38 protein-coding genes and 1 pseudogene are annotated in these 57,671 nt (G+C 73.4%); 25 read left to right on the top strand and 14 right to left on the bottom strand.

The window, feature by feature from the left end:
* The first annotated feature begins 44 nt into the window (after positions 1-44).
* From WME85_RS50145 to WME85_RS50110, 8 genes are all read left to right on the top strand, one after another.
* Positions 45-1,124, top strand: coding sequence for a sulfate ABC transporter substrate-binding protein (locus WME85_RS50145; RefSeq protein ID WP_437832541.1), 1,080 nt, complete (start codon positions 45-47; stop codon positions 1,122-1,124).
* Positions 1,124-2,053 (top strand): ABC transporter permease, encoded by a 930-nt coding sequence (locus WME85_RS50140; RefSeq protein ID WP_437832538.1) that lies wholly within the window; start codon positions 1,124-1,126, stop codon positions 2,051-2,053. Before WME85_RS50145 ends, WME85_RS50140 begins: the two co-directional genes overlap by 1 nt.
* Positions 2,054-2,188: 135 nt before the next feature.
* Entirely contained in the window at positions 2,189-3,088 is a 900-nt protein-coding gene (gene cysW / locus WME85_RS50135) for a sulfate ABC transporter permease subunit CysW (protein WP_437832536.1), read from the top strand.
* 241 nt (positions 3,089-3,329) lie between these two features.
* On the top strand, positions 3,330-5,699 hold the full coding sequence (locus tag WME85_RS50130; RefSeq protein WP_437832533.1) for a type VI secretion system Vgr family protein: 2,370 nt from the start codon (positions 3,330-3,332) through the stop codon (positions 5,697-5,699).
* A 58-nt stretch (positions 5,700-5,757) separates the two neighbouring features.
* Positions 5,758-8,436 (top strand): DUF2169 domain-containing protein, encoded by a 2,679-nt coding sequence (locus tag WME85_RS50125; protein ID WP_437832530.1) that lies wholly within the window; start codon positions 5,758-5,760, stop codon positions 8,434-8,436.
* A complete protein-coding gene (locus tag WME85_RS50120) occupies positions 8,433-9,503 on the top strand; it encodes a pentapeptide repeat-containing protein (protein ID WP_437832527.1) in 1,071 nt (356 codons plus the stop codon). The genes WME85_RS50125 and WME85_RS50120 overlap by 4 nt, the downstream gene beginning before the upstream one ends.
* 102 nt (positions 9,504-9,605) lie before the next feature.
* On the top strand, positions 9,606-10,247 hold the full coding sequence (locus tag WME85_RS50115) for a DUF3540 domain-containing protein (RefSeq protein ID WP_437832525.1): 642 nt from the start codon (positions 9,606-9,608) through the stop codon (positions 10,245-10,247).
* A gap of 28 nt (positions 10,248-10,275) precedes the next feature.
* Complete coding sequence (locus WME85_RS50110) at positions 10,276-10,677, top strand: DUF4150 domain-containing protein (RefSeq protein ID WP_437832522.1); 402 nt, start codon at positions 10,276-10,278, stop codon at positions 10,675-10,677.
* A 94-nt stretch (positions 10,678-10,771) separates the two neighbouring features.
* On the opposite strand, the gene WME85_RS50105 is transcribed toward WME85_RS50110, so the two are convergent.
* On the bottom strand, positions 10,772-11,722 hold the full coding sequence (locus tag WME85_RS50105; RefSeq protein WP_437832520.1) for a hypothetical protein: 951 nt from the start codon (positions 11,720-11,722) through the stop codon (positions 10,772-10,774).
* A gap of 85 nt (positions 11,723-11,807) precedes the next feature.
* On the opposite strand from WME85_RS50105, the pseudogene WME85_RS50100 reads away from it, so the two are divergent.
* Positions 11,808-12,077 (top strand): annotated as a pseudogene (locus tag WME85_RS50100) (PAAR-like domain-containing protein); the annotation flags it as partial.
* A 59-nt stretch (positions 12,078-12,136) separates the two neighbouring features.
* Here WME85_RS50100 and WME85_RS50095 read toward each other — a convergent pair.
* Complete coding sequence (locus tag WME85_RS50095) at positions 12,137-12,460, bottom strand: hypothetical protein (RefSeq protein ID WP_436623577.1); 324 nt, start codon at positions 12,458-12,460, stop codon at positions 12,137-12,139.
* A 282-nt stretch (positions 12,461-12,742) separates the two neighbouring features.
* Entirely contained in the window at positions 12,743-15,409 is a 2,667-nt protein-coding gene (locus tag WME85_RS50090; protein ID WP_437832517.1) for a DUF2169 domain-containing protein, read from the bottom strand.
* Positions 15,410-15,684: 275 nt separating this feature from the next.
* Between WME85_RS50090 and WME85_RS50085 the strand changes: the two genes are divergently transcribed.
* From WME85_RS50085 to WME85_RS50075, 3 genes are all read left to right on the top strand, one after another.
* Positions 15,685-16,413 carry a metallophosphoesterase family protein gene (locus WME85_RS50085; RefSeq protein WP_437832515.1) on the top strand — a complete coding sequence of 243 codons (729 nt, stop codon included), beginning with the start codon at positions 15,685-15,687 and terminating at the stop codon, positions 16,411-16,413.
* Positions 16,414-16,419: 6 nt separating this feature from the next.
* Entirely contained in the window at positions 16,420-17,025 is a 606-nt protein-coding gene (locus WME85_RS50080; protein WP_437832512.1) for a hypothetical protein, read from the top strand.
* 373 nt (positions 17,026-17,398) lie between these two features.
* Complete coding sequence (locus tag WME85_RS50075) at positions 17,399-17,860, top strand: hypothetical protein (protein WP_437832510.1); 462 nt, start codon at positions 17,399-17,401, stop codon at positions 17,858-17,860.
* A 350-nt stretch (positions 17,861-18,210) separates the two neighbouring features.
* Here the strand turns inward: WME85_RS50075 and WME85_RS50070 are convergent, their stop codons facing one another.
* The 3 genes from WME85_RS50070 to WME85_RS50060 are packed head-to-tail and all read right to left on the bottom strand — an operon-like array spanning position 18,211 to position 22,739.
* Positions 18,211-19,314 (bottom strand): hypothetical protein, encoded by a 1,104-nt coding sequence (locus WME85_RS50070; protein WP_437832508.1) that lies wholly within the window; start codon positions 19,312-19,314, stop codon positions 18,211-18,213.
* Entirely contained in the window at positions 19,311-20,963 is a 1,653-nt protein-coding gene (locus WME85_RS50065; protein WP_437832506.1) for a M16 family metallopeptidase, read from the bottom strand. Before WME85_RS50065 ends, WME85_RS50070 begins: the two co-directional genes overlap by 4 nt.
* An 18-nt stretch (positions 20,964-20,981) precedes the next feature.
* Positions 20,982-22,739 (bottom strand): M16 family metallopeptidase, encoded by a 1,758-nt coding sequence (locus tag WME85_RS50060; protein WP_437832504.1) that lies wholly within the window; start codon positions 22,737-22,739, stop codon positions 20,982-20,984.
* A 199-nt stretch (positions 22,740-22,938) separates the two neighbouring features.
* Here WME85_RS50060 and WME85_RS50055 point away from each other — a divergent pair, with 199 nt between their 5' ends.
* The 3 genes from WME85_RS50055 (at position 22,939) to WME85_RS50045 (ending at position 25,013) form a co-directional block, all read left to right on the top strand.
* A complete protein-coding gene (locus tag WME85_RS50055; protein WP_437832501.1) occupies positions 22,939-23,139 on the top strand; it encodes a DUF350 domain-containing protein in 201 nt (66 codons plus the stop codon).
* Positions 23,140-23,155: 16 nt separating this feature from the next.
* Positions 23,156-24,367 (top strand): hypothetical protein, encoded by a 1,212-nt coding sequence (locus WME85_RS50050; protein ID WP_437832498.1) that lies wholly within the window; start codon positions 23,156-23,158, stop codon positions 24,365-24,367.
* A gap of 235 nt (positions 24,368-24,602) precedes the next feature.
* The gene (locus tag WME85_RS50045; RefSeq protein WP_436623567.1) at positions 24,603-25,013 is read left to right on the top strand and encodes a response regulator; all 411 of its coding nucleotides are present in this window, start codon (positions 24,603-24,605) and stop codon (positions 25,011-25,013) included.
* A 232-nt stretch (positions 25,014-25,245) separates the two neighbouring features.
* Here the strand turns inward: WME85_RS50045 and WME85_RS50040 are convergent, their stop codons facing one another.
* Complete coding sequence (locus WME85_RS50040; protein WP_437832495.1) at positions 25,246-25,479, bottom strand: hypothetical protein; 234 nt, start codon at positions 25,477-25,479, stop codon at positions 25,246-25,248.
* Between the two features lie 349 nt (positions 25,480-25,828).
* On the opposite strand from WME85_RS50040, the gene WME85_RS50035 reads away from it, so the two are divergent.
* Positions 25,829-26,248, top strand: coding sequence for a hypothetical protein (locus tag WME85_RS50035; RefSeq protein WP_437832493.1), 420 nt, complete (start codon positions 25,829-25,831; stop codon positions 26,246-26,248).
* 207 nt (positions 26,249-26,455) lie between these two features.
* Positions 26,456-29,191 carry an AAA family ATPase gene (locus WME85_RS50030; RefSeq protein WP_437832490.1) on the top strand — a complete coding sequence of 912 codons (2,736 nt, stop codon included), beginning with the start codon at positions 26,456-26,458 and terminating at the stop codon, positions 29,189-29,191.
* Between the two features lie 9 nt (positions 29,192-29,200).
* Here the strand turns inward: WME85_RS50030 and WME85_RS50025 are convergent, their stop codons facing one another.
* Both WME85_RS50025 and WME85_RS50020 read right to left on the bottom strand, forming a co-directional pair.
* Positions 29,201-29,584, bottom strand: a complete 384-nt coding sequence (locus WME85_RS50025; protein ID WP_437306135.1) for a nuclear transport factor 2 family protein — start codon at positions 29,582-29,584, stop codon at positions 29,201-29,203.
* A 53-nt stretch (positions 29,585-29,637) separates the two neighbouring features.
* Positions 29,638-32,619 (bottom strand): hypothetical protein, encoded by a 2,982-nt coding sequence (locus tag WME85_RS50020; RefSeq protein ID WP_437832487.1) that lies wholly within the window; start codon positions 32,617-32,619, stop codon positions 29,638-29,640.
* Between the two features lie 253 nt (positions 32,620-32,872).
* Between WME85_RS50020 and WME85_RS50015 the strand changes: the two genes are divergently transcribed.
* From WME85_RS50015 to WME85_RS49985, 7 genes are all read left to right on the top strand, one after another.
* Positions 32,873-33,061, top strand: a complete 189-nt coding sequence (locus tag WME85_RS50015) for a hypothetical protein (RefSeq protein WP_437832485.1) — start codon at positions 32,873-32,875, stop codon at positions 33,059-33,061.
* A 75-nt stretch (positions 33,062-33,136) separates the two neighbouring features.
* Complete coding sequence (locus WME85_RS50010; RefSeq protein WP_437832482.1) at positions 33,137-33,823, top strand: sterol desaturase family protein; 687 nt, start codon at positions 33,137-33,139, stop codon at positions 33,821-33,823.
* Positions 33,824-33,972: 149 nt separating this feature from the next.
* Positions 33,973-35,157, top strand: coding sequence for a hypothetical protein (locus tag WME85_RS50005; RefSeq protein WP_437832480.1), 1,185 nt, complete (start codon positions 33,973-33,975; stop codon positions 35,155-35,157).
* 348 nt (positions 35,158-35,505) lie between these two features.
* Positions 35,506-37,212, top strand: a complete 1,707-nt coding sequence (locus WME85_RS50000) for an ATP-binding protein (RefSeq protein WP_437832477.1) — start codon at positions 35,506-35,508, stop codon at positions 37,210-37,212.
* Positions 37,209-38,360 carry a response regulator gene (locus WME85_RS49995; protein ID WP_437832474.1) on the top strand — a complete coding sequence of 384 codons (1,152 nt, stop codon included), beginning with the start codon at positions 37,209-37,211 and terminating at the stop codon, positions 38,358-38,360. Before WME85_RS50000 ends, WME85_RS49995 begins: the two co-directional genes overlap by 4 nt.
* A 322-nt stretch (positions 38,361-38,682) precedes the next feature.
* Positions 38,683-39,696: a hypothetical protein gene (locus WME85_RS49990; protein ID WP_437832472.1), complete on the top strand. Its 1,014-nt coding sequence runs from the start codon at positions 38,683-38,685 to the stop codon at positions 39,694-39,696.
* A gap of 520 nt (positions 39,697-40,216) precedes the next feature.
* Entirely contained in the window at positions 40,217-40,876 is a 660-nt protein-coding gene (locus WME85_RS49985) for a superoxide dismutase family protein (RefSeq protein ID WP_437832470.1), read from the top strand.
* 397 nt (positions 40,877-41,273) lie between these two features.
* On the opposite strand, the gene WME85_RS49980 is transcribed toward WME85_RS49985, so the two are convergent.
* The 5 genes from WME85_RS49980 to WME85_RS49960 form a co-directional block, all read right to left on the bottom strand.
* Positions 41,274-43,052, bottom strand: coding sequence for a serine/threonine-protein kinase (locus WME85_RS49980; protein ID WP_437832467.1), 1,779 nt, complete (start codon positions 43,050-43,052; stop codon positions 41,274-41,276).
* A 203-nt stretch (positions 43,053-43,255) separates the two neighbouring features.
* Positions 43,256-46,771: a protein kinase domain-containing protein gene (locus WME85_RS49975; protein ID WP_437832465.1), complete on the bottom strand. Its 3,516-nt coding sequence runs from the start codon at positions 46,769-46,771 to the stop codon at positions 43,256-43,258.
* A 67-nt stretch (positions 46,772-46,838) separates the two neighbouring features.
* Positions 46,839-51,785 carry an FIST N-terminal domain-containing protein gene (locus tag WME85_RS49970; protein WP_437832462.1) on the bottom strand — a complete coding sequence of 1,649 codons (4,947 nt, stop codon included), beginning with the start codon at positions 51,783-51,785 and terminating at the stop codon, positions 46,839-46,841.
* Positions 51,786-51,805: 20 nt separating this feature from the next.
* The gene (locus WME85_RS49965; protein WP_437832459.1) at positions 51,806-53,065 is read right to left on the bottom strand and encodes a PP2C family protein-serine/threonine phosphatase; all 1,260 of its coding nucleotides are present in this window, start codon (positions 53,063-53,065) and stop codon (positions 51,806-51,808) included.
* Between the two features lie 48 nt (positions 53,066-53,113).
* Positions 53,114-54,136 carry a hypothetical protein gene (locus WME85_RS49960; protein ID WP_437832456.1) on the bottom strand — a complete coding sequence of 341 codons (1,023 nt, stop codon included), beginning with the start codon at positions 54,134-54,136 and terminating at the stop codon, positions 53,114-53,116.
* A 307-nt stretch (positions 54,137-54,443) separates the two neighbouring features.
* Between WME85_RS49960 and WME85_RS49955 the strand changes: the two genes are divergently transcribed.
* The gene (locus tag WME85_RS49955; RefSeq protein ID WP_437832453.1) at positions 54,444-57,539 is read left to right on the top strand and encodes a PAS domain S-box protein; all 3,096 of its coding nucleotides are present in this window, start codon (positions 54,444-54,446) and stop codon (positions 57,537-57,539) included.
* Positions 57,540-57,671: the final 132 nt, after the last annotated feature.

Raw genomic sequence — 57,671 nt, 5'->3', positions numbered from 1 at the left:
TGTCCGGCGGTAGAGTGGCCGCCTTTCCACCCGGAGATGAGACGATGAAGACGACCGCGCTCCGTTCCGCGCTCGCGCTGGCCTGCGGCGCGCTGCTCCTGGCCGCCACCGGGTGCGAGGAGAAGAAGACGACGACGGCCGCGCCCGAGGGGAGCGCGAGCGCGCCGGCCCAGGTCGCGAAGCTCTCGGTCGCTTCCTACGACCCCACGCGCGAGCTCTACCAGGAGCTCAATCCGGCGTTCGAGCGGTGGTACAAGCAGACGACCGGCAAGGACGTGGACGTGGAGACGGACCACGGCCCGTCGGGCAAGCAGGCGCGCGACATCGCGGCCGGCAAGGAGACCGACGTCGCGGCGCTCTCGGTCGACTTCGACATCGACACGATCGCCAAGGCGGGCCTGCTCCCCGCCGCCTGGCGCGAGCGCCTGCCGAACGGCTCGGTCCCGTACACGTCGGCCGTGATCTTCATGGTCCGCAAGGGCAACCCGAAGCAGGTGAAGACCTGGGAGGACCTCGCGCGGCCCGAGGTCGTGTCGCTGTGCCCGGATCCGAAGACCGGCGGCGGGGCGCGGTGGATCTACCTCTCGACGTGGGCGCACGCCGCGCGCAAGGCGAAGGCCGAGGGCCGGACGGACGCGGAGGCCGAGGCCGCGGCGCGCGAGTTCACGGCGAAGGTCTACGACGACGCCATCCTCGACCCGGCCATGCGCGGCTCGTCGACCCGCTTCATCCTGCAGCGCACGGGCGACGTCCTCTTCGGCTGGGAGAACGAGATCCTCCAGATCGCCGCCGACCCGGCCACCGCGGACCAGTTCGAGGTCGTCCTGCCCTCGGACTCGATCACGATCGAGGTCCCCCTCGCGGTCGTCGACAAGGTCGCCGAGCGGCACGGGGTCAAGGAGATCGCCGAGGCGTACGTGAAGTTCCACTTCTCCGACGAGGGGCAGGAGCTCATCGCGAAGCGCTACAACCGCCCGTACAGCGAGGCGATCGCGAAGAAGCACGCCGAGCGTCTCAAGCCGCTGACGCTGTTCCGGTTCAAGGACCATTTCACCGACTGGCCGACGGTGATGAGCGTCCATTTCGGCCAGGGGGCCGAGCTCGACAAGATGCGGAAGAAGTGATGTCGCGCCGCGCGCGCGTGCTCCCCGGGCTCTCGCTCTCCCTGGGGGTCGCGGTGCTCTACCTGAGCCTCGTGGTCCTCTTGCCGCTCTCCGCGCTGTTCCTCAAGACGGCGGAGCTCGGGTGGGAGCGGTTTTATCGGATCGTCACGAGCAGCTGGGTCGCCTCGGCGGTCCGCTTCACGCTGGGCGCCTCGCTCGTGGCCGCGCTCCTCAACGTCGTCGTCGGGCTGCTCATCGCGTGGGTGCTCGGCCGGTACACCTTCCCGTTCGCCCGCGTGCTCGACGCGGTGATCGACCTGCCCTTCGCGCTCCCCACGGCCGTGGCGGGCATCGCGCTCTCCACGCTCTACGCCGACACCGGTTTGCTCGGCGGGGCGCTCTCCAGCGTGGGATTCCGGTATCCGTGGCCCTCGTGGCGAGGGTTCGAGCACGGGGGGTGGCGCGAATGGCGCGAATGGCCGATCGAGTGGACGGTGTACGACAGGATCTCGCTGGCGCCGCTCGGGGTGGTCGTCGCGATGGCGTTCGTGGGGCTGCCGTTCGTGGTGCGCACGGTGCAGCCGGTGATCGAGGACCTGAGCCGGGACGTCGAGGAGGCCGCGGCGACGCTCGGCGCGAGCCGCCTGCGGATCTTCCGCGCCGTCGTGCTGCCCGAGCTCGCGCCGGCGCTCCTGACGGGGTTCGCGCTGGCGCTCGCGCGCGGCCTCGGCGAGTACGGGTCGGTGATCTTCATCTCGGGCAACCGCCCCGACACCGAGATCGCGTCCCAGGTGATCATCAAGATGATCGAGGTGAACGAGACAGGCACCTACGCCGACGCCACCGCCGTCGCGGTCCTGCTGCTCGGGGCGTCGTTCGCGCTCCTGCTCTTGATCAACCTGCTCCAGCGCGCCGCCGCGCGCGCCCGCTCGGACGGCGCTGCCGGCTGACCGCGCCATGACGACCCGCGGCCCATCGACCCAAGGCGCGAGATACAGCCCCATGACGACCCGCGGCCCGTCGACCCGAGGCGCGAGATACAGCCCCATGACGACCCGCGGCCCGTCGACCCGAGGCGCACGTTGATGCCCGCGCGCCCCCGCGCCGGCAGGGCGGACGCCGCGGGGGGGCGGGGCGCGCGCCGGGCGCTGATCGGCCTCTGCGTGCTGCTCGTCGGCGTGTTCCTCGTGCTCCCGCTCGGGGTGGTGTTCTGGCACGCCTTCAGCGAGGGGCTGCGCGCCTATGGACAGGCGGTCTTCGACCGCGCGACCTTCCGCGCCGTGGAGCTCACGCTCCTCACCACGGCCATCGCGGTGCCGCTCAACACGCTCTTCGGCCTCGCGGCGGCGTGGGCGGTCACCAAGTTCGAATTCCGCGGCAAGAGCCTGCTCGTCACGCTGATCGACCTGCCTTTCTCGATCTCGCCCGTGGTCGCCGGCCTCTGCTTCGTCCTGCTGTTCGGGGCGAGCGGGCTCTTCGGCGCCTTCGTCAACAGGACTTACGAAGTGAGCCTCGGGTTCACGAGCCTCGACGTCTCGACGAGGATCATCTTCGCCTTGCCTGGCATCGTGCTGGCGACGGTGTTCATCACCTTCCCGTTCGTCGCGCGCGAGCTCATCCCGCTGATGCAGGCCCAGGGAACGGAGGAGGAGCAGGTCGCCCGCGTGCTCGGCGCGAACGGGTGGCAGATCTTCTGGCGTGTGACGCTGCCCAACATCCGCTGGGGGCTCCTTTACGGGGTGATCCTGTGCACCGCCCGGGCGATGGGGGAGTTCGGCGCTGTCTACGTGGTCTCGGCAGGCTCTTCCGATCAGGTGACGCTGCCGCTCCACGTGGAGCGCGTCTACTACGCGAACATGGTCCGGGTCGTGCCCGCGTTCGCGGTCGCCAGCCTGCTCGCCGGCGTGTCGGTGATCACGCTCGCGGTGAAGGCGGCGGTGGAGTGGCGGTTCAAGGGCGAGCTGAAGAAGAAGGACGGCGGGTAACGGCGGGTAACGGCGGGTAACAGCCGGGGAGAAGCCACGTCCGCTCGACACCGGCCCTCATCGATCGAGACGCGCGGCGCGACGGCGTCGTGCGGGGGGCAGCCGCGATCTTGGCCGCGGGGCGCGCTGCCGTTGTAGCGTCGGCTGTCGTGACATCGTCCGCGCGCGGCCGCTGAACGGAGCGGGCTCGCGGGTGAACCACAATTTCGCGGGGGAATCCATGAGCGCGGACGTTCTTGCCATGCATTGCGCAGCCTTGCCGACCGCCCGGGCCATCGGCCTCAAGGGCACCGAGGCGCTGTGCCGTCCGTTCGAGTTCGACGTCCTGTTCACCGTGCCGGCGGGCACCGACGTCCGCGCCGCGGTCACCGCGCCGGCGACGCTCACGCTCCAGCGCGGGGGCGACCTGCCGCCGATGTGCTGGCACGGCGTGTTCGTGCGCCTCCGGCTGATACGCGAGCTGGCCGACCGCGCGCTCTACCAGGGCTCGCTCGTGCCCAGACTCTGGCTCCAGCGCCACTCGGTGCGCAGCTTCGTCCACACGAAGAGCAAGATCGACGCCTTCCTGACGAAGACGCTCACCCACGGCGGCCTCTCGGCGAGCGACTTCCGCTTCAGCGTCGACACGGAGCGCTATCCGGAGGAGGAGTTCGTCTGCCAGTACCGGGAGAGCCACCTCGACTTCACCCATCGCTGGCTCGAGCGCGAGGGGCTCTATTACCACTTCGAGCACCCGGTCGGCGATGAGAGCGCCGAGGTGATGGTCATCATCGACAGCAAGGATCAGCACGAGCCGCTGAGCGGGGACGGCCGGGTTCGTTATCACCCGACATCGGGCGACGACGTGACGGCGGGCGAGTGCTTCCGCGAGCTGCACATCGACCTCAGCTCGCTGCCGGCCGCGGTGCGCATCAACGATTACAACTACGCGAACCCGGCGGCGCCCGTGTCGGGGGAGCACGCCGTGTCCAGGACCGGTCGCGGCGAGGTCCGCGAGTACGGCTACCGCGTCTTCACGCAGGACGAGGCGACACGGCTGGCCCAGGTCAAGGCGGAGTCGATCGCGTGCCGCGAGCTCACCCTGCACGCGACCGGCAACGCCACGGGGCTGCGGGCCGGCTACGTCTTCCAGCTGGAGGACGGCCCTTCGGACATGCCCGTCCGCTACCTCGCCGTCGAGGTGCGGCACGCGGCCGCGCTCACGGGCGGCTCGCTCGATATAACGCGCTTCACGGGGATGGAGGTGAACGAGACGTACCGCGTCGAGGTCGTCGCGATCCCGGCCGACGTGCAGTTCAGGGCGGCCCAGTCGACGCCGTGGCCGCGCATCTACGGCTTCGAGAACGGCGTCGTCGACGGCCCGAGCGACAGCCAGTATGCGCAGATCGACGACCAGGGCCGCTATCTGGTCCGGTTCAGCTTCGACGCGAGCGACCTGCCCGACGGCTCCACGTCGACCTACCTGCGCATGATGCAGCCGCACGGCGGCACGATCGAGGGCTGGCACTTCCCGCTGCGCAAGGGGACGGAGATCATGGTGTCGTTCCAGGGCGGGGACCCGGACCGCCCGGTCATCGCCGGCGTGGTGCCGAACGCTCACCGGCCGAGCACGGTCACGAGCCGCAACCTGACGCAGAACGTGCTGCGCACGGGCGGCAGCAACCACATGGTCGTCGAGGACCTCGAGGGCAAGCAGCACATCGACCTGTTCACCCCGGTCGGCGGCACGAACCTCCACATGGGCGGCCCCACCCGTCAGGCCTTCGTCGTGCCGCCGCTGACGCCGGACGCGAACCCCACGATCCAGGCCGTCGACTGCATGTTTTACGTCTACACGGACGGTAACGCGGGGTTCAACGTGTGCGGAGAATGGTGGCAGAACGTCGGCGGGAAGTACTACCTCGACGTCAGCGACAACGCGACCATCCATTACGTCGGCATTCACACGCTCAACGTGGATGGGGACTCGAACGAGTTCTACAACACCTGCCAGAACGTCACGGTCCACTCGGGGCGCAAGGACACGGTCCAGGCGGGCGGAATGGAGCAAGATATTCACGGCGGCTTCACCCAGACCATCGAGCCCGGCGGCAAGCAGGAGGTGACGGGCGGCTGGGTGCACAAGGTCAGCGCGCAGAACCACGACGACTACGGCTCGTGGAAGACCGATGTCAAGGAGGGGTGGACGGCGGACATCAAAGGCGCGTGGTCACACGTCGTGAAGGGCAACATCACGGTCAACAGCACGGAAGGGACAATCCATGTGAAGAGCCCGACCAAGATCACGCTCGAGGCGCAGGAGGTGAAGATCGAGGCGCCCATCAAGGTGTACAAGCACACCAACCTGCTCATCGAGACGTTCTTCTTCAAGGAGTCGCTCGGCCTCCAGAAGTGGGACAACACGGCCCTCAATAAGGCGATCAACCTGGTGAAGCTCGAGGCCACGGCCTTCGCGACATCCAGGATAGGAATGAAAGCAGACTACGCTGGCATCAAGCTCGACCATGTCGGCATCGCGAGCAGGAAGACCGGGGCCGGCCATAACGTCTCCGCGTTCACCACGAAGCAGGCGGCCGTATCGATCGGCACGTTCGGGCTAAAAAAGATATGAGGGTCGAAAGCTCCCTGCTCAACGCCGCTCCGAGGCGCGCAACGAGCGATGACTCGCCATGAAGATCATCAAACCCATGAAGCTGCCGGTGCTCCACCGCGTGCTCGAAGCGGGGCGGAGGCCTTTTTTTCACCTCGGCGCCATGCTCGCGTTTCCGCTGGCGACGCCGCGAGCGCTGCTCGACGAGCTCACGTTCTGGGCGGCGATCTCCGCTCAGCTCGGCGCGCAGGGGGTCGTGGACGAGGGCATTGCGAAGGCGCGCGGCGAGCTGCTCGTGTGCGGCAGCTTCTTCGCACCCGAGGGCAAGCCGATCGCCGCGTCGTACGTGCGCGCGCGGCTCGGTCCCGTCGACAAGCGCCTCGCGATCGTCGGCGATCGCACCTGGCAGGGCGGCACGCCGACCCCGCCTGAACCGATCGCGGAGCTGCCCGTCGACTGGGCGCACGCGTTCGGCGGCCCGAAGTACGACAGGAACCCGTACGGCAAGGGCGCCGAGCCCGTCGAGGTGGCCGGGCGTACCGTTCGACCGCTGCCGAACATCGAACATTATGGGCACGGGGCCATGATGCGCGCGCCGTCGGAGCGGCATGAGCCGGCGGGTTTTCTGCCGATGGACATCACGTTCGCGCAGCGCAGGAAACGAGCCGGCACCTACGGCAACGACTGGTTAGAGCAGCACTTCCCCGGCTTGCCGCCCGATGCGGACCCGACGTTCTTCAACGTGGCCCCCGAGGATCAATGGGTTGACGGCTTCTTTCGCGGAGACGAGGAGCTGTCCGTCGAGAACATGCACCCGAGCGAGCCGCGCATCGACGGCCGGCTTCCCGGGCTCGTGGCGCGGAGCTTCGTCACGCAGAGGACGAAGGACGGCGAGCGCTTCGTCGAGATCCCCTTGCGATGCGACACCGTGTGGCTGTTTCCCTCCGCCGGGCTCGGTGTCGTCATCTTTCACGGCACGCTCCGGGTAGACGAGGACGACGCGGCGGACATCATTCACCTCGTGTGCGCGTGCGAGGATCCGGCGTCGCGCCGCCCGGTCGAGCACTACCAGAGCGTCCTCGCGCGCCGGCTCGACAAGGACAAAGGCGCGCTTGCAAGCATCTCCGACGGCGATCTGATGCCTCCGCGCGGGTCAGGCGTCGCGGCCAACATCGGGCTCGGTGACATGGACGTGGGCCGATGGCTGAAAGGGGATAGCCTGGCCTTGAAGAACGCCCGCCGCGGCCAGGAGCGGCAGTTCGCCGAGGTGCGGGCGCGCCTCGCGGCCGAGGGCATCGACCCGAACGACCACGGCGCTGCAGAGCTGCCACCCGTGGAGGAGCCGCCGCCGCTCGACGACCTCGACGCGCTCGCCGCGTTCATGGAGCGACAGGAACAGCGAGGGGCGCTGGAGCTCGAGAGCCTCGAAACGAAGCGAGCGGAGGCGCTCGACGAGCTCCGGAAGCGCTACGCCGAGATGGGGCAAGACTACGACGCGCTCATGGCAGAGGCGGAGAGGTCGGCCGGCGGCCCTCCCGCGTTCTCGGCGGCCGCCCACCTGGAGGCGCTGCGGTCGATGGCCGATGAGGCGCGCGACAGCGGGCATGTGCTGGAGGAGCTCGAGCAGGCGCTGGCTGACCCGCGGTACCGTGCCGCGACGGAGGAACAGGAGGAGCGGCTGCGCGCCATGTACAGGAGCTTCGCGCACCTTCAGCCGGCAGCGGCGGCGATGCATCCCGACGCTTCGGAGCGAGCGCGCATCGTGATCGCGCTCGCGAAAGAGTCGAACGAGAGCCTCGCGAACCGCGACTTCACCGGGGCGAACCTCGGGGGAATGTTCATGTCCGGCGTCGATCTATCCGGCGCCTTTCTGGAGGCGGCTGACCTGTCCGGCTGCGATCTTTCCGGCGCCAACCTTGCGGGCGCCGTACTCGCCCGGGCGAACCTGCGCGGCGCCAACCTGCGCGGGGCCCGGCTCTCCGGCGCTAACCTCGGCAGCGCCATGCTGCACGACGCGGTCCTCGACGGCGCCGATCTGACGGACGTCACGCTGAGCCGCGCCGAGCTCGCCGGAGCGCGCTTCGCAGGAGCGGACCTCACCGGCGCCGACTGGGCGGAGGTGGTGGTCAGCGCGGTCGATCTGTCGGGCGCCAAGATGAGCCAGTGCAACCTGCTGAGAGCGGATCTGCGCGGTGCGAGCTTCGTGGGGGCAGATCTGTCGGAGGCGACCCTCATCGAGTGCGCCCTTGACGGCGCGGATTTCTCACGCGCGATGCTGTTGAAGGCAACGTTCGTCACCTGCAAGGGTGAAGATGCGTCATTCCACGATGCGCACTTCCGCCAGGGTGTCGTGGTGCACGGCTCGGCCTTCCGCACGGCCGATTTCCGGGACGCCGACATGGAGAAGGCGAACCTGCGGGGAACGGCGCTGCAGGGCGCCCGCTTCGACCGGGCCAATCTCCGGGGCGCCGACCTGTCCGAGTGCGACGCGTCGGGCGCGAGCCTCCAGCGCGCGGCGTTGAACGGCGGACTGCTCATCCGGACAAACCTCACGAACGCGTCACTTCCTGGCGCCAACATGATGGACGCGCTTGCCTCCAAGGCCCGCCTTGCCGGCGCGAACTTCACCGGGGCGAATCTGTTTCGCGCCGACCTCTCCCGTGTCGTGGGCGACGCACGGACCACGTTCGCGGAGGCGGAGCTCGGTCACGTACGCGTGCTGCCGAAGGCGGATTTGCCGCCGCGGAGCAGCTCATGAATCGGGAGGAGCTCGTCGACAAGATCCGCCACGGAGAGCCGGTGCGCGGCGAGGCCCTATCGCACCTCGAGCTCGCCGGCATGGACCTCTCGGGCGCGCTGTTCGAGGACGTGCGGTTCCCGAGCTCGCTCGGGGCGGCGCTCCTCAACGAGTCCGTCTTTATCGGCTGCGATCTCGCCGGCAGTGACCTGCGCGGCGCCGATCTGCATCTCGCCACCTTCATACGCTCGACGCTCGACGGCGCGTGCCTCGACCGGGCGAGGCTCGTCGCGACGAGCTTCACGGAGTGCGCCGCGGCCGGCGCGTCGTTCGCGACGACAGAGGCGCCGCTCGCGGGCTGGGTGAAGACCTCGCTCAAGGGCGCGTCGTTCGCCGGCGCGAACCTCGACCGAACGAACTTCCTCGATGTCGACGCTGACCGGGCGAGTTTCGCTGGAGCAAACCTCGAGAAGGCGACGCTGTACCAGGCCGACCTCCGCACGGCGGATCTCACGGCCGCGAATCTCTCGCTGACCACGCTGATCGAGGCCAAGCTCGGGCCAAAGAGCTTCGCGGGCTCAAAGCTGTTCAGGACCCAGTTCATGAAGAGCGACCTTGCAGGCGCGAGCTTTGCGGGCGCAGACTGCACGCAGTGCAACTTCATGGCCGCTGACCTGAGCGAGGCGACGTTCGAACGCGCGCATGGGCCGCAGTGCTTCTTCGGTCAAGCGAGGCTGACGCGGGCGCGCCTCGTCAACGGTCACTTCTCGCAGGCGGTGTTCGAGAAAGCGGAGCTCGCCGGAGCGAACCTCTCGGGCGCCGTTCTCGAAGAGGCATATTTCGGATATGCGCTCGCGCCCGGGGCGTGGTTCGTGGGCACGCAGCTCCGGGAAGCGGATTTTTCGCACGCCGACCTGTCGGACGCTGACTTTTCGGAAGCTAGCCTCTACCGTGCCAGGTTTCATCTCGCGAGACGCTCGGGAGCCTCGCTCCCGCGGCAGGCAGGCTGGCTCGGCGACGACGAAGCGCTGGCCCAAGTGGAGCTATGGCAGCCCAGGCACGGAGCGCCGCGGGAGGACAAAGCATAGATTGCCGAACGTAGCCGGCGAAAGCTCGGCGAGTACGCCGGAAGACAGCGGTTCGCGGAGGACATCCGCGGCGCGAAACACCAGACGAGGGGTCTAGCGGTCATGACAGCAGCAAAGAAGCTCGCGAACAGCGGGGCGTGCCTCGAAGCAGGGCGCGTCGAGCGGGTTGGCGCGACGATCGAGGTGCGCCTCTTCCAGAGTAAGTACCAGGCGCAGCGCGCCAAGAGCTGCCTCGTCGCCCCCGAGACGGGCGACAAGGTCCTTTGCGCCATCGAGCCGGAGGGGGTCTATGTACTGGCCGTGCTCGACGGCCGCGAGGGCGCGCCGACCAAGCTCGCGACCGATGGCGATCTCGAGGTGCAGGCGCGTGGCGGACGTATCGCCGTCTGTGCCTCGGAGCGCGTCGACATCGTGGGCGCGCGCGAGGTGGCCATGACGGGGGCCGAGGTGCACGTCCGCGCGAAGAGGGGCTCCATCGCCATAGAGGAGCTCGGCTTCTTCGGGAGGCTCTTGCAGGCCGAGGTGACGAAGGTCGCGCTCGTGGCGCAGGAGGCTGACACCATGCTCACGCGCTGGACGCAGCGCGCCAAGCGCGTGTTCCGCTTCATCGAGGAGCTCGATCAGACGCGCGCAGGAACCATCGATCTACGCGCGCAGAGCCTGGTCGGCATCCGGGCCGAGAACGCGATCATCTCGGCCCGTGTCCTCGCCAAGGTGGACGGCGAGCAGATCCACCTCGGCTGACCGCTGCGCGAAGAGAGGAGCTTCCGATATGCTTGCAAAGACGAGCGCGGGCGGCATGTGCCTGGCGTTTCCGGACGTGTGCCTCACGCCGGCCCCGCCCGCACCGGCCCCGGTCCCGATCCCGTATCCGAACATCGCCCTGGAGCCCACCGACGTGGGATTCGTCCCTAACGTCCTCATGACATGCGCGCCGGCGCACACCATGGCCACGATGCCCTTGCTCACGAACGGCGATAACGCTGGCCTGGCGACCGGCGTCGCCTCCGGCACCGTCATGGGGCCTGCGCGCACCGTGACTGCCGCCTTCACGGTGATCGTGGGCGGCATGCCCCTGGCGCGGCTCACCAGCATGACGATCCAGAACAACACCAACGCCCCCGGCGCCAAGATCGTGCCCAGCGTGACCAACGTGCTCGTCCTGGCGCCCTGAGCGCGACGCTAGCACGCGAGGTCCCGCGCTGGCGGACGCGCCGAGTCCGTCATGGGGGTTCAGCGTCGAGCGAGACGCGTGAGCTCCAGCTCGGCTAACGGGTCCACAGGACGGCGGCGGACAAGGCGAGCGCTACCTGAATCGACAGGATCATCAGGATGGCATAGGCGTAAGGCGCGCGTTCGTGTGAGCTCGAACGCCCCCGGATGCGTCTCGAAACGACACGGGCGACCGCGAGCCCCGCGAGGAGCCCCGCCGAGAGGCCCAGCGGGATTGGCGTGAAGCACCCGTCGAGCGAGAGCAGCACGGTCGCCCCGGGATTGGCCTCGAAATCGCAACGCGCGCCCGCTGCAAGGAAATAGGCTGGCGTACCGAGTACGAGGAGGACGAAGCAGAGAATGCCGCCTATGCGAAGCAGCGTGCGCTCCGCGTCCGCCGGCCGCGGCTCGGACGAGCGCGCGACATGAGGGACATTGCGCACGATCGCGACGAAGGCGTCGAGCATACGCGCGGCGCAGCCGGGCCTCTGGTGCGATTCCGTGAAGGCCTGGAGGTGAGCGCAGATCTCGCCCTCGTCGTCGTCGATGACGATGCTCGAAAACCCCTCGGCGAGGAGCGCTCGCACGCTCGCGCGTAGCTCGGGTGATCCGAGCACACGCTGGACGACGTGGGAATGGCTCGGAGAGTCGATGTAGACCTCGCGATCAAACGGCGGGTCGCCGGTCTGGACCTCGACCGCGACGTCGGTGGCCTTCGCCGCGCGGTGGTCGGACGTCTCGGGTCGCAGCTCGATGTTCATCGGCCGGATGGCGGAGAGCGGTGCTCCGGCGTTCGAGCGATAGGTAGCCTGGGCGCCGTCGGGGGGTGACTGCTCGCCGAGCGCGTACGGTGCTCTAAGCCTGAGGAACTCCTGCACGGAATAGGTCACGCGGAGCGGATACCCGCCGATGTGGAAGTCGAAATGGGCAGGCCATTCGGTTTCCTTGGGTACGCCAGCGAGATCGCGAAACTGCCGCGCAAGCTCGAGTTCTGCGTCGCTATTCATGGTGTCATCTCCTGCCGTGAGTATCGTATCATGGGGCCGAGGAGCTCGATCCGGGCAAGCACGGCGCGGCGGATTCTCGCCCGGGTTCCCGACCCGCGTGCTGCTCACGTGCGCCCCGGCGCACGACATGTCCTCGCAGCCGCCGATGACGAACGGCGACAACGCCGGCGTGGCGATGGGCGTCGCCTCGGGGACGGTGATGGGGCCGGCGCGCACGGTGACCGCCGCGTTCACCGTGGTCGTCGGGGGCATGCCCCTCGCGCGGCTCACCAGCATCACCGTGCAGAACAGCACGAACGCGCCAGGCGCCAAGGTCGTGCCCAGCGCGACCAACGTGATTGTCCTGGCGCCCTGAGCGCGCTTCGCGGGCCAGGCGACCGCGCGCGCCTGGCGCCGTCGTCCAGCCCGCGACGGTCACCGGTACGGCGTGCCGGCCGGCCCCCCATCGAGGTAGTGGACCCTGGCGCCCGGCTGCGACGCGAGCTGGGCGAGCGCCTGGTTCGCGTCGCGCGCGTACCACTCGGTGAAGCCGCAGAGCGCGCAGATCCATGTCTCGAAGAACCCCGCCTTGACGAGCGCGGTCGCCGCGCCCATGGGCTCCGTGTTGCCGGTCAGGACGTACTGGGACGTCACGTGCAGCGGGTTCGTCTTCGAGTACTCGCTGTCGGGCTGCTCCACCCTCTGCACGACCCACAGCTTCCTGGACTGGCACTTGGGGCACTGACGGGAGTTCTTCACGGTGATGGTCTCCTTGGGCCGGCCGAGCGTAACACCTGGGCTCGCGGCACATCATCGAGATCGGCTGAAGGACGTACCCAGGGTGTCTCTGCACAGCCCTGAGGTACGTGGAGCATGCGAGCGACAATGACCCCGATCCTGGATCGGGGCAGCCAGCGCACCAGCTCAGCTCGCGGTCACCGGGAGGTCAGGCCTCGAGGGTGCCAGCGTAAAGCTCGCGGCTTGCGCGTGCCAGACGCGTCGCGGACTCGCGCTGGCGGGGAGCGCTCTGCCGTCGATCGCTCACGGACGCCGGATATCCTCCGGGCTCGCCGGCGCCGCCTCATCGATGTCCTTCACCTTCGCGCCCGCGAGCTTCGCCCTTCGCCGCGCGGCCCCGTGCAGGTTCGCGCGTTCCAGGTCGGCGCCCCGAAGATCGGTCAGCTCGAGCCGCGCGTGCGCGAGCACCGCAGACGCGAGGCGGGCGTTGCGAAATGAGGCGCCGCCGAGATCGGCGCGATCGAACCGCGCCGACGTGAAATCGCCTCGCTCGGCCTTCGTCCCGCGCAGATTGGCATCGACGAAGGAAGCGCCCGCGAAGCGCGCTTCCTCCAGGTCGGCCCCCTCGAGGTTGGTCGCGCAGAGGGTCGCTCCATCGCCGCGCGCGCGCGCGAGCCTCGCTCGCTGGAGGTTGGCCCCCGACAGCGCGGCGCCGCGGAGGTCGGCCCCCTCGAGCACCGCCTCGACGAGCTCGGCGCGGTCGGCGCGCGCGTTCGTGAGGACGGCGCGGGACAGGTCGGCGCCGCGGAGATCCGCCTCCTCGAGGATCGCCTCGACCAGCGTGGCGCCCGTGAAGCGCGCGCCGCGGAGCTTCGCGCCCCGGAGCGCGCATCGCGCGAGCGAGCGCCCGCTGAAGTCGAGCCCCACCAGGTCGCCGCCCGACAGGTCCTCTCCGTCGAGATCGCGGCCCTCGGCGAGCATCGCCTCGGCATGCTTTCGCGCCTCCAGCCCGGCGAGCGCCTGGCCCGGCGCAGGCGGCGCCATGGCTGCGGGCGACCCCACCTCGACCGGCCGGCTCACCCGCTCCGGCGGGACCACCTCGACCGGCGTCCGCGGCGCCGCTTCGGTGGCCAGACTCACCCTCTCCGGCGGGATCACCTCGGCCCGCGGCCCCGGCGCCGCCTCGACCGCCGGGCTCACCCGCTCCGGCGGGACCGCCGCCGCATGCTGAGGGAACGGTCCCTCGCTCGATGCCCCTCGCGGCCCGAGCGTCGTCTCTCGCGAGTCCTGCCTCGGAGCGGCCGCGAGATGCGGCTCCGGCGGCGGCTCCGAGGCCACAGCGGCCCGCACGGGCTGTTGCCGGTGGTCCACCAGCGTGAGGTCGTCCAGCGTGAGGTCGTCCAGCGTGAGGTCATCCTGCACCTGGCGCGGGTCGGCGGGGCGGACGAGCGGGGGCGCGGGCACGGGGCTCCACGGCGCGCCCGGGATGGGGGGCTCCCCGCGCGACGCGCCCGTCCCCGGCGCTGCGAGCGGGAACCGCGCCCGCTCTGCCCCGACCTGCGCGAGCATGCCTTCAGGGATGGGCATCCGCTGGCCCAGCGGTCCCGTGATGCCTCCGCTCACGGAGAGATCGGGCTCGGCCCGTGGAGCGGCAGGCGCACCGCCGAAGGGGAGCACCGGCATTTCAACCATCTTGACAGGGCCGGTCCTTCCCAGCGCGGATGACGCCGCGCCGCGTCCCGAGAGAGACGCGGCCGGCGCCGTGTTCTGGTGAGTCACCTGCTCCTGGAGGTGCACCACGGCGCCGGTGCGCGGCGCGCCGGCCGCCGGGCCCGCCGCTTCCCCTGCCCTGCCACGCGCATGGCCAGAAAGAGCGATATCGCCCAGATCCGGCCAAGGTATGGTCACGGTGGACGTCTCGACGCCCGCGAAAAGGCGGATATCCCGGATGACATCCTGGCTCTCGATCGCGAAGTTGCCGCGCCACACGAGCGAGGCGATCTGCCGATCGGTGTCGATGAGGAGCATGTCGGCGCTGAGCGAGATCTCCTGCGGTCCGCTCGCGCCCGCGGCGCTGACCCGGTGGCGGCGCACGCGCGCGCGCGCCGAGGGGAGGCGCGTCTGGACGCGCGCTCGCCCGGCGTTCAGGTTATCCATGACGATCCACTCGTCACCTTGCAGGAAGGGAATCTGCTGATCGAACGGCGCCGGGTCGAGGGCGCGAAAGTCGAAATCATCAGGGATCTCGAGCACCTGCGCGCTCTCCGCGCTCGCCGCGGCTGCCGGGTCCGCGCCTGGCGAGCCGGGCTGCGCGGAGAGCCGCGTCGCGCGTGGCTCGACGCCGCCGAAGAGCCGTCTCCGCAACGGCCAGTGAGGTGCGATGGGCCCGAAGGCCGCCGGCCGGTGAGGGCTCACAGGATTGACCAGGTTCGGGCGCGTCCGGCCGGAGTACACCGCTGGACGCGGCGCATCGGCGCGCGCGCCGTCGCTCGCGTCGGAGAGGCCGACCGGGTTCCACGGGAAGCTGGATCCGCCCCGCGCGCGCTCGTACACGAGCGGCATTGTCTGGAACGGTCCGGGCGTGTCGCTCCCGGGCGCCACGTCGCCGAAGACGTGGATCGTCTTGTCGAGCAGCGGCACGTCACGGAAGAGCGCGAGGCGCGCCGAGAGCGCCGCCACCGGCGCGCCGCGCGGCGCATGGGCGTGGCCGGTGAGCACGACGCCGGCGCCGGGGAGATACGGCGCTGTCTCGCTCGCGGCGCGCAGGCTGCGCGAGGGGTCCTCGTCGTGGTGGCGATCCTCGCGCTCGATGGGCTCGGGCGCCAGCAGCGCCGCGTCGCCGTCGGCGCTCAGCGCGAAGGTCGCCTTCACGACGACGGTGACACGCAGGAGACCACCCGCGCGCCACAGGACCGCGCCGCACGACACCGGATTCAGGGCGACGACGTCCACCGGCCAGCTCGAGCGCATGCGCCCGATGCTACCGGCGCGCGGTCCCGGACGGGCAGGGAGAAGGAAGACGCCGCGGAGGCGACGACCGCATCCATGGATCCCGGCCGTCGTGCGCCGTCGTGCGCAGCGAGGCCCCGCGGGCGGTGCGGGCGTGCGGGCGTTGATCAGGCGGCCGCGAGGGGGCTGGAGGCGCCGCCGGACATCGTCTAGCCTACCAGGCTGTCGATCGGTCGCCGTGAGGCGCCGAGAGCCTCGCCGACACCTCGATGGCCGCCCAAGAGGAGGTCTCTCCCATGCGGATCGCGTTGATTTCCGACATCCACGGCAATGAAGTGGCGCTCAGGGCCGTGATGGCCAGCATCCAGGCGGCCGGCGTGGATCAGGTGATCTGCCTCGGGGACGTCGCGACGCTGGGGCCGCGGCCCGTGGCCATCCTGGACATGCTGCGGGAGCTCGGGTGTCCGTGCATCCTCGGCAACCACGATGACTTCATGCTCGATCCCGCGTTGATCCGCACCTACACCGAGGCGTCGATCGTCGTCGACGCGGTGGACTGGTGCCGTGACCAGCTGTCGGAGGAAGATCTCGCCTTCCTGCGGACGTTCCAGGCGCGCCTGGAGGTCCCGCTCGACGGCCAGTCGACGCTCCTCCTGTTCCACGGCTCGCCCCGATCTCACATGGAGGACCTCCTCGCGAGCACGCCGCCCGAGGAGCTCGATCGCCGCCTCGAAGGCCACGCGGCGACCGTGATGGCCGGGGGCCACACGCACCTCCAGATGCTCCGCCAGCACCGCGGCATCCTCCTCGTGAACCCGGGGAGCGTCGGGCTCCCCTTCAAGGAATACGCGCACGGCGGGCCTCCGACGCTGCTGCACCACGCCGAGTACGCGACGGTCGAGGCGCGCGGCGGCGCGGTGAACGTCAGCTTGCACCGGGTGCCGGTCGACAAGGACGCGATCCGCGCGGCCCTGAAGGCGTGCGACAACCCGATGCGCGGCTCGCTGCTCCAGCAATATGCCTGAGCGCGCATGGACCTTGGCAGACGGGGCCCGCAGGCGCAGCGCGGGCGCGCCGCGGCAGAGGAGGCGGGCGCCTCGGCGCTCGCCGCGGAGCTCGCGGCGCTGAAGGCCGCGCTCGATGCGCAGACCAAGAGCTTCCGGCAGATGCTCGCGGCCGCCACGAAGACGGCGGCTGCGCCGGAACCGGTGGAGGCGAAAGGCCGTGCGGACGTCCTGAATCTGCAAACGTTGGAGGGTGTCTGGTACAATCCGGAGTCCAGGAACACCTATTACGTGAGGCTTCACCGGGGCGAGCCTCGTGGAGTCTATTGCTATAAAGGCGACCTCAGCGCGCCCGCGGAGTATCACAATCTCAAGCTGGTTGGCGATGTGGTTCTCGGCCGGTTCCGCTGGCTGAAACGACCACGGACGGTGGGGTATATTTACCTGAAGCTCGAATCGAAAGACCGCATCGTCGGCGGCTGGTGCCTTGAAAGCTACGCGCCGCCTGAAGGGATCGAAGCCCTCCCGCACCGTCCTGAGTATCTGGAGCAGATGACCTGGATCCGCCAGATCCCCGCGCCACCATGGCCGGAGTGGGCCGAGCGCTACTTCGCCTCGCTCGGCGACGAGTGAGCCGCCGGGGCGCTCCGTCACGCTCTCGCACGCTCTCGAGCGCCGACCGCGCGAGACTGTAGATACGCTCGCGTCCGCGCTTCGCGCGGGAGCAGCCCGGCGGCCTCGAGCGCCAGGCGGACGCGGCGTGGCGGGCATGACCTGGACGAACCGCCCGCGGTATCCCGGTGTTCATGGCGCCGCCGTCGACGTGGACGGTCGGCGGGCTCGGACACCGCCCCGGGCCCACGAGCCCCGAAGACCGCCTGGCGCGTCGAGAGCCGCGCCCTCGGATCACGCGGCGTCGGCGGCGTCGACAGGCCCGATCTACGTGCGGCGCGGCGCGACGTTCTGGTAGCCTTGACCGTGCACGCCCGAGAGCGATGGAGTCCCGATGACGAAATACGAACAGATCAAGCTGTCCTACGAGGCGTCCAAGGCGGCGATCGGCCAGGTCGCGGAGGAGCTCTTGCAGTGGATATACGAGCTCCGCGACCACATGGCCTGGCCAAGGGACAAGTGGGCGCTCAACCGGATCGCCACGGACGTCCAGGCCAACGGGCTGCTGCAACGGTTCGTCGTCGAGAATCAGCCCGGCGTCGGCGAGGTCCTGAAATGCCAGCTGTCCCTCACCGTCGAGGACGAGCTGCCGTTCACCGTCGACTTCTTCGCGGTGGGCAGGACCGACAGGGGCCTCCTCGTCGTCCTCGTCGGCGGGGAGCAGATCACCGTCAGCAAGGCCTCCCCCGAGCCGTTCTTCGAGAAGGCCGTGGAGCACATCCGGCAGCAGGCCAGGCGCGTGGGCAAGACGCGCCGCGTGGGCGCCGGCGCCGGCACCCCCCACCGCCCCGCATAGCCCCGGCACGGCCAGGCTCGAGACGCCGCCGCGAGCGCCGCCGTGCATCAGCACCAGGCGAGCGCTGCCATGGCAGCAGTCCCAGGTGCACGACGCTGCCAGCCTTCACCAATGAAAGCCGCCCGGGCCAAAACGAAAGCCAGAGCCCCAAGAAGCCTGCGCAAACTCACGATGTCTCGTCAGGACGCCCCTGGCCCAGCTCCTGCTTCTACGGGACGGCGAGCGCCTGAGGGACGGTTACCCCCCCCAACCGTCGGACGGGCGCTCTTTTTTCTTTTTGTACGCCGCGCACCCCGGGCGCATCTACGCGAAATCCCTTGTTGTTTCGCGTAGATGCGTCCCCGCGGCGGTCACGGCGAGACGCAGGGCACGCTGGGCGCGGCGTCCGGCGAGAGCAGCGGCGGCAACCACCGCCGCAGCACCAGCGGCACCATGGCGTCGTGCGGCATGGGCTCCGCGGGCTGGAGGTGCTCGAGCTCGCGGAGGACGCCAGGCGCGGCAGGGTGCGCGTCGACGCCGCGCTGGAACGCGCGGCGGAATTCGACGAACGGGCGCCTGGCCCACGACATCGTCTGCCACGAAACGACGACGTGCGTGGTCGGCGCGGTTCGCGCGAGGGGGAGCGCGAGGTCGACGTCCATGCACGTGTCGATCGCGAGCGCGGCGTGCAGGGGCGTGGACGCGCGCACCGCGGTCGCGATGCCGCCCGCCGGGTTGCACCCGCCGCCGGAGTGGCCCGCGACGAGGACGCGCGCGCGGTCGAGCGTCGCGACGCCGCGCAGCCGCTCGGCGGTGGCGTCGAGGAACGCGTCCAGATCGAAGGCTGGCCAGCTCGTCCGCGCCACGGCGACCGCCGCCGGGAGCACGGCGCTCGGCGCAGCGACGAGGATCGGCGGGATCTGGCCCGCCTCCATGAGCTGCGCCGCGATCCGGCGGACGTCGCCCTCCTGGCCGCCCCCCATCCAGCGGTATTCGATGCGCGCTTCGTTGGTGCCGTGCAGGAACACGAGGATCGGCAGCGGCCGCGCGGGCTCGGCGGCCGCGAGGCGGTGCACGAAAGCACGGCCGAGCCAGCGCTGCTCCGGCGGCACCGCGGACGCGGCGGCGCCGCCCGTCGCCGCGCCCCGCTGGACCGCCCCGCTCAGCGGCGCGGGCGGGCGCTTGAAGTCGTAGGTCGCGCCGTCGAGCTGCCCCGCGGCGGGCTTCGGCGCGGACGCCGCGGCCGGCACCGGCGCGGGCTTCGGCGCCGCGGCCGGCACCGGCGCAGGCCTCGGCGGCGCGGCCAGCGCGGGCCGCGGCGCCGCGGCCGGCGCGGGCTCCGGCTGCGCAGCGGGCACCGGCGCTGGCTCCCGCTGCGCGGCGAGGCGACCCGGGAAGCACGCGGCCGCGAGCCCCGCCGCGAGCGCAAGGGCCCCCGCCCGACCGGCGCGCGCGCGCCCGCGGCGGCCCGTCACGGCCGGTCCTGCGCCGGCGCCGCGCGGTCCGCGTCGAGCGCCGGGGCGGGCGAGGCGCTCGCGTCCCGCTGGATCGTGCGCTTCCGCTCGAAGTCCCGGGTCGGGTCGACCACCTTGACGTCGCCGAAGCGGCTCAGCATCGGGCCGATCACCTGGGCGTCGCCCGCCACGACGACCACGGCGCGCGCCGGTCGCACGTGGTCCGCCGCGACCTTGCCGGCCAGGGCCGGCGTGATGTCGCGGAGCTCCTTGCGGTAGCTGTCGTGGTAGTCGTCCGGCAGATCGAGCACCTGCATGCCGGCGATCTCGTCCGCGAGCCCCGCCGCCGTCCCGATGCCGAGGCCGAGGCCGGCCGAGAGGCGCCCTGCCGCGGCCTCGGTCTCCTCCTGGGACGGCATCGTCGCCGCGAGCTGCTCCGCTTGCTCGAGCATCGCCTGCGCGACGGCGCCCGTCCGCGCCGCCGGGGCGACGGCCTGGACGACCAGCGGCACGGGCCCCTCCGCGACGTCGATCGTCGCCGCGGACGCGGCGCGCGCCGCCCCGCGCGGCTCGAGGAGGTCCCGGGTCAGCCGCCCCGAAGGGCCGCCGAGCACCTGGCCGGCGACCGCGAGCGCAGGCCACTCCGGGTCGCGGCGCTCGGGCCCGAGGACGCCGACGAAGATCTCGCTCTCGGCGCTCTTCGGGCGATCGACGATCGTGATCTTGAGCGACCCGGGGGGCATCGGCTCGGTGAACGAGAGCGCCGGCGGCTCGCCGCCGCGGCGATCGGCGAACGCCTTCTCCACCGCGGCGCGCGCGGCCTCGGGCGTCGTGTCGCCCGCCACCACCACGACGGTGTTCTTCGGGACGTACCACGCCGCGTGGAACGCGCGGCAGTCGGCGGCCGTGATCTTCGGGAGCTCCGACGCTGTCGCGCCGAACGAGGCGTACGGGTGCAGCTCGGTCGGGAGCGCGTAGAGGTCGCGGAAGAGGACCATCAGCGCCCCCCAGCGGCCGTCCGTGCGGGCGCGGTCCCTCGCCGCGTCGACGGCGCGGGCCTTCAGCCTGGTGAGCTCGGCGGCGTCGAGGCGCGGCCGCTGCACGACGAGCCCGAGCAGCTCGATCGCCTCGGCGAGGCGGTCCCGGGTCGCGCGCAGGCCGATCACCGTCGCGTCGAGGCCCGTGTCGACCCACAGGGAGGCGCCGAGCGACTCGACGCGCGCGAGCAGCTCGCGGCCGGGGAGGCCGCCGGCGCCGCCGTGCACGACGAGCTGGCCCGTGAGGGCGGCGAGCCCCGTGCGCTCGCCGTCGGCCGAGGAGCCGCCGCGGACGACCACCCGGATCTCCACGAGCGGCAGGGCGCGGTTCACCGCCGTGGCGACGCTCAGGCCGCTCGGGAGCTCGGCCCAGGCGATCGCGGGCATGCGCGGCGGGCGCGCGGGGCCGGAAGGCGGGGGCTGCTCCCGGCGCTCGGCCTCGGACGGCGGCGCGCCCTTCGACGGCGCGCCCTTCGACGGCGCGGCGGCCGGCGCGGCCGGCCGCGCGCCCTTCGACGGCGCGGCGGGAGCGCAGCCGCAGACGGCCGCAGCGAGCGCCGCCGCCGTCCAGGAGAGCCACGGGCGCGCCGCTCGTCGCTCGCGCCGCTCGCGTCGCTTGGTTCGCTCGCTCATCGGGTCACTTCTTCCTGTTCACTTCTTCCTGGGCTTCGCCGGCTTCGTCGGCTTCTTCTTCGGCGCCGGCCGGGCCGCCGCGCCGCGCGCCTTCTCCGGCGCCGCCTTCTCCGCACCCTTGCCCTTGCCCGGCGCCGCCTGCGCCTCGGCCTGCGGGCCGCCCCCGGCCCGCGGCGCGCCGGCCGCGGCGTGGCCGGGCGCCCGCGGCGGCGGGGACGCTCCCGGGGTCGCGGGAGGGTACGTCTCCACGATCGTCCGCCGCGTCGGCCCGAGGTGATCGCGCGCGACGCGCTGCACGTCCTCCCGGGTGACCGCGAAATAGCGCGCGAGCTCGCCGTTCAGGTGGGCGGCGTCCCCGAAGAGGAGCTCGTGCTCGCCGAGCGCCCGCGCCCGCGCGCCCGCGTCCGCGAGGCCTGCCACGAACGCCGACTGGAGGAGCCGCCGCGCCTTCGTCAGCTCGGCCGGCGACGGCCCCGCGGTCGCGAGCGTCCGGATCTCGCCCTCGACGAGCTTCTCGACGTCGCCGACCCGGGCGCCCTCGGCGAGCCGCACGTCGATGGAGAACAGGTCGGGCCCGCGGTGGCCGCCGAGCGCGACCCGCACCGACCGCGCGACCGCCTTGTCGCCGACGAGGAGCGCCTCGAGGCGCGAGCTCTCGCCGCGGCCGAGCAGGACGGCCGCGAGCGCGAGCGCGTGGTGATCCGGGTGCGAGCGCGGCGGGACGGCCCACCCGTAGAGGATCGCCGGAGCGCGGGCGGCGCTGTCGCGCACGACGGCGGTGCGCTGGCTCGTCTGCTCGGGGAACGGGGCGTCCTTGAAGGGCGCCGCGGCCACCGCGGGGATGCCGTCGAAGTACCTGTGCACGAGCTCCATCGCCTCGCCGGGGTCGAAGCCGCCGGCGAGGGTGAGCACCGCCCGGTTCGGACCGTAGTGGGCCGCGTGGAAGTCGCGGACCCACGAGACCTCGGCGCCCGCGAGGTCGTCCGCCTCGCCGAGGGCCGGGTGCTCGTGGGGCCAGTACCCCTGGAAGACGAGCGCCTGGAGCCGGATCGCGCCCTGGCCATAGGCGGCGTCGAGGACCGCGCCGCGCCGCTCCTGCGCCTCCCGGCGCTGCGCCTCGAAGGCCTGCGCGCTCAGGTCGAGCGCCTTCATGCGATCGGCCTCCAGCCACAGCGCCAGCGCGAGCTCGTTCGCGGGCAGCGCCTCCGCGTAGGTGGCGCGGTCGACCCCCGCGTCGTCCGCGAGCTCGCCGCCGCGCTCGGTCACGAGGCGAAGGTGCTCGCCCGCGGGCACGTTGCGGCTGCCCCGGGCCATCATCCCGGCCACGAGCCGCGCGACGCCGCTCCTGCCGCTCGGCTCGTCGCGCGAGCCTGCGTCGTACGTCACGGCCACCGCGACCGTGGGCGAGCTCCTGTCGGGGCTCATCACCACGCGCAGCCCGTTCTGGAGCGTGACCCGCTCGACGGGCAGCGCGAGCTCGAGCGGCGCCTCTGCCGCGAGCGCGGAGCCGGCGCGTTTCGGCGCCGGCGCGGGCGCGCCCCGCCCGGCCGCCGCCGTCACGGCGCCGCCGCGCCGCGCGCCGTCGCCGCGTCCGCCGGCGGGCTTGCGTTGCGCGGCGGGGGGCCGCGGCGCCGGCGCGGCGACCGCGGCGGTGGGGCGCGGCGCGGCGGCGCGGGAGGGCGGCGCCGCGGCGGCGGGGCGGGGCGCGCCTGCGCTCAGCAGGCCGAGCGCCGCGAGCCCGGCCGTGACGGCGCGGCGGAGCGAGGTTCGGCTCACGGTCGTCGACACGGCAAGGCGATAGCACGTCGCCGGCCGGGCGCGCCCGCGGCGCGACGCGGCGGCGTCGCTTCACGCGGCTTCACGCTGCCGGCCGACTCGCGTAGGCTCACGCCCGCAGCCACGAGAGGCCGCGAGCGCGCGCCGCGCGCTGCCCCGAGCGCAGAGAGAACCGCCGATGCCCGACGTTCAAAACCTGATGAAAGCCGTAGTCGGAACGCTCGTCTTCGTGGCCCTGGGGCTCATCGTCTTCCTGCTGGCGTTCGTGATCATCACGAAGCTCACCCCGTTCTCCATCCGCAAGGAGATCGAGGAGGACCAGAACACCGCGCTCGCGATCGTGATCGGCTCGGTGATCCTGGGCCTCGCCTGGATCATCTCCGCGGCGATCCACGGCTGACGCGCGGGTCTCGGCGTTGACGACGGCCGGGCCCGACGTGCTCGCCGCGCTGCCGGCCGGGCGCCGCGGCGCGGCCCACGGCGGCTTCCTGTGGGGCCGCGGCGTCGACCTCGCGGTGTTCGGCGGCTCCGCCGCGGTCGCGCTCGGCCTCGCGGCGCTCTCGGCGGGCGGCGCGCTCCCGGCCTGGGGCTTCCTCCTCTTCGTGGTCGGCGTCGACGTGGCCCACGTGCACACGACCCTGTTCCGAACGTACCTCGACCCCGAGGAGCTCCGCCGCCACCCCGCGCTCTACGCCGCCGTGCCGCTCGCCTGCTACGCCGCCGGCGTCGCGCTGCACCTCGCCTCCGAGCTGACGTTCTGGCGCGCGCTCGCCTACGTCGCCGTCGTCCACTTCGTCCGCCAGCAGGTCGGGTGGGTCGCGGTCTACCGCGCGCTCGCGGGCGAGCGCTCGCGCGTCGATCGCCTCCTCGACGACGCGCTCATCTACGCGGCGACGGGGTGGCCGCTCCTCCACTGGCACGCGCACCCGCCGCGCGCGTTCCAGTGGTTCGTGGACGGCGACTTCGTGAGCGCCCCCTGGCTCGCGGCCGCGGTGGGCCCCCTCGGCGCCGTGTACGCCGCGCTCGCCGTCGCGTACGTCGCGCGCGCGATCCAGCGCGCGCGCGTCGCCCGCGCGCCGCTGAACCTCGGCAAACATGTGGTCGTCGCGACGACCGCGGCGACCTGGTACGTCGGCATCGTCGCGACCGACAGCGACTTCCAGTTCACCGTCACCAACGTGATCGTGCACGGGGTGCCGTACATGGCGCTCGTGTTCGCCTACGCGCGGGAGCGGGCCGTCGAGGCGCCCCGCTCGCTCGTCGCGCGGCTCCTCGCCGGCGGGCTCCTCACCTTCCTCGGGCTCGCGCTGGCGCTCGCGTTCGCCGAGGAGATGCTCTGGGACCGGCTCGTCTGGCACGATCGGCCGGAGCTCTTCGGCGGCGGCGGTGACGACGGCGGGCCGCTCCTCGGGCCGCGCGCGCGGGCGCTGCTCGTGCCGCTGCTCGCGCTGCCGCAGGCGACGCACTACCTGCTCGACGCGGTGGTCTGGCGCCGCCGCCACACCCGCCCGGCCCAGGCGCGCGCGCTCGGGTTCCGGACCGCGCCCGAGGGCGGCGGGGGCGGCGAGGCCGGCGAGGCCAGGGTTTCAGCGCGCTCCGCGCCGCCGCCGGCGAGCCGAGAGGCTTGACCCGCGGCGCAACTCCCGTAACTGTCGTCGCTTCGCATGGCTTCGCTCGCGGCGCTCGTGCTCCCGCAACGCCCCTCGCCCCCCCTGCGCGGCGTCGGCTGCGCGGCGCCGCCCCGCGCAGCCCGGGACCATGGATCCGGAGAAGATCCGGAGATGCTGGGAGCATGCAATGCGTGCAAGGCCGTGGCCTGCTATCGCTTCTGCATGCTTGCGCAGTCTGGAAGAGGTGACAGCAATGAGTGAACCCTGGCCAACCGGCGGGCCCAACGCGCCGCGCGCGACGCCGATTCCCCCGAATCCGCGCGCCCCTGTCCTCCTGGTGGACGACGACGCCGAGCTCCGCGAGATGATGCGCGAGATGCTCGAAGCAGCGGGGTACGATGTCTACTGCGCGAGCAACGGCAAGGAGGCGCTCGATCTGCTTCACAAGGCGGACCCGCCGCCTGGGCTCATCCTGCTCGATCTGATGATGCCGATCATGACCGGCGAGGAGATGCTCGCGGCCCTGAAGCAGGTGCACGCGCTCGCCGCCATTCCGGTGACCATCGTCTCGGGCCACGACGGCCCGCCCGAGGGCGCTGCCTACCTGAAGAAGCCCGTCGATTTCGGGGCGCTGCTCGCCATCGTCCAGAAGACCTGCGGCTAGCTCCCCGGGTCGAACGTTCGATCACGGTCCCTCCTGCTCCGGGCGCGATGGGACCATCGACAGCGACAGTGCTCGGTCGCGTGTCGATGAACACTCCACGAGCGTGACGGAACCCTCGCCAAACATTGGGCGATCCCGACCGGGCCCACGCGGCCGGCGGCTGACGGGCGATGTCGCGCGAGCAAGGCCGAGCTCGCCCGGCGCCGCTGAGCTCGGCGCCGGCTCGGCCGGCTCAGACTGCCAAGGAGGCGCCCTGCAGCGCGGGGACGGCGCCGGCCCCCTCGCCGCGCCGCTCGAGCGGCGACGGCGCCTGCGGGGTCATCGCCGCGAACGCCAGGAGCCCCACGACGGTCAGCAGGAGCGCGAGCGCGAACGCCGCCGCGAGGAACAGGAGGCCGAACGACGCGCGGTCCCCCCCGCTTGCGCCCTGCTCCGAGTCTTCGTCGCGTCGCTCCGGCTCGTCCACGCCTCGCTCCTCCGCCCGGTGGCTGTGCTTACCGCCTCGCGCGCGGCCGCGCAACGGACGCGGCGATGAGCTCGAGCCCGAGATCGCCGCGTCCATCGAGCATAGCAGCGTCCCGAGCGGACCCGCATGTCCGGACATTGTCTGTCCGGTGGACCCATCGCCGTCCGCCTCCGGCGGCGATAGGTTCGCCTCCTTGGAGGGCGGGCGAATGGCAGAGAGCCGCACCAGCGACGCTGTGGCGAAGAGCGGACAGGCGAGCTCCGATCGGCTGTGGGTCCTCGTCAATGCGAACCATGGAGAGCCGACTCCAGGCCTCGCGAGCAACCGACATCCACGAGAAACCGTGGTGGTGCGTGACCGCGACAACCTCCTCGTCAGCGTGGATGTGGGCAGGGGCTCGGCGCTCGCCGTGCCCTTCAAGACGGTTGAACTCGGCGACTCGGAGGCGACGCTGATCGTGCGGCTCGCCGCCGCCTCGACGCCGTGCGCCGGCTGCGTCGACGAGAGCCTCGCCAGGGCCGTAGAGGAGCGCGGCGGGCTCGACGCGGAGAGCGTCTTCGGCGCGGTCCGCGCCGCGATCGCCGGCTGCGCGGCGCGCGCGCACGGCGAGCGGGCCTCGAGCGCGGCCGACGCCGGCGGGCTCCCCCCCGAGGGCGCGGGGCCGCGATCTTCCGGCGCGCTCCGCCTGGCGCCCGCCAACGCGCCTCACGTGTCCGCGGGGAGCGCGCTCCCGGCGGACAGCGATATCGACGTCATCCTGATCATCTGATCATCGGACAAGCGATGTCTCGAGCGGTCGAGTCGAGCGACGCGCGCGGGCTGCACGGCGGCGGACCGGCCCCGCGCCGCCTCCCCTGCGGCGTCACGGCGGCGTCCCCAGGCGCTCTGCGCCCGGGCGCGCGTCGCGCCCGGGGCTCCGAAATTTGGCCCGCCTGCGCCGGGCGTGCGAACCGGGGGGCTGGAGACCTCTGCAAGGATGACCAGCCCTCGCTCCCACGCCGAGCTCGTCACGCTGCGCAAGCTCGCGCAGGACCTCGCCGCCCAGCGCAAGGAGCGCCTGTCGAGCGTGCACCTCCTCGCCGCCATCGCCCTGCGCGGAGGCCCCGCCGCGGACCTGCTCCGCGACCGGCGGCTCGACGACGAGGCCCTGCTCAAGGCGACCCGCTCGGTCGACGACGAGGGGCCCGACCCGATCGGCCGGGCCATGGGGGGCGCGCGCGACGTCGCGAAGCGCGCGACGGCGAAGGAGCCCGCGGCGCTCCACCTGCTGCTCGCGCTCCTGTCCGACCGCAGCTCGGCCGCGCACCGGGCGCTCACGCAGTCGGGGGTCGACCTCGCGCGGCTGCGGACCGCGGCGCTCCAGATCGCGCTCGGCGTCGTGCAGGCGCGGCGCTCCTCGCCGCCGCGCGCGGGCCAGGACGGCGGCGCGCCCGGCGCGCCCGAGAAGCCGGCCGCGCTGGGCAGGACGTCCCCGGCGCGCCGCGCCCGCGGCGAGGCCGCCGAGCCGGCGCGCGCGCCCGCGGAGCTGCGGCCCGTGAAGGGCGCCGGCGTCGCCGTGCCGGAGCTGCGGCCCGGAAGGGGCGCCGGCGTCGCCGCGACGGAGCTGCGGCCCGCCAAGGGCACCGGCCCTGGCGTCACCGTGCCGCTGTTCCCGCCGCCGCGCCCGCGCCCCGTCGCGGCCCCGGCGGGCGGGGACGCGCCCCCCTCCTCCGCCGAGCCGGCCGCGGCCCTCGCGGCCGCGCTGCGGCGCGCCCCGGCGGCGGACGACGCGGCCGCCTCGACCGCCGTCCCGGCCGTCCCGCCCGCGGGGCGGCCGCTCGGCGCCGCGGCGAGCTCCGTCGCGGCGCGCTTCACCCTCGACCGCGCGCGCTTCCCGGCCCTCGCCTCACTCGGCCACAACCTCTCGCTCGCGGCGGCGCAGGGCGAGCTCGAGCCGATCGTCGGCCGCGAGCGCGAGATCGAGCAGGCGCTCGACGTGCTGGCGAAGCGCCACGCCAACAACCCCTGCCTCCTCGGCCCCGCGGGCGTCGGGAAGACCTCGGTCGCGCGCGGCATCGCGCACCGGCTCGCCTTCGAGGAGCGGGAGCCGCGCATCGTCGTCGAGCTCGTGCCGTCGGAGCTCATCGCCGGCACGGGCGCGCGCGGCGCGCTCAGCGAGCGCCTGGCCGCGCTGCGGTCGGAGCTCCGCGAGGCGGGCGGGCGGGTGATCCTGTTCATCGACGGGCTGTCGGAGCTCTTCGGCAGCGGCGCGCTCGACGAGGCGATGGCCGAGCTCAAGCTCGCGCTCGCCCGCGGCGAGATCACGCTGATCGGCACCGCCACGCCCGAGGAGTACCGGAAGAGCATCGAGGTCGACCCGGCGCTCGCGCGGCGCTTCACGATCGTCGAGATCGACGAGCCCGAGGAGGACGAGGCGTTCCTGCTGCTCCGGAGCGTCGCCGTCGGGCTCGGCGCGCACCACGGGCTCGCGTTCACCGACGAGGCGCTGGCCTCGGCCGTGGCCTGGTCGGTGCGCTACCTGCCCGGGCGCGCGCTGCCCGACAAGGCGCTCTCGATCCTCGATCTCGCGGGCGCGCGCACGCGGCGCCGCGCCATGCAGAGCGCGCCGGGCGCGCGCGCCGCGCTCCGTGAACCCCCGCAGCCCGCGCGGCAGGTGAGCCCCGCCGAGGTCGCCGAGGTGGTCGCCGAGCTCGCCGACCTCCCGGTCGAGCGGCTGCTCGAGACCGATCGCGAGCGGATGCTCGCGCTGGAGACGTTGCTCGCCGAGCGGGTCGTCGGCCACGGCGAGGCGCTCGCGCGCATCGCCCGGGTGCTCCGCAGGAACGCGGCCGGCCTGCGCGCGCGCCGCCCGATCGGGTCGTTCCTCTTGCTGGGCCCGACCGGCGTGGGCAAGACGGAGACGGCGAAGGCGATCGCCGAGTCGCTGTTCCACTCGCCGGACGCCATGACGCGGCTGGATTTCTCCGAGTACGCCGAGTCGCACGCGGTGGCGCGGCTGGTCGGCGCGCCGCCCGGCTACGTGGGCCACGAGGCCGGCGGCCAGCTCACCGAGGCGGTGCGGCGGCGGCCGTACCAGGTGGTGCTCCTCGACGAGATCGAGAAGGCGCACCGCGACGTGCTCGAGGCGTTCCTGCAGGTCTTCGACGAGGGCCGCCTGACGGACGGCCGCGGCCGGCGGGTGGACTTCACGAACACCGTGATCGTGATGACCTCGAACCTCGGCGCGGCCGAGGCGGGCGCGCTCAAGGCCGAGCGCTCCGTCGGCTTCGCCCGCGCCTCGCAGGCCGTCTCGCCGGCGCGCCTCTCCGAGGCGATGCTCGCGGCGACGCGCGCCGCGCTCCCGCCCGAGCTCTACAACCGCATCGACGAGGTCCTCTGCTTCGCGCCGCTCACGCGGGCGGACGTCGCCGAGATCACGCGCCGGCTGCTCGGCGGCCTGGAGCGCGAGCTCGAGGCGCGCGGCGTGGTGCTCGAGGTCGAGCCGGAGGCGATCGACGCGCTGCTCGACGCGGGCGGGTTCGACCCCGAGCTCGGCGCCCGGCCGATGAAGCGCACGATCGCGCGCCTCATCGAGGCGCCGCTCGCAGACCTCATCCTGCGCGGCCAGCTCGAGGAAGGCTCCGCGGCCCTCGTGGGCGTCGAGCAGGGCGAGGTCGTGGTCGACGCGATCGCGCGGGCCGGCGAGCGGCGTTATGCCGCGTGCTCCAGCTGAACGGAGGCGTTATGCCGCATGCTCCAGCTGGATCCCGAGCGCCCTCGGGTCGAAGTACGCCTTGAACCGCGTGATCATGCCGGCGGGGTGCTCGATGACGCTCACGCCCTCGTAGGAGAACACCACCCCGTTCGCGAGCGTCCCGTGGCTCTTCCACTCGAGGACGGAGGACGTGTCGGACTCGACGACGCACCGGAAATCGGACTGCACCTCGCCGAAGGTGTGCCGGTAGCCGCGCCAGAAGTCGCGGGCGCCGTCCGGGCCGCGGAGCGGCCTGCTGATGGTCACGTTGCTGAGCTCCGCGTCGGGGGCGAAGAGCCGCGCCATGGGCTCGACGTCACCGCTCTCCTCGATCCGACGCAGGGCTACGATGAACTCGCTCGCCTTGGACATGATGCCTCCTGCCGTGCGAGCGCTTGCAAGGGGCGGGCCCTCGGCCGTCCCGGCTACGGCGGCCCTGCCTCGATCGCCCGCCGGTAGCGCTCGCGCCGGTGCGGCTCGCGGAGGATCTCGTACGCCTCGTCGAGCACCTCGATGACGAGCCGCACGTCGTCGAGCAGGTCCACGGTCGCGGCGGTGAGCAGCGTCGACGGCTCGAACGCCTTCCGCAGCGCGAGGTACGCGCGGCGGATCTCGTAGTTCGTCGCGTCCCGCGGGATGCCGAGGATCGAGAAGTAGTCCCCGTCCTCCACCAGGGCGAGCCGCGCCCGGACGCGCTGCCGGATCGCCTCCTCGTCGAGCGGATCGTCGACCGGCGGGGGCGGCGCCTCGGTGATCGACGGCGGGATGAGGACGTCGAGCACCTCCAGGCAGACGAGCGCGTAGAGCACGCTGGCGTTCTCGGGCTCCGCCGCGCTCACCAGCTCGCCGACCGTGCGGCCGCGCGCGGTGCGCACGAGCTCCTCCTCCTCGCGCCGCAGCGCGCACTCGCCGAGCAGGTTGCGCCGGACGCCGTCGTCGAGGCGCGCGCCCGGGCCGCCGAGGCGGCGCAGCGCGACCTCGGGCGCGATGACGCGGCGGATCGTCTCCACGAAGACCTCGGCGCCGGTCGCGCCGCCGAAGACGTTCGGCTCCGCCTTGAGGCGGCCCGGCGGCTCGGACTCCAGATCGCACGTGCCGGCCTCGACGAGCACGACGTGCCCGATGACCCACTCCGCGTGCGCGCGCAGGACCGGCCAGAGGTCGTCCTGGCCGAGGTGGCCGTGCGCGATGAGCGCCGCGCCGGCGTGCCGGCCCGAGGCCGGGAGCTTGCCCGCGAGCCGCGCGGCGACCTCCCGCTCGATGTCGCCGCGCCCGACCAGGAAGGCGAGCAGCGTCTCCTCGGGGACGCTCGAGCCGGCGGTCACGAGGTCGCCGTCGTGCAGGACGATGCGCCGCGCGCCCTCCTCGGTCGTAATCGCGAGCGAGCCCGAGGAGCGGCTGCCCACCGCGCGGGCGAGCGCGCGCGGCGCGTCGCCCGGGCCGAGCACCGTGGTCGAGGAGGCCTCGCTGGACACCGGCTCCTCGTCCTCGTGATCGTGCGCTGGCGGCGGCGGGGCGCGGCCGAAAGCGCCCTCGTGCGCTGGCGGCGGGGCGCGGCCGAACGCGCCCTCGTGCGACGGAGGCGGCGGGGCGCGGCCGAAAACGCCCTCGTGCGACGGAGGCGGCGGGGCGCGGCCGAAAACGCCCTCGTGCGACGGAGGCGGCGGGACGCGGCCGAAAGCGCCCGTGCTGACCGTGGCGGGCGCGGAGGGCACGGGCCCCAGGGGCGGCACGGGCGCGCGCCCGGCCGCGCCGGAGATCGCCACCGACGGCGGGGGCGACAGGGGCATGCGGCCGAGCGCGCCGGGCGCCACGGGCGGCGTCGGCGGGAGGAAGCCGCGCCCGAGCGTGCCCGCGCCGAGCGTGGCCGGACCAGGAGGCACCGGGGCGCGCGCCGACGTGGCGGAGCGGACCGCGAGCGGCGCGGGCGGCAGCGGCTCGGGGTCGGCCCCGTCGCCCGGCGGCAGCAGCGCGGTCCTCACCTCGACCGAGGGCGGCGACACGAACGCGACGCCCGGCGGAGGAGGAGGCGGCGGCGGGGGCGGCGGAAAGCCGGGCGGGGACGGCGGGAAGCCGGGCGCCCGGGCGTCGCGCGCGCCGCGGGACCGGGTCGGCGGCGGCTCGGTGTAGCGCTGCTGGTGCGACGGCTCGGCGCGGCCCGACGGGGCGCGCACCCAGTCGAGCTCCTCGCGCGTGGCGCCCGGCAGCGCGCGGTCCCAGGCGGGCTCCTCGCGCGGCGCGGGGGAAGGCGACCGATCCCACGCGGCCTCGGCGCGCGGCGGCGGCGACACGAACGCGTGGGGGCGGCCCGCGTCGCGCGGCGTCGGCGGCGCGGCGTCGCGCCCGACGCTCCGGCGCGCTGTCGCGCCGAGATCGCGCTCGTCCCTGCCGGACAGGTGCGCCTCCCTGTCTAGCGAGAACGGGGCGAGCTCGGGCCCGGTGCGCTTCGTCGCGTACACCGCGTCGCGCGACGGCTCGGCGAGGAGGGCTTCATCGTCCTCCTCGCCCGGCTCGGCGAGCTCGGCGAGCGGGTCTCCGGGCCCGGTGTTCTCGGCGCGGGTGGCCGCCTGCTGCGGAGCGGCCGCGGCGCCGTGCGGGTCCGAGCTGGTCCGCGGCTGCGAGGCCGAGCCGGCGGGGAGCGGCGCGTGCCCCTGGCTCGCGCCGGTCCGCGGCTCTTCCTCGTCCGGATCGAGCGGCTCGTCGAGCGCGGCGAGCAGCTCCGGCGACAGCATCAGGTCGACGTCCTCCTCGGCCGCCGGGATGCTCGACGGGTGCGCCTTCGCCGTCACCCGCTGCTCGGCGGCGACGAGGATCTCCTCGAGCTCCGGGCTGATCCGCGCCGGCAGGAGCCGCGGCCCGATCGCCTCGCCGTCCTCGGGCGGCGGCAGCACCGACCCGACGTCGAGCGGGTCGAGCTCGCTGGCGAAGTCCGGGTTCGACGGGACCTCGTTGTCGAGCGGGCCCGGGTAGCCCGCCATCAAGCGCGCCGCGGCGCCTTGATCCCCGCGGAACCGCCCTGGCTCCGCGACGGCGCTCACGTGCGCGGCGAGCTCGGCGATGTCGACGGGGCGCTCGAAGACCTGCCCGAACAGCTGCGGGTCGAGCTCGGCCGAGCGGACCGGATCGCCCACGAGCAGCACGGACGCGGCGACGCCGCCCGGGCGCTGGTACAGGCGCTCGAGCACCTCGATGGCGCCGGGCTGATCGACGTCGACGATCACGACGCGCGGCGCGTCGATCGCGAGGCGCGCCTCGAGCTCGTCGATCGGCGCCGCGATCACCTCGAACCCCCGCCCTCGCAGCGCCGCGCCGATCGCCGCTCCCTCCGCCGAGGCGTCGGCCAGGACAACGGCGTCGGCGCGCAGGCGCGCCTGCACGGCTTCGTGATCGTCGCGGAGCTCGGACACGGCGGTCATCTCGTGGCGGGGGCCCAGCGGAGCACCCAGGGCCCCCGTATTGCCTGGACTCTCGACGGTCGTAGGCGGGCTGTCAAACGCGATCGCGGCGCCCGCGGAGTTCCCGCTGCGCCGCGCTCGGCCGCCGCGCTCGCGGCGCGCGGCGCGCCGCGCGCCGCGAGCGCCCGGCCGCGACGGCGCGCGCCGCCGACCTCGCCGCCCGCCGCCGATCTCGCCGCGCGCGCAGCGTGGTAGACCTCGGCACATGGTGCTCGGCGCTTCCCACAACGAGATCGCCCTGACGGCCTTCCTGCTCATCGTGGTGCTGCTCGCCGCGAAGATGGGCCGCATCGGCGAGGCCATCGGCGCGCTGTTCGAGCGGAACGCGCCCGCGGCGGACGGAGGCGCGCCCGACGACAGCGCGGAGCCGCGGGAAGACCGCAACGAAAGCTGAGCGCCCTTCAACGCACGCTTCGCGGACGGCCCCGCCCGCGCTTGCGTTCTGTTTTTTTGGAATTCATAGTTTTTGATGCCTCTGAACGAGCCGGCTGCTCCGCGGGCGCGGCGGCGGCGGCGCGCGGAGATCGCGGCGCGGATCCCGCGCGGGTATAGCCCGGCGCTCCACCTGGCGGCCCCGACGGCGCTCGGCGTCGTCGTGCTCGCGGCGGTGGCGCGCCTCCTCGACGCCGTCGCGCCCGTCGAGCTGCTCGCGGTCCCGGCGACGCTGCTGCTCGCCCTCGCGTTCGAGTGGTGGGCGCACCGGTCCGTGCTGCACCGGCGGGCGCCGCTGCTCGGCGCGCTGTGCGAGCGGCACGAGCGCGAGCACCACCTCGCCTTCACCGCCGACGACATGGCGCTGCGGAGCGCCCGCGAGCTCTGGCTGGTGCTGACGCCGCCCTGCTCGGCGCTCCTCGTCCTCGCCTTGCTGCTGCCGATCGCCGCGGCGGCGGGCCTCTTGCTCTCGCGGGACGCGGCGCTGCTCGGGCTCGCGACGGCGGTGGGGTTCTTCGTCAGCTACGAGTGGCTGCACCTCGCGTATCACCTGCCGCCGGACAGCCCGGTGTACCGGGTCCCGGGGCTCGCGCGGCTCCGCGAGCACCACCGCCGGCACCACGACCCGCGGCTCATGAAGCGCTGGAACTTCAACGTGACCGTGCCCGTGTTCGACCTCGTCCGGGGCACGCTCTGGTCGCCGCGCCCGCGCGGCGGCGCGTAGCCGGCGCGGCCGACGTGCCCGCGCGGCGGCGCGTGGCCGGCGCGGCCGGCGTGCCCGCGCGGCGGCGCGTGGCCGGCGTGCCCGCGCGGCCGTGCGTGGCCGGCGCGCGCGCCGGGGCGCCCGCGACGCCCGTGTGCTAACGGTCGCGCGTGCAGACGCGGACCAGAGACGGCCTCGTGCTCCTGCTCGCCGGGGTCCTGCTCGGCGGCGGGCTCGCCTGGCTCCTCGGCCGCCGGCAGGAGGCGCCTCCCGCGGCGCCGCGCGCGCTCGACGCCGTGCCGGCGGGCGCGCTCCTCGTCGCGACGCTCGACCTCCCGGCGCTGCGCGCCTCGCCCGCGTTCGCCCCCTTCCTGCGCGAGGAGCGCGAGATCCCCGGGCTCGGCAAGGTGCGCGACGTGTGCGGCTTCGACCCGATGGTCGGGCTCACCGAGGTGGCCGTCGCCATCCCGTCGGCGGGCGAGAGCGGCGACTTCGGGCTGGCCGCGGCCGGCGCCGTGCAGGACGAGGCGCTGCTCGCGTGCGCCTCGAAGGTCATCAAGGCCCGCGGCGGGCAGCCGGTCGTCTCCACGATCGGCAGCTTCCGCGCGGTGCGCGACTCGAGCGCCGAGGGCCACGGCGAGATCGCCGTGCGCCCCGGCGGGCCGATCCTGCTCGGCGGCGGGGCGTACCTGCGCGCCATGATCGACGCCGCCGACGGCCGCGCCCCGGCCGTCGGCGCGACCGACGCGCACGACGCGATCGCCCGCGAGGTCGGCGAGGGCGCGGCGCGCGTCACCGTGGTCCTCACGCCCGAGCAGCGCGCCGAGCTCGGGCGCGAGCTCGCCGCGAGCGGCGCCGGCCGGTCGCCCGCGGCGTCCATCCGCTCCGGCGGCGTCGGCGTCGCGCTCGGCCCCGAGATCGCGGTCCACGGCGCCGTCCTCTGCGACGCGGAGGCCCCGTGCGCCGCGCTCGGCGCGGAGCTGCGCGCCGCCCGCGACGCGCGCGCGGAGGACTTCGCGACGCGGCTCATCGGCTTCGGGGCCGTGCTCGAGCGCGTCGCGATCGCCGCCGAGGGCAAGGCGCTCCACGCGCGCGTCAAGCTGTCGCCCGAGGAAGCCGGCGTCCTCGTCGATCGGCTCGCCTCGCTGCGCGGCCTCCGTCAGCCCGCGCAGCCGCCGGCGCCCGCGCTGCCACCCGCGCGCGACGGGGGCGACGCGCCGCGCGGAGACGCCGGCGCCCCGCCGACGGAAGAGGTCGTCGCGCCGCGAAAGCGCAGCGCAGACGCCGGCGCCCCGCCGACGGAAGAGGTCGTCGCGCCGCGGCAGCGGGCGAGGCCGGACGGCGGCGCGCCGTGACGCCGCGGGCGCCGCGAGCGCCGGCCAGGCGCGCGCCGATGCGGACGCGACGCGAGCACGCGGCACGTCGCGCTGCGCTTTCGCCGGAGAACCCCCGTCGAGGAGGCTGCGAAGCACTTCGTGCGGTCGCTGACCCGGGCCGCAGGAACGTGATCCCCGCGCCGCGCTGCGGCGAGGCGATTCCGTGGTCCACCTGACGAGCGCGCCGCCCCGCGGGCGAAGCCGCGCGGCGCGCCCGAACGTGGCCCCGCGCGCTGTCCCGAACTCCTGTACGCTGATCGTTGCCTTCCGGCGGGATCGGCGCTCCGGCCCTCCCCGCCGCGATGGGCTGGGTGGGGGGCATATCGCATGCAGCTGGTCGGGATCTCCGCCTCCGTGGTCGTCGGGACCCTCGTTGTGGTCGTCCTCTGGGCGCTCCGCCGGCGGCTCCGCGCCCGCGAGCGCGATCTCGAGTGGAGAGCGCAGGAGCTCGCGGTGAGCCGCGCCGCGGAGCAGCGGCTCACCGAGGAGCTCGTCGACGCGCGGCGGGCCGAGGAGGAGGCGCGCCGGGCGAAGGCCGAGGCCGAGGCGGCGAGCCGGGCGAAGAGCGCGTTCCTCGCCAACATGAGCCACGAGCTCAGGACGCCGCTCAACTCGATCCTCGGCTTCGCGCAGCTCATGGAGCGCGACGTCTCGCTCGGCGACCGGCACCGCGAGAACCTCGCGGTCATCTGCAAGAGCGGCGAGCACCTGCTCGGCCTCGTGAACGACATCCTCGAGATGGCGAAGATCGAGGCCGGCCGGATGACGCTCGCCGAGGCCGACTTCGACCTCCACGGGATGCTCTCGGGGCTGTCGGAGATGTTCGCCGTCGAGGCGCAGAAGCGGGGGCTCACGCTCAAGGTCGAGCGGGAGCCGGACGTGCCGCAGCTCGTCCACGGCGACGAGGGCAAGCTGCGGCAGGTGCTGATCAACCTGCTCGGCAACGCGCTGAAGTTCACGCCGAGGGGGTCGGTGACGCTGCGCGCGTGGGCGCGGCGCGCTACTGGCATACGTGAAGGCGGCGTGCGTGAGGGCGGCATACGCGAGGGCGGCGCCCACGACGGCGCGACGGCGGGCCGGGCGCGGGTGTCGTTCGAGGTGACCGACACCGGCCGGGGCATGGCCGAGGAGGAGCTCGCGGAGCTCTTCGAGGCGTTCGCGCAGACCGCGAGCGGGCGGAGGTCGCGCGAGGGCACGGGCCTCGGCCTGCACATCAGCCGCCGCATCGTGCGGATGATGGGGGGCGACATGCACGTGGAGAGCCGGCTCGGCCGCGGGACGACGCTCCGCTTCGACGTGCGCCTGACGCTCCCCGACGCGGGCGGCGCGCGGCTCAGCGCGGCGCCGCGCTCGCGGCGCGTCGTCGGCCTCGCGCCGGGCCAGCCGCGGTACCGCGTGCTCGTGGTCGACGACCGGTGGGACGTGCGCCACTGCCTGCTCAAGCTGCTCGACTCGGTGGGCGTCGAGGTGCGCAGCGCGACCAACGGGCTCGGGGCGGTGGCGCAATGGGAGACGTGGTCGCCGCACCTCGTCCTGCTCGACCTGCGCATGCCGCTGCTCGACGGCTACGAGGCGGCGAGCCGCATCAAGTCGAGCCCGCGTGGGCGCGAGACGGTCGTCGTCGCGATGACCGCGAGCGCGTTCGAGCAGAACCGGCTGCTCGCGGCGGAGGCCGGGTGCGACGACTTCGTGAGCAAGCCGTTCCGCGACGCGGACATCTTCAACCTCCTGACGAAGCACCTCGGGGCCCGCTTCGAGCACGAGGACCGCCCCGCCGCGCCGTCGCCCCCGGCGCTGGCGCCTGGGGCGCGGTCCGTCGACCTCGCGCGCGCGGCGGCCGAGCTGCCCCCGTCGCTGCGCAAGGACCTCCGGCGGGCGGCGACGCGGCTCGACGCGAAGGCGGTGCAGGCGACCATCGAGCAGTTCCGGCCGGAGGACGCGGAGCTCGCGGGGGCGGTGGCCGAGCTCGCGCGAGGGTATCGCTTCGACAGCATCTTGGCGCTATCGAGCGCAGACGAGGAGGAGCCGTCATGACGGACACCGACGCAAAGCCAGCGCCCCGCGCGCGCGTGGAGATCGGGGGCGCGCGGCCGGAGCGCCCGCGGGAGGACGCCGCCAACATCCTGATCGTGGACGACATGCCGGCGAACCTGTCGCTCCTCACCTCGATGCTGACGGCGCAGGGCTACGAGGTGCGGGCGGCGATCAGCGGCGCGATGGCGCTGATGTCGGCGGCGGCGGTGGCGCCGGACCTCATCCTGCTCGACGTGAACATGCCCCAGATGGACGGCTACGAGGTGTGCCGGCGGCTGAAGGCGGACCCGCGGACGGCGGACATCCCGGTCATCTTCCTGAGCGCGATGACGGGCATCGGCGACAAGGTGATGGCGTTCGAGGCGGGCGGCGTCGACTACGTGACGAAGCCGTTCGAGCTGCGCGAGGTGCTGGCGCGGGTGGGCACGCAGCTGCTCCTGCACCGGCAGCGCCGGGAGCTCGAGCGGCAGCGGAAGGAGCTCGAGGAGCGCTACGCGCAGGTCCGCCAGATGCAGGCGGCGCTGCGCGGGTACCTGTCCGACCGGGCGTGGGAGAGCATCGAGGAGAGCGTCTCGTCGAACAGGCCGAGCCCGCCGGCGCGCGAGGTGCTGACGGTGCTGGTCAGCGACATCGAGGACTTCGTGCGGCTCTCGGAGCACGAGGACCCGGGGCCGCTGCTCGCGGATCTCAGCCTCTACATGGCCACGGTGGCGCAGGTCGTCTACGACCACCAGGGCGAGGTCGACAAGTACGTGGGCGACGGCATGCTCGCGTTCTTCCGGAGCGCGCCGGACGCGCTCGCGGCGGCGCAGCGCATCCAGCGGGCGATCGCGGACTTCAACGAACAGCAGCGCTCCCACGGCCGGCCTGCCTTCCCGACGCGGCTCGGGCTCTCGACTGGGCCGGTCCTCCTGGCGAGCATCGGGTCGAGCGGCAGGCGGGAGTTCACGATCATCGGCGATCGTGTGAACACCGCGTTTCGGATTCAGGCGCAGGCCAGGGCCGGTGGCCTGCTGATGGATGAGGCGACGTTCGCCGCGGCCGGGAGCCCGGCAGGCGCGGTGCCCGCGATGGTGCGGATCCGGGGCAAGCAGGGAGAGGAGAGGCTCTATGCGATCTCCCCCGATACGGCGCTCGCCGGCGGGTAGTGCTGTCATTTGAACATGAAGGCGGTAAGGCGGGAAGAAAATCTCAATGATCTTCCCGCCTTACCGCCTTCATGTGAACCCTCTCTGGGCAAATGACAGCACCACCCACCGGCGCGGATCGCGGCGGCACGTGAACGCTCACACGCGCTCCTGGAGGCGCGGAGGGCGGCTCTTCAAGGCAGCTTCCGGGGATGGCGGATTACACTGCACTCGCCCGGTTCATGGGATCTCGAGCCCATGGACGGGGTGTTCCGACAGAAACGTTCGTTCTTGAACCACGCGAGGCGCTCGTGCAATAGTCGCCGCGGAGGACCGAACGAAAATGAAGCTTCATTATTGCGTTAGCTTGCTGGGTCTCTTCGCGATGACCGCTATGGGCGCTGCCGCGTGCGGCGATGACGACGGCGGCACGAGCTCGTCGACGTCGACCGGCACGGGCGGCGGCGCCACGGGCACGGGCGGCGGCGCCACGGGCACGGGCGGCGGCGCCACGGGCACGGGTGGCGGCGCCACGGGCACGGGCGGCGGCGCCACGGGCACGGGCGGCGGCGACACGGCGTGTGCCGGTACGTCGCTGATCTGCGACGACTTCGAGTCGTACGAGGGCCAGGGCGCCCCGGGCGACAAGTGGAAGGTCTACACGGCCATGGACGGCTCCGCGGTCAGCGTCGACACGACGAAGGCTTTCAGCGGCACCAAGTCCGTCAAGCTCACCACGCCCGCGAGCACCGGGGACAACAACTACAAGTCCGCGATGATCCAGTTCATCGACGCGGACAAGCTGCCGACCGACGCCAACGTCATTCACGGTCGCATGATGTTCTTCCTCGAGTCCGCGCCCACCGGGGACGTCCACTGGACCATCATCGACGGCTCGGGGACCATCCCGGGCAGCGATTTCATGGGGGCGCCCTACGCGGCGCAGTATCGCTACGGCGGCCAGCATCCGGTCACGGGCGGCAGCCAGCTCATGGCGAACTACGATACGCCCGGCTACTGGAGCGACCCGAAGACGGGCCCGCAGACGGACTGCTGGCACCACGCAAACGAGACGACGGTGGTCCCGGTCAACGAGTGGGCGTGCGTCGAGTTCAGCTTCGACGGGCCGAAGAACGAGATGCGCTTCTGGCTCAACGGAACCGAGCTGACCGACCTCAAGGTGTCCGGGACCGGCCAGGGCTGCGCCAACAACATGGAGGGCTTCGAGTGGACCGCGCCGGCGTTCGACAAGATCGCCCTCGGCTGGGAGTCCTATCAGCCCGACGAGCCGCGCACGGCGTGGATCGATGACGTGGTGATCGGCACCGAGCAGATCGGCTGCCCCGACGCGCAGTGAGGCGACCGCGAGGCGCGGAGGTAGACTCCGCGCCTCGTCCACCACCGCACAGCGCCGTTCACGACGGTGAGGCCTGCAGCTGCCGCACCGCCAGCGTGCCCGCCTCGCCCCCACGCCGTGGTTCGCGCTCGCCCTGGGCGCCTCGCCGCCTGGTCGCCGGCCGCCGCGCGCGCCGCTGATACCATCGATGAGCGCGCGCGGGCTTCAGGAAATCCCCGGATGTGCCCCCGGTGAATCACCGGATCTCATACTCCACACCACCGACATCCACTCGGCACCTCAGGCGGCGTGCACCGCAGCGAGGGACTTGCCGCCAGGTGGCGGAGCGCCTCGGCCTGGCGCGGCGGGCGCGGCATTCCTTTCAGGTCGCCCACCCTCTCGATGGACAGGAACGCCGCCAGACCTCGTCCGCGCCGGTGACCGCACCTGACGATTGTAGAGTTCGCCGATTGATCGCCCGCCGGGTCCGCTCTACGAGACGGCCGAGGTCCAACGCTTCACGAACCTGGAGGTCTCCGCTGTGACGAAACCGGCCTATCCCCTCTCGCTGCTCGCCTCGTTCGCCCTGGTCGTCGCTGCCTGCGGCGGCGCGCCCGAGCCGGCCCCCGCGGTCCCCGACGTCCCCGCCCAGCCGGCGCAGCCGGCGCCCGAGGCGCCCGCCGCGCCCGCGACGCCGGCGCCCGAGGCGAGCCCGCAGGGCGACGGCGCCGCGTCAGCGCCCGCCGCCGCGGCGCCCGTCACGGTCGAGGTGCCCATCGAGTCGCGGACCAACTCGAAGCTCAAGGGCTCGGCGACCTTCACCGAGGTCGACGGCGGCGTGAAGGTCAACGTCCAGGTCACGGGCGCCCCCAAGGGCAAGATCGCCGTGCACGTGCACGAGACCGGCGACTGCAGCGCGCCGGACGCGAAGAGCGCCGGGGCGCACTACAACCCCGAGAACCATCCGCACGGCCTCCCCGACGCCTCGGCCCGCCACCTCGGCGACCTCGGCAACATCGAGGTCAAGGCCGATGGGACCGGCGCTCACGAGATCGTCGCCAAGGGCGCGAACCTCAAGCAGGGCGCGCCGAACACCTTCCTGGGCCGCGCCATCATCGTCCACGAGAAGCAGGACGACGGCGGCCAGCCGGCCGGAAACGCCGGGGGCCGCATCGGCTGCGGCGTCATCCAGAGCAAGTGACGCAGCGCCCCGCTGCTCGCTCGTGACACGATGAGCCCACCTCGCCCCGCGCCTGGAGAGCGCCGCTCGCCGCGTCGCGAGAGTGCACCTCTGGAGCGCCGGCGCGGCGGCTCGACCTGGGTCGACGCTCCTCCAGGTCAAATACAGCTACCCGGATAGGAATCACCAGAACGCCACGGACTCCAGGAGAGCCCAGAGCTCATCCTCTTCATCTTGGCGCTCTTGGCGTCCTTGGCGGTTCATCCCCTTCCCTCCTGGCGCAGAGATCCAGATCGAGACCCCCATCACGCGCCAAGGACACTAGAGACCCCAGCGAGCGCACGGACTGGCACGCTGAGTCAACGCTCGCTCTTGAGCCGCGCGACAGTCCGCAGCACCGGAGTCGACCGCTCCCGCGTCATCGAGGCGGAGCGCTGGCCGACAACACGTGTCTTCGCGAGGAGGCGCCAGGAACCGGGACGCTCCTGCTCGCGGGGAGCCTCGTCGCGGCCGCGGCGCGGGCCGCAGGGCGGTCCTCGGCGCGCGGGGCCTGCTCTCGGAGCTCCTCGCGCCGGACGTTCGCCACCGGCTCGGACGAGGGTAACAGCGAAGCGGAAGGGGCCGCGACGGCCAGAGGGGCGTGACCGGCGGGACCGGCGCTGCCCGCCTCGGTCCAGGGTGCGCCTGCAAGGGGCGGTCCCGTGGCGCGAGCTCCGGATGATCGTTCGGACTCGCCCGAGGGCTCCGATTGCTCCGCGCACCGAGTCCCACCCACGAGCAGCACGGCGACGATCGCCACCGCCACCGCCGCCACCCCGGGGGGCGAGAGCAGCCGCCAGAGCCGCGACGCCAGGACGCTGCCGCGCGGCCTCAGCCCGGCGAGCGTCGCCTCCCCGATGAGGACGTCATCGAGTGGCGGCCAGTCCGCAACGGCGGCGGCCTCGCCCAGCCCCGCAGCGCCGACCGCCGGCTCGACGCTGGCCCTGGCCGCGACGACGGCCGCCCCTCCGGGTCCCGCAAGGCTGGCCGCCGGCTCGACGCCCGCCCTGCCCGCCGAGGCGGCGGCCCCGCCCGGTCCCGCGGCGCCCGCCGCCGCGCGGGGAACCGAGGGCGGCGGGGCAGCCGAAAGGGGCTCCTCGGGGCGCAGCGCGAGCACGACACCGCTCGTCGAGGATCTCGGGCCGGACGCGACGGAAGCCGCGACGGCGTCCCCTGCGTCGGCGCCCCCCGCGCTGGCCGGCGCGCCGGCCGTCCCCTCGCGCGGCCCCCCGCGGAGCAGCCGCTGGATGCGCTCGACGAGCGGCTGCGCAGCGGGCGGCGCGAACGGGCTCAGCGCCAGCGCCAGCTCCGCCACGTCGGGCCAGCGCCTGTCGCGGTCCCGCTCGAGACACCGCATGATGATCGGATCGATCGCCGGCGTGAGCCCGCGGCGGACCTTCGACGGCAGCGGCGGCACGAACGTGCCCCCGAGCACCAGCGAGACCGTCTGGACCGAGCGCGCGTGCATGGGATACCGGCCCGTGAGCAGCACGTAGAGGAGCGAGCCGATCGCCCAGATGTCCGCGCGCGCGTCGACGTCGCGCTGCCCACGCATCTGCTCGGGAGGCATGTAGTGCGGCGTCCCGAGCATCTGGCCCGTGCTCGTCTGCATCTCGGACACGCCCAGCGACGCCGCCCGCGACACCTTGGAGATGCCGAAATCGAGCACCTTGATGCACGGCGCGCCGTCCCCGGCGTGCGTCAAGAACAGGTTCGCCGGCTTCACGTCGCGGTGCACGAGCCCGATCGCGTGAGCCTCCGCGAGCGCGTCGCAGGCCTGGATCACGTAGAGCGTCGCCTCCTCGAGCGGCAGCGGGCCCCGCTGCTTGCGGATGACCCGGAGATCGAGGCCGGCCAGGAACTCCATCACCATGAAGGGCAGGCCGCCCGCGAGCTCCCCGATCTCGTGCACCTTCACCACGTGATCGCTCTTCAGCCGCGCCGCGATCCGCGCCTCCCGGAGGAAACGCTCGCACATCTCCGGATCGGCGGCCGTGGCCGGCAGCAGCAGCTTGATCGCCCGGAGCTCGCCGATCTCCACGTGCGTCGCGGCGACCACCGCGCCCATCGCCCCCTTGGCGAGCAGCCGATTCACGCGGTACCTGCCCGCGATCAGGGTTCCGACCTCCAGCCCTTGGATCTCTTCCAGGCCGCGCATGCTCGAGACCTCCGACCGGGGGCGCCGCCTGTCCAGCATACCGCAGGCACCCTGCGGGCGCGGCGCCCGTGACGGCGCTGCCGCCAGATCCAGCGGCGTCGAAGAGCAACAAGCCACGCGCACGCGCACGCGCCGGCGATCTTTCACGTGGTGCCGCGACGCCGCGACGCCGCGACGCCAGCGCAAGCGCGACTCGCCCGGGCTCAGCCCCCTCCCCGCGCCCCGCCCTGTGCCTTGATCGCCATCGTCCGCCTCGCGCCGCCGGACTCGACCGTGAGCTCGACCGCGCCGCCCTCGCGCGTGTTCTGCAGCGCGTAACGCAGCGCGTCGAAATTCGCGAGCGGCCGGCCGTTGATGGCGACGACGACGTCGCCGACGCGCACGCCCGCGGCCGCCGCGGGGCCGGGATCTTCCACGGCCACGACGACGGCGTCGCCGCTCGTCTTCAGCTCGCCTTCGAGCAGGGGGAAGATCGGCGCCGCGGTCAGCCCGAACGCGCTCACCGTCCGCCGGTAGCTCTGCACGGCGGCGTCGAAGCTCTCCTTGCGCATGCGGTAGCGCGCGATCGCCAGCACGGCGCCGTCGCGCTCCTGGAAGCGCGCGTCGACGCGCTCGGGGGTGGCGAACGCGCCGACCTGCTTCAGGTAGCGGTTCGCCTCGGCCTCGGCCATGCCGGCGCGCCGCGAGCCGCCGCCGCGCGCCTGGATGAAGCCGTACGCCTGCGACCCGGCGAGCGCGGGGACGACGTTGCTCGCCAGCCGGGAGATCGCGTCGGCGCGCGCGGCCGAGAGCGCCGTCTCCCGGCTCTCGCCGGTGCCCTCGCCGACCACGAAGATCGCGTCGCCCTCGGCGACGAACGGGTGCTGCATCCAGGGCGGCATCTCCTCGACCGACGCCGGCAACGCCGCGCGCCGCCCAGCGCTCGCCGAGGCCGCGGCGCCCGCGCCGGCGCCGGTCGAAGGGCGCGAGCGACCCCAGCCCCGGAACGCGAAGCCCACGCTGAGGAACAGCAGCGCCGCCGACACCGCGACCGCCACGAACGCCCAGCGCGAGCCAGGGCCGGCAGCCGCGGACGCCCTCGCCGGGGCGCGGGCCCGCGGGCGCGACGCCGCCCCCGCCGTCGCCGAGGACCCCGGCGACGACGCCGCTCCCGGCGACGACGCCGCTCCCGGCGACGACGTCGCCCCCGGCGACGACGTCGCCCCCGGCGACGACACCGCCCCCGGCGACGACGCCGCTCCGGACGACGACGCCGCCCCCCCGTCCGCCTCCGCGGCCGGGCCCCTCGCCGCCGCCCCCTTCGCCAACGCCGCCGCGGCGGACCCCGGCGCCGCCGCCGCGCTCGCCGCCGCGGCGGAGCCCCTCGCCGCCCCCGGCGCTGGCTCCGCGGCCGGCGCGCGCGGCGGCTCCGGCGCGGCGCCGAGCCGCTTCAGCACCGGCCGGAGCGACAGGAACGAGAGCGGCGCGTTGCACCGCTTGCACGGCATGTACGGCTCCCGGTCCTCGAGCGCGGCCTGGACCGCCTCCTTCACGTCGAGCAGCGTCTGCCTCGGCGCGTCGCACCGCTCGCACAGGCCGTCGACGAGCGCCGAGACCACCGCCGCCCGCAGCGGGGGCGCCGCCGCGGCGAGGTGGTCGAGCAGCGCGACCGGACAGCCCTCGATCTGGATCGACGTCACCTCGTCGCCCAGCGCGCGGAGCCCGAGCTCGAGCGCCCGCGCCCCCTCGGGCGTCGCCCCCGCCGCGCCCGCGAGGTCGAGCACCAGATCCCCCTCGATCCCGTCGAGCGCGCGCTTCCACCGCACCTGCGCGTCGAGCTTGCAGCGCACCCGGATGCGCGTCCCGCGCTCGTCGACCGTCTTCTCGATCGCCTCGTGCGTGCCGGCGTCGAGCCGCGCGATCTCGTCGAGCGCCACCCGCACGTCGTGCGGCAGCTGGATCCCCGCGTGGCTGACCGCGAACGCGAAGTAGCTCTCGGCGTCGTCGTCGAACACCGCCGCCCCGCCGCAGCGCGGGCAAGGGCTCGCGGGCGGCTCGTGCGTCCTGACGAGGTGCGCGTCGCGGTCGCAGTCGAACAGCCGCTCGAACGCGTGGCCGCACCGCTCGCACCGGTACGGGCCGTAGAACGACACGATGCGCCCGTCGCCGAAGAAGCGGCGGATCATGCTGACCTGGTTCACGATCGGCTCGGTGCAGCGGCCGATGTAGAGCTCGGACGCGTGCAGCGAGACCTCGGCCAGCATCGCCATCCACTCGCGCACGCCGAACGACGTGACCCGCTGCACCCCGCCGAGATCGAAGAGCACGCGGCCGGAGATGCCCCGCGCCACCGCGAGCCCCTGGAGCTCCTCGGTCATCCGGCCCGACAGCGAGACGATGAGCAGGTTGCCCAGCTTGCGCCGGGTCACCGTGAGGGCGCGCGGCGCGTGCCCGTGCGCCCCCTCGATCTCCGCCCCGGCGCCGACGTCCACGGCGGTCAGCGAGGGCAGCGAGGGGTGCCGCCGGGAGCGCGCGGGCGGCGGCGGGTCGAGGTCGTGCGCCGGCTCGATCCGCGACGCCGAGGAGAAGAGCGGCGCCGACAGCTTCGTCGCGGCGCCGCCAGGGCGCTCGGCGCTGCGCAGGCTCGGCGGCGACCCGGCGCCGGCGTCGAGCTCGCCCGCGAAGGAGTCGTCGTTCTGCATCGACTCCTGCCTCTCGACGATGTGCGACAGGAGCTCGGTCTCCGAGCCGAGCGCGCCCCGCCAGGCCTCCACCCGCTGGCCGAACAGCTCCGACATGAACGACGACAGCGCGAGCGAGGAGGTCGCGAGCCGCTCTTCCCGGGCGAAGGCCTCGAGGTCGATCTGGAGATCCCGCGCCGTCGGGTACCGCTTCTCCCGGTCCCGCTCGAGGCACCTGAGCACGATGCGCTCCAGGACCTTCGGGTAGTCGCCGCACACCTCGCTCGGCGGCATCACGGGGTCCTCGACGATCGCCCGCATCAGCTCGAACTCGGTGGCGCCGCGCCGGAACAGCCGGCTGCCCGTCGACATCTCGTAGAGCAGGATGCCCACCGAGTAGATGTCGCTCCGGCGGTCGAGCTTCTCGCTCGTGCACTGCTCGGGCGACATGTACGGGACCTTGCCCTTGAGCGCGCCGTCGCGCGTCTCGTTCACGCGGTTCGCCGCCTTCGCGATCCCGAAGTCGAGGATCTTCACGGCCCCGTCGTAGGTGACGAACACGTTGTGCGGGGACACGTCGCGGTGGACGATGTTCAGCGGCTTGCCGTCGAAGCCGACCTTCTCGTGCGCGTAGTGGAGCCCGGCCGCGACGCCGGCCGCGATCGTGATCGCGTGCTCGACCGGCATGCGCCGCCCCGCCTTCCTCAGCGATTTCTTGACCGTCCGGAGGTCCTCGCCGTGGAGGTACTCCATGGCGATGACCGGGACGCCGTCGACCTCCTCGATGTCGTACATCTGGACCAGGTTGGGGTGGTCCAGGGTGGCGGCGATGCGCGCCTCATCGAGGAACATCCGCACGAACTCGGGGCTGTCCGCGAGGTGCGGGAGGATCTGCTTGACCACGCAGATCTTCCGCACGCCCGAGATGCCCGCGACGGAGGCCACCCAGATCTCGGCCATGCCGCCCATGCCGATCTTCTTGAGCAGGCGGTACCTGCCGAGCGCCGTCGGGCGCCGCGACGCGGCGCTCATCGGACCCGCGGCGTGGCGCTCGCTCATGCGCCCGCCTCCGCCGTGCGGGCCGGCGGCGTCAGCTGTCCAGGGGCGCGGCGAGCGATCATGGGGCTCATCGAGGGTCGGCCTGGGACTTCGCGAAGCTCACGCTGCGGCGCTCGCCGCGCGACTCGATCTGGACCGTTACCGTACCACCGCGCGCGGTGCGCGCCCACGCGTCGGCCGTCGCCTTCCCGAAGACCTCGACCGAGTAGACGGGGCGCTCGTTGACCGAGAGCACCACGTCGCCCGCGACAATCTCCGCCTCCGCGCCCTGACGGGGGCGCTCCACCGCGACGACGACGAGGTCGCCGGCGGTGCGGGTGCTCGCCTCGAGCTGGGGGAAGAAGCGCGCCACGGTGATCCCCTGGAACGTGGCCGTCTGGCGGTAGCTCGCCGCGGCCGCCTCGAAGCTCTGCCGCGGCAGCCGGTAGCGCGCGAAGGCGACGACGCCGCCGCCCTCGCGCCGCACGACGGCGTCCACGCGCTCGGGCGTCGCGAACGATCCGACCTGGGCGAGAAAGCGCCCGGCGATGCGCTCGACGACCTCGGCGCGCTGCGCCGGCCTGGCCTCGACCGGCGGGTGCACGACGAGCAGCTCGGCCATGGGAGAGCTCGCGAGCTCGACAGCGAGGCCGGACGTGAGGCGCTCGATCGCGTTGTTGCGCGCCGCGGCGAGCGCGTCCGCCTCGCTGGCCGTGGGGCCGCCGCGGCCGACGACGAAGACGCTCTCGCCCTCGATGACGAACGGCCGCTCCACCCACGGCGGCGGGAGGTCGTCGATCGAGGACCAGCCCGCGGAGGCCCGGGCGCTCGCCGAGGGCGTCGGCGCGCGCGCGGCCAGCGAGGGGGAAGCGGGCACCGCCGAGGCCGCGGGCGAGGCGGGCGCCGCCGAGGCCGCGGCCGGCGCGGCGGGGCTCCCGCCACCGCGAAAGACCGCGAAGCCGGCGGCCACGAGGGCGACGACGCCGAGCAGCGCGAGGAAGGCCGCGCTCGCGCCCGCGCCCGGCTGCGACGGCGTCGCCGCCGGGACGGCCGGCGGCGACGACGGCGGCGCTGCCGCGAGGGCGGCCGGCTGCGTCGAGGAGGGCGCTGCCGCCGGGGCGGCCCGCCGCGCCGAGGAGGGCGCTGCCGCCGGGGCGGCCCGCTGCGCCGAGGAGGGCGCTGCCGCCGGGGCAGCCGGCTGCGGCGGCTTCGGGGAGCGCGCCGTCGCGACGGCGGGCGGCGGGGCCGAGGGCGGGCGCGCCGCGTGGGCGCCGAGCAGGTAGAGCAGCGAGCGGGAGCCGTCGAAGGCGAGCGGCGTGTTGCAGCGCTTGCAGGTGACGCTCGGATCGTGGCCGCTGCGGAGGAGGTCGGCCTGCCGATCGACCTCGACGAGCGCGGTCCGCGTCGCGCCGCACGACGCGCAGCGCCCCTCGACGATCGCGGACTCGACCCGCGCGAGCTGCGGCCAGGAGGGGCTCGCCATGCGCTCGGCGAGCAGCCGGGGACAGCCCTCGATGCGGACGGACTCGACGGCGCCGTCCAGCTTGCGGAGCGCCGACTCGAAGCGCGCCGCGCCCTCGGACGTGACGCCGGGGACGCTGCTCAGGTCGAAGACGACCTGGCCCTCGAGGCCGTCGATGATGCGGCTCCAGCGGAGCGAGGCGGTCATCTTGCTCCCCACCTTCAGCCGGGTGACGCGCCCCTCGACGGTCTTCTCCACCGCCTCGCCGCCGACAGGGTCGTCGCCCTTCTCGAGCTCGAGCAGGATCTCCCGCACCTCGGGCGGGATCGCGCCGGCGCCGTGCTGCGCGACGAACCCGAAGTAGGTCTGCGCGTCGTCGTCGAAGGCGCCGGCGCCGCCGCAGCGAGGGCACACCGCCTCGGGCGGCTTGCCCTCGGCGAGCGAGGCCGCGTCGTGGGCGCAGTCGACGAGGCGCTCGAACTGGGCGCCGCACGGCTCGCAGCAGTAGGGCGCATAGAACGATACGACCTGCCCGCCACCGGCGAACCGCCGGATCATGCTGAGCTGGTTGATGACCGGCTCGGAGCAGCGCGCGAGGTAGAGGGCGCGGAGGCGGGGCTGGGCCGCCTGGATCATCTGGAGCCACTCGCGGACGCCGAACGACGTGATCCGCTCGACGCCGGCGAGGTCGATCAGCACCCTGCCGTCGAGCTCCCTGGCGAGCGCCGCGCCCTTGAACGCCTCGGTCATGCGCCCGGCGAGCCGGACGACGAGGACGTCGCCGATCTTGCGCCGATCGAACACGAGGCTGTCGAGGCGGCCGGCGGCGCCGGCGGGCGGCACGCTCCGCGTCGGCGCGGCGCGCTGCGGCCGGGAAGGCGACGACTGCCGGTCCACGGCGGTGGGCAGGCGGCTCGACGAGACCGGCCCCGAGGCGGGCCCGGAGAGCCGCGGGTGCGACCCCCGGTGGCCGTTCGGCGGCACGCGGATGGTCGGCCGCGCCTCCTCGCCGCTGTGCGCCGCGCGCGGCGTCGCCGTCGCGGCGCGCTCGGCGTCATCGGCCGCCGGCAGCGGCGTGAGCGACTCGGAGAGGACGGTGAGGGTCATGGTCTGGTTGTGCAGGTCGCAGTGGCCGGTCGCGTAGGGCGAGATCTCGCCGTACGAGTAGAAGCCCGTCACCCGCGTGCCCCGCGGCAGCACGTCCAGCACCGCCTCGACCTCCTCCTCCGTCCGGTCGCCCAGCACGATCCGACGACCCACGCAGCTGATCGCGATCGCCAGCGCCCCCTCGCCCCCCGCCCGGCCCGCCTCGCTCGCCGCGCGCGCCGCCTGCTCCGCGCCCCCGATCAGCCGCTCGAAGTCCGCCTTCATCAGCTGCACGAGGTGACCCTTCGGCACGTCCCCCGCGAACGTCATCGACTGCGCCTCGTGGTCGACCGCGAGCACCGTCCGCACCAGGAACTTCTCGTCCTGCGCCGTCGCCCGCATCGCCAGCGGGAACAACAGCGCAGACGCCGGCAGCTCCGCCGCCTTGTCCCCGAGGTACTCCTTGTACAGCGACAGCGCCGGACGGCCGTCGACCTCGTACAGCACGTTGCCCTCCGAGCGCGTCACCACCCGCTCCGGACCGAACTTGTCCCACCCGCCCTTGGAACCGTGCTGGATCACCACGTGCTCGCCGTACAGCCCCACGGCCGCCACCATCCCGCTGCGCACCGTGTCCCCGAGGCACACCCACGTCCGCTGGAACCGCGTCCCGTCCCCGGACAGCCCGCCCGCCACCACCACCGACTCGGGCAGCACCGCGTTCAGCCCGCGCACCAGCTGGCTGCCGTTCACGCCGAGCCCCTCCGACAGCACGATCACCCCGCGCAGCCCCGGGCGCTCCAGCTTCCGCGCCAGCGCTTGCCCCGCTGCGAACGACTCCGACGCGCTCGCCACCTCCACCTGCGCCGTCGCCAGCGTCGTGCGCTCGAACCGCGCCACCGCCACACTCAGCGTCCCGTCGCGCACCGACGTGCCCGCGATCTCCCCCGCGCTCGAGCACCCCACCATGTGCGATCTCGGGTATGCCCGCCGCAGCTCCCGGATCGCCCCGGGGTCGTCCAGGAACTCCGGCGCGCCGAACACGAGCACCAGCGTCCGGTCGCTGTCGAGCGCGGGCAGCGCCCGCACCGACCACTTGCCCGTCTCGCGCGTGAACGAGAGCGTCTCGATCTGCATCCCGCGCGGCATCCCGCGGGCCGGGCTCGACGCGGGCGACGCGAACGACGGCGGCTCGAAGGCCGTGTCGGAGGCGATCTCGAGCTCCTCGAACTCCGCCATCCCGCCCGCCGGCTGCGCGACCACGCGCGCGGCCACCGCCGGCGCCCGCGCGGCGGCGCGCGGCCTCCGCTCCCGCGGCTCCTCGCTCCGGACGAGCAGCGGGGACGACTCGGAGAGGACGGTGAGGGTCATGGTCTGGTTGTGCAGGTCGCAGTGGCCGGTCGCGTACGGCGAGATCTCGCCGTACGAGTAGAAGCCCGTCACCCGCGTGCCCCGCGGCAGCACGTCCAGCACCGCCTCGACCTCCTCCTCCGTCCGGTCGCCCAGCACGATCCGACGACCCACGCAGCTGATCGCGATCGCCAGCGCCCCCTCGCCCCCCGCCCGGCCCGCCTCGCTCGCCGCGCGCGCCGCCTGCTCCGCGCCCCCGATCAGCCGCTCGAAGTCCGCCTTCATCAGCTGCACGAGGTGACCCTTCGGCACGTCCCCCGCGAACGTCATCGACTGCGCCTCGTGGTCCACCGCCAGCACCGTGCGCACGAGGAACTTCTCGTCCTGCGCCGTCGCCCGCATCGCCAGCGGGAACAACAGCGCTGACGCCGGCAGCTCCGCCGCCTTGTCCCCGAGGTACTCCTTGTACAGCGACAGCGCCGGCTTGCCGTCGACCTCGTACAGCACGTTGCCCTCCGAGCGCGTCACCACCCGCTCCGGACCGAACTTGTCCCACCCGCCCTTGGACCCGTGCTGGATCACCACGTGCTCGCCGTACAGCCCCACGGCCGCCACCATCCCGCTGCGCACCGTGTCCCCGAGGCACACCCACGTCCGCTGGAACCGCGTCCCGTCCCCGGACAGCCCGCCCGCCACCACCACCGACTCGGGCAGCACCGCGTTCAGCCCGCGTACGAGCTGGCTGCCGTTCACGCCGAGCCCCTCCGACAGCACGATCACCCCGCGCAGCCCCGGGCGCTCCAGCTTCCGCGCCAGCGCTTGCCCCGCTGCGAACGACTCCGACGCGCTCGCCACCTCCACCTGCGCCGTCGCCAGCGTCGCGCGCTCGAACCGCGCCACCGCCACACTCAGCGTCCCGTCGCGCACCGACGTGCCCGCGATCTCCCCCGCGCTCGAGCACCCCACCATGTGCGATCTCGGGTACGCCCGCCGCAGCTCCCGGATCGCCCCGGGGTCGTCCAGGAACTCCGGCGCGCCGAACACGAGCACCAGCGTCCGGTCGCTGTCGAGCACGGGCATCACCCGCACCGACCACTTCCGGCTGTCCCGATCGTAGTGGAACGTCTCGAGGATCATGGGGGCTCCTCGCCCCCAGGCTACAGCACGCGGGCGGCGACGAGGGTCATGTCATCGTCGAGGGATCGGTCGCCGCGGAACCTGGTGACCGCCGCGACGATCGCGTCCCGCGCCTCCTCGGGCGCGCAGGTGGCCACGCTCTGGAAGAGCGCCCGCAGCCGCCGCTCGCTGAACTGCTCGCTCGCCTCGTTCTCACATTCGGTGACGCCGTCGGTGAACCAGAGGAGGGCGTCGCCGCCCTCCAGCTGCACGGTGCTCGACGTGTACTCGGCAGAGCTCGCCGCCCCGAGCGGCGAGCCCTGCGAGGCGATCTGGCGGACGGTGTTGTTCCTGACCAGGTACGGGAACGGGTGGCCGGCGTTCGCGACGGTCAGCGAGCGCGCCTCCGGATCGAAGATGCACGCCGCGCACGTCATCAGGTACCGCTGCTTCCCCGCCTCGAAGATCGAGCAGTTCATGAGCCGGAGCAGCTGCTCGGCGCTGAGCGCCTCGCGCACGAACGTGCGCGCGACGTCGCACGCGGCCTTCGCCGCGCCCGTGATGATCGCGGAGGAGATGCCGTGCCCGGTCACGTCGCCGATGACCGTGAGCAGCCTGCCGTCCGGCAGGTCGTGGAAGGTCCACCAGTCGCCGCCGCACTCCGCCGCGGGCTGGAAGTGGCTGGCGAGCCGCAGCGAGCGCCGCTCGATCACGTCGTCGCCCGGCACGAGCATCTGCTGGACGGCGCGCGCCACCTCGAGCTGCTTCTTCAGCGACGCCCGCTCCGCCGTGTCGTAGAGCAGCTGCACGAGCCGATCCCCGAGCGCGACGAGCTGGACGCGGACCTCGTTGATCGCCTCGTCCGAGCCGCCCGCGCCGGCGTCGCCCGCGCCCGCGCCCGCGCCCGCGTCGCCCGCGCTGCCCAGCGAGAGGAGCTCGCCGAGCGTCGACGCGAAGCGCCGCTTGGCCGTGGAGATCGTCGAGGTGACCTCGAGCGGCATCGACGGCTCCACCTGCGAGTTGGCGGCGTCGTGGAAGAGGGTGAGCGCGTCGCCGATGGCCACGACGACGCTGCGCAGGCGGTCCCGCTCGGCGAGCAGCTGCCGGTGGAGCGCGCCCATCTCGTTCGTGGAGAGGTCGAGCGAGCGGGTGAGCAGGCTCCGGTCGTCGGCGACGTGGCGGTAGTGCTCGCTGATCCGCGCGACGACCTTGTTCCAGGTTTCCCGGTCGGGCGGCTCGCTGAGGTCCTCGAGCCCGAGGCGCCTCAGCTGCCGCGCGAGGAGCGGATCGATCTCAGCCACGGCCACCGCCCCGGCCGGGCCGCGAAGGGGGCGCCGCGAGGCCGCGCGTCACCACCCGGTCCGCTCCAGGGTCTCCATCGCGGGCGTGGAGCGCTCGAAGAAGTGGACGGACGCGGGGAGCGAGCGGAACTCGCGCGGGTTCACGTCGAGGTCCCAGAAGGAGGTCACCATGGTCGAGGCGGTGGGCGAGACGTCGACGACCAGCACCGCGCCGGCCGCGTAGATCTTGAGCATGCCGAGGCCGGCGCCGCCGCGCGAGGTGTCGAGCACGGCGGCGCGGGCGGCGTCGGCGCCGCGGGCGCTCAGGCCGCGGGTGATGCCCTCGAAGACGTGGTGCCGCCGGAGGCCGCCGAACGGGTCGTGCGCCTGGAGCGCGATGTGCGCGCCGTCGGTGCCGAGCCGCAGCGTGGGGATCTCGCCCTCCTCGAGGACGATGTCGCTGCGCCGGTCGTGCGTGTAGCGCGGGCGCCCGCTGCCATCGACGGGCGCGTCGTACATGGCGTTCATGAGCAGCTCGTGCGCGAGCGCGGCGAGCCGCTCGGCGACGCGCGCGGGGGCGCCGGCGCGCTCGGCCCACTGCGCGACCTCGCCGACGGTGCGGTCCCGGTCCTCGCTGGTGCGGGGGCGCCACTTCACGATGGTGGCGCCCCAGGAGAGCAGGTCGGAGAGGCGCGGCGCGAGCGCGAGCGGCTTGAGGATGCGCCGGACGGCGAGCGCGATCTCCCACGGCCTGGGCATCGAGGCGAAGCTCGGCCACCCGACGATGCTGGAGAGCCGCGGCTCCTTGAGGGCGGCGTGGAGGACCGCGTCGGTGTTGCCCGAGGTCCACACGAGCAGGTGCAGGCTGGGGTAGCGCTCGGCGGTCCATTCAAGCGCGAGCTCGAGGTCGGCGGCGTCGCAGCCGAGCAGCAGGGGGCGGTCGGACAGCCGCGCGCGGAGCTCGGCCGGATCGCTGGCCACCGGCACGTCCTGCATGCCGGCGGCGGCCGACATGACGCGCGCGATCCGCTGGCCGACGACGCGGTTCCGCTCGAGCACGGCGATCGTCGCTTTCGGGGCTGAATCGCTCAAGGGGTCACCGCGGGGGTTGCCAGCGTCGCGAGGGCGCGGGGCGCAGAGGATTACATCATGGTTCGCGGGCGGGAGGCGGCGGGAAGAGGGCCCGGGGCCGGGGAAGGAAGGCGCGGGCGGCGGCCGAGGAGAGTGGGCGACGCGGAGCTGGTCACCAGGATGGCGCCATTTCACCAGGGTGTTTCAGATTGCCTGTCCTGCCGAGGTCTCCACGCGGCGATCCCTGCGCCGCCCTTGCGGAATACATCAACGTGGACAAGCGTCCGAGATGCTCTGCCGGTCGCGCCGGGCGGAATCCATCCATCGAATGGACGTGACCTCTCCGAAGTACGATCGCGATGCCACGCGGCGCGGCATCGAGCCACAGTTCCGTCTGCTCGCCGAGAGCATCCCACATCTGGTATGGGCCACCTGCGGCGACGGCTCGTTCGCGTACGTCAACCGCCGCTTCTGCGAGTACACCGGCCTCTCCGCCGAGCAGGCGAGGTGCCTCGGGCTGGCCGCCGTCCTCCACCCGGAGGACGCGGCGCGCTACGCCGCGGCGTGGCGGGCGGCCGCCGCGGGGGGCACGGCGCTCGAGCTGGAGGTCCGGTTGCGGCGGCACGATGGCGTCTATCGCTGGTTCCTCGGCCGCGCCGAGCCCACCGAGGACGCCGGCGGCCGCGGAGAGCGCTGGATAGGCACGGCCACCGACATCGATGAGCGGAGGCGACGCGACATCACCGTCCGCAGGCGCGCCGAGGAGGGCCTGCGCCAGAGCGAGGCGCGCCTGCAGCTGGCCCTCGCGGGCGGCCAGCTCGGCGTCTGGGAGTGGGAGCTGGCGAGCAGCCGCCTCTTCTGGTCGAGCGAGGCGCTCGAGTGCGCGGGCCTCAGCGCGGCGCAGTTCGGCGGCACCCAGGACGATTTCGAGCGCCTCGTGCACCCCGACGACAGGGAGGCGGTCTGGGCGCACATCGAGAGCGCGCTGCGCGGCGAGACGGACTACTCCGGCGAATTCCGCCTCCTCCACGCCGACGGGCAGGTGCGCTGGGTCCACTCCCGCGCGATGGTGCTGCGGGATCGCGACGGGCGGCCGCTCCGGATGGTGGGCGTGGTCGGGGACATCACCGCCCGCAAGCTCTCCGAGCTGGCCCTCCGGGAGAGCGAGGCGCGCTTCCGCAACATGGCCGATCAAGCGCCCGTGATGATCTGGGTCACGGGCCCCGACGGGCGCGCCACGTACGGGAACCGGCTGTGGATGGAGTTCTCGGGCCAGGCCGAGGCGACCGCCGTCGGCCTCGGCTGGCTCGAGGCGCTGCACCCCGAGGATCGTCTGGCGACCCTGCAGACGTTCCGGCGGGCCGAGGCGCGGCGCGAGTCCTTCCGGCTGGAGTACCGCCTGCGCCGGCACGACGGCGCGTACCGCTGGTGCATCGCCTCGGGCACCCCCCGGCTCGGCCCGGACGGAGAGTTCCTCGGCTACGTCGGCTCGGTCATCGACATCACCGAGCGCAAGGAGGCGGAGCTCCTGCTGCAGGAGAGCGAGGAGCGGTTCCGCCGCGCCGTGATGGCGGCCCCGTTCCCCGTCATGATCCACGCCGAGGACGGCCAGGTCGTCTGCGTCAACCGCGCGTGGACGGACATCGCCGGCTACGCTGCCGGGGACCTTCCCACCATCGAGGCGTGGGTCAGCAGGGCGCACGGGGCGCAGAAGGACGAGATCCTCGCCAGGATCCGGGCCCTGTACGCGCGGGAGGTGCCCTCCAACACCGAGCTCGAGGCCACCATCACCACGGCGACCGGCGAGCGGCGCACGTGGCTGTTCCGCGGGGAGCCGTTCGGGAAGGACGCGGCGGGCCGGCGGCTCGCCATCAGCATCGCCCACGACATCACCGAGAGGAAGCGGGCCGACGACGCGCTCCGGGAGAGCGAGGCGAAGTTCCGGACGCTGGCCGACGCCATGCCGCAGATCGTCTGGACGTCTCGCCCCGACGGCAGCACCGAGTACTACAACCGCAAGTGGTACGAGTTCACCGCGGTGCGGGAGGGCGAGGCCACCCCCGACAGCTGGATCTCCTTCCTGCACGAGGACGATCGCGGGCGGTGCGTGGACGCGTGGCGCCGCGCCGTCGTGACCGGCGAGCCCCTGGAGATCGAGTACCGCTTCTTCGGCGCTGCTGCGCGCGAGCACCGCTGGTTCCTCGGCCGCGCGCTGCCGGTGCGCGGGCCGTCGGGCGAGATCGTGCAGTGGTATGGCACCGCCACGGACATCCACGATCAGAAGTGCGCGGAGGCCTCGCTGAAGGAAGCGGATCGGCGCAAGGACGAGTTCCTGGCGATGCTCGCCCACGAGCTGCGCAACCCGCTCGGACCCCTGCGCAACGCCGTCGAGATCCTCCGGCGGTCCGGGCTGCAGCAGCCGTGGGCGGCGCAGGCGTGCGGCGTGCTCGAGCGGCAGGTCGTGCACATGGCCCGGCTGGTGGACGACCTGCTCGACGTCTCGCGCGTCGCCCGCGGCAGGATCACGCTGCGCAAGGAGCGCTGCGACCTGCCGCAGCTGCTCCGGCAGACCGCCGAGGACTACCGCAGCACGCTCGAGGCGAACGGCGTGGCGCTCGCGCTGGAGATCCCGGCCGAGCCGCTGTGGGTCCACGCCGACCCGACCCGCCTGTCGCAGGCCATCAGCAACGTGCTGCACAACGCGAACAAGTTCACCGACGCCGGCGGCCGGGTGACGGTCTCGCTGTCGGCGACGCCGGAGGGCTCCGCCGAGATCCGCGTCCGCGACACGGGCATCGGCATGGATGCGGCGATGCTGGCCCGCGCCTTCGACCCGTTCACCCAGGCCGATCGCAGCCTCGAGCGCAGCCAGGGCGGGCTCGGGCTGGGCCTTTCGCTGGTGAGGGGCCTGGTCGAGATGCACGGCGGCGCCGTCTCGGCCGAGAGCGCGGGCATCGGCCGCGGGACGGCGGTGGTCGTCCGCCTCCCGCTGGAGCGCGGCGTGGCGCCGTCCGCCCCGCGCCCGGCGCCGACGTCGGACGTCGCCGCGCGATCGTTGCGCGTCCTGGTCATCGAGGACAACGCGGACGCCGCGACGATGTTGCAGGCGCTGCTCACCATGGAGGGCTACCGGGTCGAGGTGGCCCTGTCCGGGCCCGCCGGCGTCGATGCGGCCCGCTCGTTCCTGCCGGAGGTGATCCTCTGCGACATCGGCCTCCCCGGCGGGATGGATGGGTACAGCGTGGCGCGGGCCCTGAAGGGCGGCGCGGGCGCCTCCCCCTGGCTCCTCATCGCGCTGACCGGCTACGGCCGGGAGGAAGATCGCCGCCGGGCCCAGGAAGCCGGCTTCGACATGCACTTCACCAAGCCGATCGAGCCGAGCGCCCTGGAGAGCCTCCTCGCTTCGATCGCGGCGCGGGGGTGAGGGTCCGGGCACACCGAGGACGCGGGCGACGTCTGCTGCTTGGAGCGGTGAGGATGGCGACGAGCTTCATTCCGCCTTGGCAGGCCGGGAACGCGAGGACGTCGATCGCGAACGTGGGACGAACTTGGGCGA

The sequence above is a fragment of the Sorangium sp. So ce1153 genome, assembly GCF_051521595.1.
Classification (GTDB): domain Bacteria; phylum Myxococcota_A; class Polyangia; order Polyangiales; family Polyangiaceae; genus Sorangium.
This window is presented reverse-complemented; position numbering and strand designations above follow the sequence as displayed.

Coding starts and splice junctions, on each gene's coding strand:
- WME85_RS50065 (WP_437832506.1), bottom strand. CDS start 20,963: ATGAGCGAGCGAACCAAGCGACGCGAGCGGCGCGAGCGACGAGCGGCG.
- WME85_RS50075 (WP_437832510.1), top strand. CDS start 17,399: ATGACGAAATACGAACAGATCAAGCTGTCCTACGAGGCGTCCAAGGCG.
- WME85_RS49955 (WP_437832453.1), top strand. CDS start 54,444: ATGGACGTGACCTCTCCGAAGTACGATCGCGATGCCACGCGGCGCGGC.
- WME85_RS50110 (WP_437832522.1), top strand. CDS start 10,276: ATGCTTGCAAAGACGAGCGCGGGCGGCATGTGCCTGGCGTTTCCGGAC.
- WME85_RS49995 (WP_437832474.1), top strand. CDS start 37,209: ATGACGGACACCGACGCAAAGCCAGCGCCCCGCGCGCGCGTGGAGATC.
- WME85_RS50125 (WP_437832530.1), top strand. CDS start 5,758: ATGAAGATCATCAAACCCATGAAGCTGCCGGTGCTCCACCGCGTGCTC.
- WME85_RS50140 (WP_437832538.1), top strand. CDS start 1,124: ATGTCGCGCCGCGCGCGCGTGCTCCCCGGGCTCTCGCTCTCCCTGGGG.
- WME85_RS50120 (WP_437832527.1), top strand. CDS start 8,433: ATGAATCGGGAGGAGCTCGTCGACAAGATCCGCCACGGAGAGCCGGTG.
- WME85_RS50080 (WP_437832512.1), top strand. CDS start 16,420: ATGGACCTTGGCAGACGGGGCCCGCAGGCGCAGCGCGGGCGCGCCGCG.
- WME85_RS50105 (WP_437832520.1), bottom strand. CDS start 11,722: ATGAATAGCGACGCAGAACTCGAGCTTGCGCGGCAGTTTCGCGATCTC.
- WME85_RS49980 (WP_437832467.1), bottom strand. CDS start 43,052: ATGCGCGGCCTGGAAGAGATCCAAGGGCTGGAGGTCGGAACCCTGATC.
- WME85_RS50090 (WP_437832517.1), bottom strand. CDS start 15,409: ATGCGCTCGAGCTGGCCGGTGGACGTCGTCGCCCTGAATCCGGTGTCG.
- WME85_RS50085 (WP_437832515.1), top strand. CDS start 15,685: ATGCGGATCGCGTTGATTTCCGACATCCACGGCAATGAAGTGGCGCTC.
- WME85_RS49970 (WP_437832462.1), bottom strand. CDS start 51,785: ATGATCCTCGAGACGTTCCACTACGATCGGGACAGCCGGAAGTGGTCG.
- WME85_RS50055 (WP_437832501.1), top strand. CDS start 22,939: ATGAAAGCCGTAGTCGGAACGCTCGTCTTCGTGGCCCTGGGGCTCATC.
- WME85_RS50045 (WP_436623567.1), top strand. CDS start 24,603: ATGAGTGAACCCTGGCCAACCGGCGGGCCCAACGCGCCGCGCGCGACG.
- WME85_RS50030 (WP_437832490.1), top strand. CDS start 26,456: ATGACCAGCCCTCGCTCCCACGCCGAGCTCGTCACGCTGCGCAAGCTC.
- cysW (WP_437832536.1), top strand. CDS start 2,189: ATGCCCGCGCGCCCCCGCGCCGGCAGGGCGGACGCCGCGGGGGGGCGG.
- WME85_RS50115 (WP_437832525.1), top strand. CDS start 9,606: ATGACAGCAGCAAAGAAGCTCGCGAACAGCGGGGCGTGCCTCGAAGCA.
- WME85_RS50145 (WP_437832541.1), top strand. CDS start 45: ATGAAGACGACCGCGCTCCGTTCCGCGCTCGCGCTGGCCTGCGGCGCG.
- WME85_RS50025 (WP_437306135.1), bottom strand. CDS start 29,584: ATGTCCAAGGCGAGCGAGTTCATCGTAGCCCTGCGTCGGATCGAGGAG.
- WME85_RS49990 (WP_437832472.1), top strand. CDS start 38,683: ATGAAGCTTCATTATTGCGTTAGCTTGCTGGGTCTCTTCGCGATGACC.
- WME85_RS50015 (WP_437832485.1), top strand. CDS start 32,873: ATGGTGCTCGGCGCTTCCCACAACGAGATCGCCCTGACGGCCTTCCTG.
- WME85_RS49975 (WP_437832465.1), bottom strand. CDS start 46,771: ATGAGCGAGCGCCACGCCGCGGGTCCGATGAGCGCCGCGTCGCGGCGC.
- WME85_RS50010 (WP_437832482.1), top strand. CDS start 33,137: ATGCCTCTGAACGAGCCGGCTGCTCCGCGGGCGCGGCGGCGGCGGCGC.
- WME85_RS50000 (WP_437832477.1), top strand. CDS start 35,506: ATGCAGCTGGTCGGGATCTCCGCCTCCGTGGTCGTCGGGACCCTCGTT.
- WME85_RS50130 (WP_437832533.1), top strand. CDS start 3,330: ATGCATTGCGCAGCCTTGCCGACCGCCCGGGCCATCGGCCTCAAGGGC.